The 50,114-nt window shown below is 41.5% G+C and carries 45 protein-coding genes and 1 pseudogene; 19 read left to right on the forward strand and 27 right to left on the reverse strand.

Features of this window, described 5'->3' with window-relative positions; translation table 11 throughout:
- From ACJAT7_RS04065 to ACJAT7_RS04085, 5 genes are all read left to right on the forward strand, one after another.
- A partial coding sequence (locus ACJAT7_RS04065; RefSeq protein ID WP_415225519.1) for a glutamate synthase-related protein occupies positions 1 to 1,712 on the forward strand: 1,712 nt, incomplete at its 5' end.
- Positions 1,712 to 3,181, forward strand: a complete 1,470-nt coding sequence (locus tag ACJAT7_RS04070) for a glutamate synthase subunit beta (RefSeq protein WP_415225520.1) — start codon at positions 1,712 to 1,714, stop codon at positions 3,179 to 3,181. The genes ACJAT7_RS04065 and ACJAT7_RS04070, both read left to right, overlap by 1 nt.
- 100 nt (positions 3,182 to 3,281) lie before the next feature.
- Positions 3,282 to 4,847 (forward strand): Na+/H+ antiporter NhaC family protein, encoded by a 1,566-nt coding sequence (locus ACJAT7_RS04075; protein ID WP_415225521.1) that lies wholly within the window; start codon positions 3,282 to 3,284, stop codon positions 4,845 to 4,847.
- A gap of 154 nt (positions 4,848 to 5,001) precedes the next feature.
- Complete coding sequence (locus ACJAT7_RS04080; RefSeq protein WP_415225522.1) at positions 5,002 to 6,621, forward strand: NAD(P)/FAD-dependent oxidoreductase; 1,620 nt, start codon at positions 5,002 to 5,004, stop codon at positions 6,619 to 6,621.
- 104 nt (positions 6,622 to 6,725) lie between these two features.
- Positions 6,726 to 7,646 carry a D-2-hydroxyacid dehydrogenase gene (locus tag ACJAT7_RS04085; protein ID WP_415225523.1) on the forward strand — a complete coding sequence of 307 codons (921 nt, stop codon included), beginning with the start codon at positions 6,726 to 6,728 and terminating at the stop codon, positions 7,644 to 7,646.
- Between the two features lie 72 nt (positions 7,647 to 7,718).
- Here the strand turns inward: ACJAT7_RS04085 and ACJAT7_RS04090 are convergent, their stop codons facing one another.
- The 6 genes from ACJAT7_RS04090 to queF all read right to left on the reverse strand — a co-directional run bounded on the left by ACJAT7_RS04090 (position 7,719) and on the right by queF (position 16,820).
- Positions 7,719 to 9,443, reverse strand: coding sequence for a hypothetical protein (locus tag ACJAT7_RS04090; protein WP_415225524.1), 1,725 nt, complete (start codon positions 9,441 to 9,443; stop codon positions 7,719 to 7,721).
- A 193-nt stretch (positions 9,444 to 9,636) separates the two neighbouring features.
- Positions 9,637 to 10,434, reverse strand: coding sequence for a flap endonuclease Xni (xni, locus tag ACJAT7_RS04095; protein ID WP_415225525.1), 798 nt, complete (start codon positions 10,432 to 10,434; stop codon positions 9,637 to 9,639).
- A 1-nt stretch (position 10,435) separates the two neighbouring features.
- A complete protein-coding gene (gene ppnN, locus ACJAT7_RS04100; RefSeq protein WP_415225526.1) occupies positions 10,436 to 11,788 on the reverse strand; it encodes a nucleotide 5'-monophosphate nucleosidase PpnN in 1,353 nt (450 codons plus the stop codon).
- A gap of 385 nt (positions 11,789 to 12,173) precedes the next feature.
- Positions 12,174 to 13,643 carry a GGDEF domain-containing protein gene (locus ACJAT7_RS04105; RefSeq protein ID WP_415225527.1) on the reverse strand — a complete coding sequence of 490 codons (1,470 nt, stop codon included), beginning with the start codon at positions 13,641 to 13,643 and terminating at the stop codon, positions 12,174 to 12,176.
- Between the two features lie 97 nt (positions 13,644 to 13,740).
- Positions 13,741 to 15,951, reverse strand: a complete 2,211-nt coding sequence (locus ACJAT7_RS04110) for a tetratricopeptide repeat protein (RefSeq protein WP_415225528.1) — start codon at positions 15,949 to 15,951, stop codon at positions 13,741 to 13,743.
- A gap of 11 nt (positions 15,952 to 15,962) precedes the next feature.
- The gene (queF, locus tag ACJAT7_RS04115) at positions 15,963 to 16,820 is read right to left on the reverse strand and encodes an NADPH-dependent 7-cyano-7-deazaguanine reductase QueF (RefSeq protein ID WP_415225529.1); all 858 of its coding nucleotides are present in this window, start codon (positions 16,818 to 16,820) and stop codon (positions 15,963 to 15,965) included.
- Positions 16,821 to 16,952: 132 nt separating this feature from the next.
- Between queF and syd the strand changes: the two genes are divergently transcribed.
- Positions 16,953 to 17,507 (forward strand): SecY-interacting protein, encoded by a 555-nt coding sequence (gene syd, locus ACJAT7_RS04120; protein ID WP_415225530.1) that lies wholly within the window; start codon positions 16,953 to 16,955, stop codon positions 17,505 to 17,507.
- Positions 17,508 to 17,606: 99 nt separating this feature from the next.
- On the opposite strand, the gene rimK is transcribed toward syd, so the two are convergent.
- On the reverse strand, positions 17,607 to 18,512 hold the full coding sequence (gene rimK / locus ACJAT7_RS04125; RefSeq protein WP_415225531.1) for a 30S ribosomal protein S6--L-glutamate ligase: 906 nt from the start codon (positions 18,510 to 18,512) through the stop codon (positions 17,607 to 17,609).
- 161 nt (positions 18,513 to 18,673) lie between these two features.
- On the opposite strand from rimK, the gene ACJAT7_RS04130 reads away from it, so the two are divergent.
- The gene (locus ACJAT7_RS04130; protein ID WP_415225532.1) at positions 18,674 to 19,522 is read left to right on the forward strand and encodes a LysR family transcriptional regulator; all 849 of its coding nucleotides are present in this window, start codon (positions 18,674 to 18,676) and stop codon (positions 19,520 to 19,522) included.
- A 225-nt stretch (positions 19,523 to 19,747) separates the two neighbouring features.
- On the opposite strand, the gene ACJAT7_RS04135 is transcribed toward ACJAT7_RS04130, so the two are convergent.
- Positions 19,748 to 21,103, reverse strand: a complete 1,356-nt coding sequence (locus ACJAT7_RS04135; protein ID WP_415225533.1) for a magnesium transporter — start codon at positions 21,101 to 21,103, stop codon at positions 19,748 to 19,750.
- A 270-nt stretch (positions 21,104 to 21,373) separates the two neighbouring features.
- Here ACJAT7_RS04135 and ACJAT7_RS04140 point away from each other — a divergent pair, with 270 nt between their 5' ends.
- Entirely contained in the window at positions 21,374 to 21,613 is a 240-nt protein-coding gene (locus ACJAT7_RS04140; protein ID WP_415225534.1) for a hypothetical protein, read from the forward strand.
- Positions 21,614 to 21,716: 103 nt separating this feature from the next.
- On the opposite strand, the gene ACJAT7_RS04145 is transcribed toward ACJAT7_RS04140, so the two are convergent.
- The 7 genes from ACJAT7_RS04145 to ACJAT7_RS04175 form a co-directional block, all read right to left on the reverse strand.
- A complete protein-coding gene (locus ACJAT7_RS04145) occupies positions 21,717 to 22,580 on the reverse strand; it encodes a DUF3014 domain-containing protein (protein ID WP_415225535.1) in 864 nt (287 codons plus the stop codon).
- Between the two features lie 528 nt (positions 22,581 to 23,108).
- The gene (locus ACJAT7_RS04150; protein ID WP_415225536.1) at positions 23,109 to 24,827 is read right to left on the reverse strand and encodes a carbohydrate-binding module family 20 domain-containing protein; all 1,719 of its coding nucleotides are present in this window, start codon (positions 24,825 to 24,827) and stop codon (positions 23,109 to 23,111) included.
- An 878-nt stretch (positions 24,828 to 25,705) separates the two neighbouring features.
- Positions 25,706 to 26,200 (reverse strand): CreA family protein, encoded by a 495-nt coding sequence (locus ACJAT7_RS04155; RefSeq protein ID WP_415225537.1) that lies wholly within the window; start codon positions 26,198 to 26,200, stop codon positions 25,706 to 25,708.
- A 19-nt stretch (positions 26,201 to 26,219) separates the two neighbouring features.
- Positions 26,220 to 26,996, reverse strand: coding sequence for a Zn-ribbon-containing protein (locus tag ACJAT7_RS04160; protein ID WP_415225538.1), 777 nt, complete (start codon positions 26,994 to 26,996; stop codon positions 26,220 to 26,222).
- Positions 26,997 to 26,998: 2 nt separating this feature from the next.
- On the reverse strand, positions 26,999 to 27,325 hold the full coding sequence (locus ACJAT7_RS04165; protein ID WP_415225539.1) for a hypothetical protein: 327 nt from the start codon (positions 27,323 to 27,325) through the stop codon (positions 26,999 to 27,001).
- 25 nt (positions 27,326 to 27,350) lie between these two features.
- On the reverse strand, positions 27,351 to 27,665 hold the full coding sequence (locus ACJAT7_RS04170) for a DUF3301 domain-containing protein (protein ID WP_415225540.1): 315 nt from the start codon (positions 27,663 to 27,665) through the stop codon (positions 27,351 to 27,353).
- Positions 27,666 to 27,674: 9 nt separating this feature from the next.
- Positions 27,675 to 28,730 (reverse strand): DUF3549 family protein, encoded by a 1,056-nt coding sequence (locus tag ACJAT7_RS04175; protein WP_415225541.1) that lies wholly within the window; start codon positions 28,728 to 28,730, stop codon positions 27,675 to 27,677.
- Positions 28,731 to 28,907: 177 nt separating this feature from the next.
- Between ACJAT7_RS04175 and ACJAT7_RS04180 the strand changes: the two genes are divergently transcribed.
- Genes ACJAT7_RS04180 through ACJAT7_RS04210 form a run of 7 tightly spaced genes read left to right on the forward strand, consistent with a single transcriptional unit; the run spans position 28,908 to position 33,243 of the window.
- Positions 28,908 to 29,273, forward strand: a complete 366-nt coding sequence (locus tag ACJAT7_RS04180; RefSeq protein WP_415225542.1) for a YqcC family protein — start codon at positions 28,908 to 28,910, stop codon at positions 29,271 to 29,273.
- 4 nt (positions 29,274 to 29,277) lie between these two features.
- Positions 29,278 to 30,090 carry a tRNA pseudouridine(65) synthase TruC gene (gene truC, locus ACJAT7_RS04185; protein WP_415225543.1) on the forward strand — a complete coding sequence of 271 codons (813 nt, stop codon included), beginning with the start codon at positions 29,278 to 29,280 and terminating at the stop codon, positions 30,088 to 30,090.
- A gap of 33 nt (positions 30,091 to 30,123) precedes the next feature.
- Positions 30,124 to 30,873 carry a 5-oxoprolinase subunit PxpA gene (locus ACJAT7_RS04190; protein ID WP_415225544.1) on the forward strand — a complete coding sequence of 250 codons (750 nt, stop codon included), beginning with the start codon at positions 30,124 to 30,126 and terminating at the stop codon, positions 30,871 to 30,873.
- Positions 30,873 to 31,568, forward strand: coding sequence for a 5-oxoprolinase subunit PxpB (gene pxpB / locus ACJAT7_RS04195; protein ID WP_415225545.1), 696 nt, complete (start codon positions 30,873 to 30,875; stop codon positions 31,566 to 31,568). Before ACJAT7_RS04190 ends, pxpB begins: the two co-directional genes overlap by 1 nt.
- Positions 31,558 to 32,511, forward strand: a complete 954-nt coding sequence (locus ACJAT7_RS04200) for a biotin-dependent carboxyltransferase family protein (protein ID WP_415225546.1) — start codon at positions 31,558 to 31,560, stop codon at positions 32,509 to 32,511. Before pxpB ends, ACJAT7_RS04200 begins: the two co-directional genes overlap by 11 nt.
- 2 nt (positions 32,512 to 32,513) lie before the next feature.
- On the forward strand, positions 32,514 to 32,909 hold the full coding sequence (locus ACJAT7_RS04205) for a hypothetical protein (protein ID WP_415225547.1): 396 nt from the start codon (positions 32,514 to 32,516) through the stop codon (positions 32,907 to 32,909).
- A gap of 1 nt (position 32,910) precedes the next feature.
- Complete coding sequence (locus ACJAT7_RS04210; protein WP_415225548.1) at positions 32,911 to 33,243, forward strand: NGG1p interacting factor NIF3; 333 nt, start codon at positions 32,911 to 32,913, stop codon at positions 33,241 to 33,243.
- A gap of 4 nt (positions 33,244 to 33,247) precedes the next feature.
- Here ACJAT7_RS04210 and ACJAT7_RS04215 read toward each other — a convergent pair whose 3' ends face one another.
- Positions 33,248 to 33,718, reverse strand: coding sequence for a YcxB family protein (locus tag ACJAT7_RS04215; protein ID WP_415225549.1), 471 nt, complete (start codon positions 33,716 to 33,718; stop codon positions 33,248 to 33,250).
- 155 nt (positions 33,719 to 33,873) lie between these two features.
- Here ACJAT7_RS04215 and ACJAT7_RS04220 point away from each other — a divergent pair, with 155 nt between their 5' ends.
- Entirely contained in the window at positions 33,874 to 35,052 is a 1,179-nt protein-coding gene (locus tag ACJAT7_RS04220; protein WP_415225550.1) for a cystathionine beta-lyase, read from the forward strand.
- 57 nt (positions 35,053 to 35,109) lie between these two features.
- Here ACJAT7_RS04220 and ACJAT7_RS04225 read toward each other — a convergent pair whose 3' ends face one another.
- From ACJAT7_RS04225 to ubiE, 9 genes and pseudogenes are all read right to left on the reverse strand, one after another.
- Positions 35,110 to 36,033: a glucosaminidase domain-containing protein gene (locus ACJAT7_RS04225; protein ID WP_415225551.1), complete on the reverse strand. Its 924-nt coding sequence runs from the start codon at positions 36,031 to 36,033 to the stop codon at positions 35,110 to 35,112.
- Between the two features lie 300 nt (positions 36,034 to 36,333).
- A complete protein-coding gene (hemB, locus tag ACJAT7_RS04230; protein ID WP_415225552.1) occupies positions 36,334 to 37,347 on the reverse strand; it encodes a porphobilinogen synthase in 1,014 nt (337 codons plus the stop codon).
- A 62-nt stretch (positions 37,348 to 37,409) separates the two neighbouring features.
- On the reverse strand, positions 37,410 to 38,189 hold the full coding sequence (locus ACJAT7_RS04235) for a TatD family hydrolase (protein WP_415225553.1): 780 nt from the start codon (positions 38,187 to 38,189) through the stop codon (positions 37,410 to 37,412).
- 12 nt (positions 38,190 to 38,201) lie between these two features.
- Positions 38,202 to 38,969, reverse strand: a pseudogene (tatC, locus tag ACJAT7_RS04240) (twin-arginine translocase subunit TatC).
- Positions 38,966 to 39,361 carry a Sec-independent protein translocase protein TatB gene (tatB, locus tag ACJAT7_RS04245; protein ID WP_415225554.1) on the reverse strand — a complete coding sequence of 132 codons (396 nt, stop codon included), beginning with the start codon at positions 39,359 to 39,361 and terminating at the stop codon, positions 38,966 to 38,968. The pseudogene tatC and the gene tatB overlap by 4 nt, the downstream one beginning before the upstream one ends.
- 25 nt (positions 39,362 to 39,386) lie before the next feature.
- The gene (gene tatA, locus ACJAT7_RS04250) at positions 39,387 to 39,602 is read right to left on the reverse strand and encodes a Sec-independent protein translocase subunit TatA (protein WP_415225555.1); all 216 of its coding nucleotides are present in this window, start codon (positions 39,600 to 39,602) and stop codon (positions 39,387 to 39,389) included.
- A 67-nt stretch (positions 39,603 to 39,669) separates the two neighbouring features.
- Positions 39,670 to 41,310, reverse strand: a complete 1,641-nt coding sequence (gene ubiB / locus ACJAT7_RS04255) for a ubiquinone biosynthesis regulatory protein kinase UbiB (protein WP_415225556.1) — start codon at positions 41,308 to 41,310, stop codon at positions 39,670 to 39,672.
- A 16-nt stretch (positions 41,311 to 41,326) separates the two neighbouring features.
- Positions 41,327 to 41,935, reverse strand: a complete 609-nt coding sequence (locus ACJAT7_RS04260; RefSeq protein WP_415225557.1) for an SCP2 domain-containing protein — start codon at positions 41,933 to 41,935, stop codon at positions 41,327 to 41,329.
- Between the two features lie 26 nt (positions 41,936 to 41,961).
- Positions 41,962 to 42,717, reverse strand: a complete 756-nt coding sequence (gene ubiE / locus ACJAT7_RS04265; protein ID WP_415225558.1) for a bifunctional demethylmenaquinone methyltransferase/2-methoxy-6-polyprenyl-1,4-benzoquinol methylase UbiE — start codon at positions 42,715 to 42,717, stop codon at positions 41,962 to 41,964.
- 269 nt (positions 42,718 to 42,986) lie between these two features.
- On the opposite strand from ubiE, the gene pgi reads away from it, so the two are divergent.
- Both pgi and ACJAT7_RS04275 read left to right on the forward strand, forming a co-directional pair.
- Complete coding sequence (gene pgi / locus ACJAT7_RS04270) at positions 42,987 to 44,639, forward strand: glucose-6-phosphate isomerase (protein WP_415225559.1); 1,653 nt, start codon at positions 42,987 to 42,989, stop codon at positions 44,637 to 44,639.
- A gap of 341 nt (positions 44,640 to 44,980) precedes the next feature.
- Entirely contained in the window at positions 44,981 to 46,831 is a 1,851-nt protein-coding gene (locus ACJAT7_RS04275) for a DUF3413 domain-containing protein (RefSeq protein ID WP_415225560.1), read from the forward strand.
- 46 nt (positions 46,832 to 46,877) lie between these two features.
- Here the strand turns inward: ACJAT7_RS04275 and ACJAT7_RS04280 are convergent, their stop codons facing one another.
- Complete coding sequence (locus ACJAT7_RS04280; protein WP_415225561.1) at positions 46,878 to 47,924, reverse strand: glycosyltransferase family 9 protein; 1,047 nt, start codon at positions 47,922 to 47,924, stop codon at positions 46,878 to 46,880.
- A gap of 57 nt (positions 47,925 to 47,981) precedes the next feature.
- Between ACJAT7_RS04280 and ACJAT7_RS04285 the strand changes: the two genes are divergently transcribed.
- Positions 47,982 to 48,686 (forward strand): 3-deoxy-D-manno-octulosonic acid kinase, encoded by a 705-nt coding sequence (locus ACJAT7_RS04285; RefSeq protein WP_415225562.1) that lies wholly within the window; start codon positions 47,982 to 47,984, stop codon positions 48,684 to 48,686.
- On the opposite strand, the gene waaA is transcribed toward ACJAT7_RS04285, so the two are convergent.
- On the reverse strand, positions 48,663 to 50,012 hold the full coding sequence (gene waaA / locus ACJAT7_RS04290) for a lipid IV(A) 3-deoxy-D-manno-octulosonic acid transferase (RefSeq protein ID WP_415225563.1): 1,350 nt from the start codon (positions 50,010 to 50,012) through the stop codon (positions 48,663 to 48,665). The genes ACJAT7_RS04285 and waaA overlap by 24 nt on opposite strands.
- Positions 50,013 to 50,114: the final 102 nt, after the last annotated feature.

The following is a 50,114-nucleotide window of genomic DNA, read 5'->3' on the forward strand; positions in this document are numbered from 1 at the left end:
CTGCTATCAAACAGGTAGCATCGGGTCGTTTCGGTGTAACGTCGTACTATCTAACTAATGCGGCTGAAATTCAGATTAAGATGGCTCAAGGTGCGAAGCCCGGTGAAGGCGGTCAACTACCCGGCCACAAAGTGGATGACTGGATTGGCCGTACTCGCCACTCAACCCCTGGCGTAGGTCTGATTTCACCACCGCCGCATCACGATATCTACTCGATCGAAGATTTAGCGCAGCTTATTTTCGATTTGAAAAACGCCAACCGCAAATGCCGTATTAACGTTAAGTTAGTATCAGAAGCGGGTGTTGGTACAATCGCATCCGGTGTTGCTAAAGCAAAAGCGGATGTTATTTTAATTGCTGGTTTTGACGGCGGTACGGGTGCATCACCTGTATCCTCAATCCGTCACGCGGGTCTGCCGTGGGAATTGGGCTTATCAGAAGCGCACCAAACACTGATTAAAAACGGCTTACGTAACCGTATCGTGTTACAAGCTGACGGTCAGATGAAAACGCCACGCGATTTAACCATTGCGGCATTGTTAGGCTCTGAAGAATGGGGCGTTGCTACGGCTGCACTGGTTGTTGAAGGATGTATTATGATGCGTAAGTGTCATCTAAATACCTGTCCAGTGGGCATTGCGACACAAAACAAAACATTACGTGAGCGTTTTGATGGTCGTGTTGATGATGTGGTGACTTTCTTTAACTACCTGGTAGAAGGGATGCGTGAAAACATGGCGCAATTAGGTTATGCAACAATCAACGAAATGGTTGGTCAGACGCAAAATCTGAAAGTGCGTGAAGATATCAAGCATTGGAAATACAAAAACTTAGATTTAAGTACAATCTTATTTAAAGAAACCCCTAAAGCTGAAGACGGCTTATTTAACCAGACCGGTCAAAATCATAATCTTGACGCGATACTGGATAGAAAACTGATTGAACTTGCAAAGCCTGCACTGGAAAACGGTGAGGCGGTATCGGGTGATTTCTCTATCTTCAATACTGATCGCAGTTGTGGCACTATGCTGTCGCATGAAATATCGAAGATCTATAAAGATCAGGGGCTGCCAAAGCCTATGACGGTTAAATTTACCGGCTCTGCAGGTCAATCATTTGGTTGTTTCTTAGCTAAAGGGGTTGAGTTTACCGTTGAAGGTGATTCCAACGATTACTGGGGTAAAGGTTTATCGGGTGGCCAAATAGTGGTCTATCCATACCGTAACTCAAACCTGGTGGCGAAAGACAATATCATAGTCGGTAACGTCTGTTTCTATGGCGCAACGTCGGGCGAATCATATATTAATGGTTTGGCCGGTGAACGTTTCTGTGTACGTAATTCGGGTGCAGAAGTGGTTGTAGAAGGTGTTGGCGATCATGGTTGTGAATATATGACCGGTGGCATCACCATCATTTTGGGTACGACAGGTCGTAACTTTGCTGCCGGTATGAGTGGTGGAGTGGCGTATGTTTGGGATCAAGATGGAACCTTTGCCAGCAAGTGTAATATGGAACTTGTGGATCTGGATCCATTAGAGCAAGCAGATAAAGAATTATTGATTGCTAAAGTGACTAAACATTTGCAGTTAACCGAATCGAATGTAGCTAAAGCATTCTTAGCGGATATTGATGCAAGCTTAGCAAAAGTAGTGAAAGTAATGCCACGTGACTACAAAGCAGTATTAGCTACTCGCGGCAAAGGAGAAGCATAATGGGTAAACCTACTGGATTTTTAGAATTAGGTCGTGAACTACCACCGAAAGTAGCGGTAGTCGAGCGTCTCAAAGATAATAAAGAGTTTGTAAAAAACGATGAGTTTGGTGACAAAATAGTTGACCAGGCTTCTCGTTGTATGGACTGTGGTGTGCCTTTTTGTCACAACGGTTGTCCGATTGGTAATATCATTCCTGAATTCAATGATGCGGTTTACCGTGAAAGTTGGTTGGAAGCGTGGGATATTCTAAGCGCGACCAATAACTTTCCTGAATTTACTGGGCGCGTATGTCCTGCTCCCTGTGAGACATCATGTGTTCTTGGAATTAACCAAGATCCAATCACTATTTGTAATATCGAAAAAACCATTGTCGAAAAAGCTTATGAGAATGGTTATGTTAAACCTAAGATTCCTACCGCTCGCACGGGTAAAACAATCGCAATTGTTGGCTCTGGGCCTGCCGGATTAGCGGCAGCAGAGCAGCTAAACAGTGCCGGTCACACCGTGACTGTTTATGAGCGTGATGAAAAGGTCGGTGGTTTAGTACGTTTTGGTATTCCTGACTTTAAACTTGGTATGGATGTCATCGATCGTAAAATCGCAGTGATGGAAGCCGCTGGCATCAAGATGGTGGTGAATGCGCACATAGGTGTGGATTTCAACGCCCAAGAGTTACGTAACCAGTTTGATGTTGTGCTGTTAACGGGCGGATCAACTGTGCCGCGTGATTTACCAATCCCGGGTCGAGATCTTAAAGGCGTCCATTTTGCCATGGAATTCCTAGGTCAAAATAACCGTCGTGCCAATGGCATGGATATTAAAACAGAAGAGATTCACGCTAAAGACGATCACGTTGTGGTTATCGGTGGTGGTGATACTGGCTCTGACTGTGTGGGTACATCAAACCGTCATGGCGCAGCAAGCGTAACGCAAGTGGAAATCATGCCGGTTCCACCTGAGAAACGCACTGTTAATATGCCTTGGCCGTCGTACCCTATGATCTTAAAAACCACCACTTCACATGAAGAAGGGGTAGATCGCCACTGGTCAATCTTAACCAAAGAATTTATCGGTGACGAAAACGGTAACGTTAAAGAGCTAGTGGTTGCAGACATCGAGTGGCAAGAAGCCGCGCCGGGTCAACGTCCTAACTTCAAAGAGATTGAAGGCAGTGTGCGTGCAATCCCTTGTACTAAAGCCTTCTTGGCAATGGGTTTCTTACACCCAGAGCCAACAGGTGCACTAGCACAACTTAAGATCGCTTTAGATGAGCGTGGTAATGTACAAACAACTGACTACCAGACGAGTCAGAAAGGCGTATTTGCTGCGGGTGATATGCGTACCGGACAATCATTGATTGTTCGTTGTATTAACGAAGGGCGAGAAGCATCTTGCGCTATCGATACCTACTTAATGGGCTCTTCAAATTTAGAGTCTATCGATCACTCATTAATGTTAGCGGACTAAACGTTCGCATTACATTCTGTGAGAAATAAACCCCCTCTCTGTTAAGGAGCAGGGGGTTTTTCATTATAAAGACAAAAATAAAGATAAAGGTAAAAAACAGATGATGTTAATCGATTTTGCAGCGTCGCCGCTGTCGGTTTTGCCAGCGATTGTTGCGTTGGGCTTAGCTATTATTACTCGTCGAGTATTGCTTTCGTTAGGTGTAGGGATCGTATTAGGTACCTTGCTGTTAGTTGATTTCTCTTTTGCAAATGGCGCAAGCTATATTTTTAATACCGTTAAAGGCGTTGTTATTGAAGAGGGCGGCATTAATAGCTGGAATATGAGCATTGTTGCCTTTCTATTATTACTGGGCATGATGACGGCGTTATTGACGCTTTCAGGCGGGACGCGTGCTTTTGCTAATTGGGCGTTGGATCATATCAAAGATAAGCGTGGCGCCGCATTTTTAGCGGCTTTTTTAGGCGTGTTTATTTTTATTGATGATTACTTTAATAGCTTGGCCGTCGGCTCTATTGCCCGTCCGGTAACGGACCGATTTAATGTGTCACGGGCAAAGCTTGCTTATATCCTTGATTCCACAGCGGCACCTATCTGTATATTGATGCCGGTTTCGAGTTGGGGGGCGTATATTATGACCATTATTGGCGGTATTTTACTGAGCCATGGGATCGTCGATTATTCGCCATTGGGTGCTTATATGCGCTTAATTCCAATGAACTTTTATGCACTATTTACCCTGTTAATGGTATTTGCTGTGATCTGGTTCAAGCTCGATATTGGTTTGATGAAAACCCATGAAAGTGACGCTGAAAAAAAAGGTTCCATAAAAGGCAATGATCATGGCGCTGTTAATCTGCATGATGAATATGGAATAGATGAAAGTGAAAAAGGCAAAGTTTCAGATCTGATCCTGCCGATTATTACCCTAATTATAGCAACGCTGTTTTTCATGCTCTATACAGGTAATCAAGCGCTAAGCGCAAATGGATCCGATTTTTCTGTACTGGGCGCATTTGAAAATACCGATGTCGGTAAATCCCTCTGTTATGGCGGACTTGTTGGCTTACTTTTCTCCTTTGTTATTGTATTAAAGCAAAAGCTTGCCTTTTCTCTGATTGCTAAAGCATTGTGGATTGGCGCTCGATCAATGTTTGGGGCGATTATTATTCTGTTTTTTGCTTGGGCAATTGGCAGTGTGATTGGGGATATGAAAACAGGGGCTTACCTCTCATCATTAGTGCAGGGTAATATAGGTTTACAATGGTTACCTGTAATTTTATTTATCTTATCAGGTGCAATGGCCTTTGCGACGGGAACGTCATGGGGAACATTTGGAATAATGCTACCCATTGCCGGTGATATGGCGGCGGCAACAGAAATCACACTGATGTTACCTATGCTAAGCGCGGTATTGGCAGGCTCAGTGTTTGGCGATCACTGCTCGCCAATATCCGATACCACTATCCTTTCATCCACAGGCGCTCGTTGCAGGCATATTGACCATGTAGCAACTCAGCTGCCATATGCTTTGATAGTGGCATCGATTTCGGCCATAGGTTTTGTGGTGTTAGGTTTCACCGCTTCAATGACCGCCTCTCTGCTTGCCTGCTCTGCGGCATTTAGCTTAGCCATTATTATGATGAAGATCTTTTCCACAAGATAACGAACTGTTTCTATCTGTGATAAAAAACCAGCTTATTGCTGGTTTTTTTTTCTGCAATGGATGCATAAGCGGATCTTCTTGGCAATTTCATTTTGCATTGAGATAACGTAAACTACGCGCCTAATTCTTAAGCTCTATTTTGTCAGGTGAACCCATGATACGTTTAAACCAAGTTAAACTTCCACTCGATCATAGTGATGATGCACTGCAGGCATTTGTATTAGATAAGCTGTCGATTACAATGGAACAGTTGCTGGATATTCACCTCTTTAAGCGTGGTTATGACGCGCGTAAACGCAATGTGATCACACTGATCTATACGCTTGATGTCACCCTGCAAAATGTCGATGAAAGTGCCTTGTTACAACGCTTTGAGAAAGATCAAAATGTGCGTAATGCGCCCGATACCCAGTATAAATATGTGGCCCAAGCGCCGGCTGATTTAACTGAGCGTCCAATCGTAATCGGTATGGGGCCTTGCGGCCTATTTACTGGATTGATTTTAGCGCAGATGGGCTTTAACCCTATTATTTTAGAGCGCGGTAAATCGGTGCATGAACGTGCTAAAGACACCTTTCGTTTTTGGCGAAAAGGGGAGTTAAATACCGAGTCCAATGTACAGTTTGGTGAAGGCGGTGCCGGCACCTTCTCTGATGGTAAATTATATAGCCAAGTGAAAGATCCCAATTTCTTAGGGTTAAAAGTAAAGCAAGAATTTGTCGCAGCAGGCGCGCCAGCTGAGATTATCTACGTCAGTAAACCGCATATCGGTACCTTTAAACTGGTCACTATGGTTGAGCGGATGCGCCGCAAAATCATCGAACTTGGCGGTGATATTCGTTTTGAAACACGTGTCGAAGAGATCAATATCGAAGGTCAAGGTGAAAACAGGCAAGTCACAGGTGTTACCTTAAACGGGGGGGAAGTGATTCACTCTAACCACGTTACGCTGGCGATTGGCCATAGTGCACGCGACACCATTGCTATGTTGCACGATAAGGGCGTACATCTGGAAGCGCAGTCTTTCTCGGTGGGTTTTCGTATTGAGCATAAGCAGGAGATGATTGATAAATGTCGTTTTGGCATTAATGCCGGGCATCCTATTTTAGGCGCGGCTGACTATAAATTAGTGCATCACTGCAAAAATGGCCGCAGTGTGTACAGTTTTTGTATGTGCCCGGGTGGCGTAGTGGTTGCCGCAACCTCAGAAAAAGAAGCGGTTGTCACTAATGGTATGAGTCAATATTCGCGCAGTGAGCGCAATGCCAACAGTGCAATTGTGGTGGGCGTTTCACCAAGTGACTTTGATAACGATCCACTGCAGGGGATAGCGCTGCAGCGTAAATTAGAGCGTCATGCCTATATTCTTGGTGGCAGTAATTACGATGCACCGGCGCAACGTGTGGGCGATTTTTTAGCAGCCCAAGATGCCAAACCATTTGGCCCGATTGAACCCTCCTATAAACCTAATGTAAAAATGACAGATTTAAGTACCAGTCTGCCCGGTTTTGCCATTGATGCGATTCGTGAGGCGCTGCCTGCATTTGATAAAAAAATACGCGGTTTTGCCACCGCAGATGCCATGCTAACAGGAGTTGAAACGCGTACCTCTTCACCGGTGCAAATTAAGCGCGGTAGCGATTATCAGAGTCTTAATATTAAAGGTTTATATCCAGGCGGTGAAGGGGCCGGTTATGCAGGGGGGATTTTATCGGCGGGCATTGACGGCATTAAAATCGCTGAAGCGCTGGCATTAGATATGATTAAAAAATAACGGCCTCTACCTTGATTTTGTGCTTTACACATTCTGTTATCGGCGATTCAGTTTGCGGAAGAAAAACCGTACCTTAGTTAACGCTTTTATCAATAGGAATCAATATGAAAATAGTATTATTGGATGCATTGACATTAGGCGACAGTGATTTGTCGATGTTAAATATACTGGGTGAATTCAGCGCTTATCCGGTCACCGAAAATGAGCAACGTTTAGTCCATATTGCAGATAATGAAGTGATTATCACTAACAAGGTGATCATTGATAAGGCAACTATTGACGCTAATCCGCAGCTGAAATTAATTTGTATTGCCGCAACAGGCACTAACAATGTGGATCTGATTGCTGCCGAAAAGGCGGGGGTAGTGGTTAAAAATGTGAGTGGTTATTCAACCGAGAGCGTTGCCCAATCTACATTTTCTATGCTATTGCAATTGATTCATCAGAGCCGTTATTACGACCATTACACACAAAGCAAAGCATGGTGCGACAGTCCGACTTTTACCCATATCGAGAAACCGTTTTTTGAAATAAAAGGAAAACGGTGGGGGATTATCGGGATGGGCGCCATCGGGCAGCGAGTGGCTGAAATTGCACAGGTATTTGGCTGTGAGCTTTGTTATTACTCAACCTCAGGAAAGAACACTGAGCAAGCAATTAGGCAAGTTGATTTACATACGCTTCTGTCAAGTTGCGATATTATCAGCATTCATGCCCCATTGAACGGGCAAACGGAAAACTTGATCGATGAAAAAGCGTTAACCTTAGTTAAAAAAGGGGCAGTTATACTTAACTTAGGGCGTGGCGGTATTATTGATGAATTAGCGATGGCGAAGGCGCTGGATCACTCAGAACTCTATCATGGCACTGATGTGCTGGCTATTGAGCCGATGCAGCAAGACCATCCCTACTTTTCGGTGCAGGCGCAATCTCGTTTACTGATCACCCCCCATATTGCATGGGCGAGTGCACAAGCACGGGCAACATTAATGAATGAGATAGTTAAAAACATCGAATCATTATAAAAAGTGAGTCGTTATAGAAAAGTAAAAAAAAAGCTGACCGAGGTCAGCTGTTAAATAGAATTGCTAAGCTGTTTATTTTACCGCTTTGCTATTCACATAGGAGTCAAAAATAATACCCTGTGAATTGACATCGACGCCCATTTTCATGCGCGCGTCATAGTTGATTAAAGACATCGCTTCTTCAGGTACGCTTTCACCCGTTAACTCTATTGCAGTGACGATAGGTGTAAACATCTTTTTGAAATCAAAGGATAAATTATAAATCCCATTTTTGCTTAACGGTTCAGAAGAAAGCGTATCAGCAACTTTTTTGCCCTTTTCTCCATTGTAAATAACCAGATGGTTACCCTTAATCGCCAGTTTAGGTGCTAACTTTAATTGTGCCGGCATTGGGAAAAAAGAGGTCAAATCGATCGGCTCTGAATCATTGCTGAGCTGAATTTGTTGTAATTGTGGTGCAAACATTTTAACTGAATTGAAAATCTGTTCAGGGTTATCTGCAGATAGGGTAAAGAGTGCATCCAGGCTTTCCAGTTCGGGCTGATCATTGACCTGGCTTATGGTGTAATCGAGGACGGCGAAGCTGGCACCTTTTATCCCATTAGCCATGGCCGCACTCATACCTATCATACCTATCGACTCACCTGATTGGCTGATTGTTGCCTGCATCTCGGCAAGCGGCTGGCATGTGTAACTTGGTGTTTGCAAATCACTCCAAATATCATTAAGTGAACCCGCTAATTGGCTCACATCAAGCCCAATAGCCATAGCAAAGACGTTATTGTCTATATCCGCTGTGTACTCTGGGATATAGCCACGCAGTGATTGCAGAGCGTTTAAAATAGCCTGATTTTTGCTTTCAATAACAGTGTCAATGGAGATAGTTGATTCTGTCGCACTGATATCTTGCGTCTTGTAACCAAAAACGGTGCGCGGCCAGTTGTTGGCTATGCTTGCAAAATCACTTGCACATTGAGGGTTACGGACAGCAGCAAGCGGACTTTCTTCATTGAGCTGTTTCTCGATAGCGACTATTTGACGGGCTAATTGGTTGCCATCTGTTGTGGTCAAACCTTTAAGGAGTTCGATATGATTGATGAAACCAACGCTGGATTGTTCAAAGCCATGAGTTTTAATTATCTCTTCAATTTGTCCCGAAGCTGCTAATGAGTGCTCAACTTTTGTCAAACCAAGTGCGGTGGCTAATAAAACCTGATCGTTATAAGAGGTATTAAGGGTAACGGTTAACAGCCCCTGATCAATGGCGATAATTAGCTCCACCATTGCCGGATCGTTTTTATCTGTTAATGGATAGGCCCGATAATTTAATGACTGCAGTGTACCTTTTTGATGGGTATAACCTGTTTCAAGTTCATTTTTATCTAACAGATCCCAAACCGCCTGCGGATCCTCTATTTCAACTTTTAAAACGGGTAATAAACCTAAGGTGTAGAAGTAAGCGCGTAATTCCTCCGGAAAGCCAAATGTTTTGATCAGTGCATCCGGATTTTTTAATCCCTCTTGATAGGTGTTAAATATATTTAAGAAGAAATTGATCTTTGGCGTATTGTCAGCATCTAAATCATTCGCAAGTTGCTCTGCGGGATTAGCCATAATCGGCATTGAAGAGAGATAATCTTTGAGTGGAAAAGGGGTGAGTTGACCTGTAAATATAGGGGTGTCTGCAGGTACGTACTCTAAGACATTGTATGCTGTCGATGTGCCTTGCTGCTGGTTAAAAATGTAACCTCCAACACCTGCAGCAGCAATAGCTGCGACGATTAATACTTTCTTCAAGTGATTCTCTCCTGTGGATAATAGTGGCTTCATCTTACCTAAAAAAAAAACGATGGCTACCTAAGATTATGTTTTTGTGATTTTATTCTCACTGTACTTATACTTACGCACTTGAAGATGCAGGAATTTGCATCTTCAAGTAGCGAGAGTATATATCTCTTATTGATAAGTTGAACTCAATACCGGTATCGGATTATGTTTTTCCACTGGAAACTGCTGGATAGCGCAAATCCTGTAAATTAAAGCCCAGTGTGATCTCTTTTTGTAAGGTAACGAGTTCTCTGGCGAGTAGCGCATCTTCGCGAGATTGAACTGCTTTTGTTAAGCGTTTATCCTTCACATCAGCAGGTTGCTGGAGCATATTATCCAGGCTATTAAATTGCTGCATGAGTGCTAATGCGCCTTTGCTGCCGATTCCTTCCACCCCTTTAATGGCGCTGCTGGAAATGCCGGTAATGGCCCAATAGTCACATAACTGCTTAGCGGATAAGCCCATTTTATTGACTACCGCGATCGCATCTGTATAACTATGCTGAAAATAATCATAAATAATGATCTGCGAATTAAGTAACTGATAAAAGCCTTTATCGGTAGAAACAATAATGCATTTCTGCTTTTTTTGGGCGATTTTATCTGCAAGCGTAGCAATCAGATCATCCGCTTCATCACTTTCACTCAGCAGAGACTCTACCCCCATTGCTAAAAAAAGATCTTGAATTTTACCTAAATCCTGTTTTAAAAGAGGCGGGATAGGTTTACGTCCCTGTTTATAGTTTGGATATAAATGGTGACGCCAATTCGGCGCATGGCTATCAAAGACAGAGATAACATGTGTGGGTTGGTGCATATGTAAAAGCTTTTTAAGCGCATTACAAACAGTCGTTTCTGTGGCAATAAGCGCTGCATCTGTTTCACCATATTGCTTCTCTTGTACGGCATAGATGCGCCGAATCAGATTCATTGCATCTATGATAAGCAGTGTGGCAATCATCTTAACGCATTATTTTATAACAGGGCGTATAAACAGTGCCGGGTAATTTCATGCGCCCCTGTTTAACAAAGCTTCCCAATAACGTATCAACTTTCTCCATCAACTGTTTTTCACCTCGCAATTCAAACGGGCCATATTTCTCAATTGACTTGATCCCGTCCTCTTTAACATTCCCGCCGACAATGCCGGAAAATGCACGACGTAAATTTGATGCTAATTGCTCGCCGGGTTGATCATGGTGCAATGCAAGATTAGCCATATTCTCATGGCTCGGGGTAAAGGGGTGTTGGAAAGGGTGAGCAATTTTAAGCGACCAGTTAAAGGAGTAAGCATCACCAATTGCACGGCGATATTCAGTGACCTTATGCATCGATTTTTTCATTACTTGCGCAACTAATGATGGATCGTCAATGATAATCTGGTAGTGCTGCTGTGCCTCTTTTCCAAGCGTATCCCCAATAAATTGATCGATAGCTTGAAAATAAGCTTCACTTTCTTTGGGACCCGTTAAAACAATAGGTAAGGGCTGGCGCTTATTTTCCGGGTGCATCATGATGCCCAAAATATACAATAACTCTTCGGCCGTGCCCGGGCCGCCTGGGAAAATCACGATACCGTGCGCAATGCGTATAAAGGCTTCGAGGCGTTTTTCAATATCAGGTAAAATAACCAGTTCATTAACGATGGGGTTCGGTGGCTCGGCAGCGATAATACCCGGTTCAGTGAGGCCAATATAACGGCCATTAGTGACTCTTTGTTTGGCATGACCGACAGCCGCTCCTTTCATTGGACCTTCCATCGCACCGGGGCCGCAGCCGGTGCAAATATTTAACTCTCTAAGCCCTAATTGACTGCCGACTTCACTGGTATAGCTAAATTCACTATCGCTGATTGAATGACCTCCCCAACAAACAATAATATTGGGTTCAACGCCGGGTTTTAAGATATCCGCATTACGTAAAATTGAAAAAATTAAGCTGGTAATTTGTGTCGTAGAATTTACATCTTGGTCAGGCAGGCGCAATTGTGTATTTACGTATAACAGATCGCGTAAAACAGCGAACAGATGTTCCTGGATCCCAATGATCAGTTCACCATCAATAAACGCCTCTTCAGGGGGGTTCTGTAATTCAATTTTAACCCCTCTCTCTTGGCGTAACACATTAATTTCAAAGGTTTTATACTTTTCCAGTATCTCTTTACTGCTGTCCGTATTGCTACCTGAATTAAGCACTGCAAGAGAGCAGTTACGAAATATTTGATAAGTATCGAATGCGGCACTGGCTTTTAATTGGTTTACTTCAAGTTGTGATAATAAAGCCATGCTACCGACGGGATTGATATGAGTGATCATCGCGTTTCCTTGAATCTAATGAGTGATAATACCAAATCCACTAATTATCTATTCATTTATGCTTGTTAGAATGAATGCTAGCTGCGTTATTGATTTTGCAATTAGAACAACTAGTTACTGCAATCAATGCCTTGCTTTCATCCATTATTCCTGCGCCTAAATAGATCATCTAATGAGTGGAATTGGTATAATAAATTGTGACTAATTTATGAATGCAGAATGACTAAGTTGATAAGTAACCAAGTTGATAAGTGACGAGAAATTCTGATTTATTAAAGGGAGATAAACTCAGCACTTTTATCTTGCAACTGTATATTCAGTCGTCTGCATATAAGCATAAGCTAAAAAGAGAGAGTTGCCATCTTTTTCTTTTTAAAGCAATGAGTTACTCTTTTTCAAAATAAACAACACGGCCGCGGCCATTATTTTTAGCATGGTAAAGGGCCCTATCCGCACGCTCAAAAGCGCTGTCGATATCATCATCTTCAACAAAGCTACAGCAGCCGATGGAAATGGTAATGCTGATATTCTCTTTTTTAAATTTGAAAGGGATCTTTTTTATAACATCGCAAAGCTTCTGCAGCGCAAGTTGCATCTGTTGAGAGGTGATCTCGGGAAGTAACACGGTAAACTCTTCACCACCATAGCGGGCAATAAAATCCGCATTGCGCAGTGATTTTTGTAATGTTTGTGCGATTACATTTAATACTTTATCACCTGCCAGATGGCCAAATGTATCATTGATTTTTTTGAATTTATCGATATCAATAATCGCCAAATTAAGTGGATGCTGGTAACGTTTATAACGGGTAAATTCAATTTGCAAACGTTCGCTCCAAGCTGCACGGTTTGGGATTTTAGTTAGAAAATCAATATGCAGTTGTTTGTTTTGCAGCTTAAGCGTGTTTTGGTAATTTTGTGTTTCATTTTGCAGCTCTTTTATTTCCCTCTCCATATTTTGGAATTGCTGGCGAAGCTTATGTTCTTTGTCTTCCGCTCTATCTTTAATTAGTTGCTCGACACTTTCAACATAAGTAAAAATATTATTGCGTAATGAGATCATATCGCTGGCGTTTTCAGCATCTTTTTTGAGGCGGGAAGATTGTTTTTGTATGTTTTTAACACATTGCTGTTGCTCTTCAAAAGCGTGTATTGCATGTTTTACATTGTTTGAAAAACCAAGATAAAACTGTGTCAGGCTATCATTTAGCGTATATAAAAAGTGACGCGATGAGCGACGTTCTTCTCGCGTGCTATCAACGATAATAGTGATAATACTCATGCAATACTGAGGCAGCATAAGCGGGCTATCTGCACTGACTATTTTCAGGCGGATAGCTTCGAGTTGCTTGATATATGCATCACCAATATCCATATTAAGGATAAGCAGCTGCAACTCGTCAGATAGGTCATTCAATTGAGAAGATTGGTCACTGTCAGTTGTGCTTGCTGCTATTTTTTTATTATTACTTAGTTCAATAACAACACGCTGGTAAATTTTGATAATGTCAGTGATTTCATTGTGGTGTTCAATAATAGTGTAAGGTTGTGCCACAGACTTCGCCTGGGCTATTTTATTATTAACAGATTCAGACAGTCTAGGTAGTCTTTGTAACTGCAGCTGTGATTGCGACGCGATTAATCGTCCTTCAGAGAGCGTATCTTCGAATGGGATCTCTAACTGATTAAGTTGATCTGTGCACTCATCAAGGAGCTGGATTGTTATTTTCTCAGAGGGACTAACGCGTAGTTTTTTTAAGAACCCAATTTGATAATGATCAAATTTTTTGTCTTGTCGGGCAGTTCTTTTTAATAACTGTTGAAGTAGCGTTATAACAGCTATTGGGGAGGTCATATATAGTTATTCCAATTAAAGAGTTGAGCTGTTGAGTATTATCGATTTTTATTATTAAGAGTGCAAGTATAACCTTGAAAAGCGCACCTGAAATGGGTTAGTTATCAAGTTTTAGCCAATTAATTACATAGTCTGTATGACTGCTTTTGATTTTGACTAAGCCCTTATCTATGGCTGCTTGACCCAATATCCATAAATTCCCATCAAAGAACGCAGGTTGCAAATTATCAATGGCATACAATTCAACCCAGCTATTTTGTTGTTTCACTTCTCTAATTTGACTGGCTGCAAATAGCGCTAAACTACTTAAATTTAAGATACGGCTAGGGGTGATTGCGCGGCTTGCATTATTTAAAAACGGGAAAGTAACAATACCGCAAGAAACTGTGTTTGGCAGGTGATATTTTGCGCTGAACGCCGTAAAAAATTGCTCTATTTTTGTGGCGAAATTTCCTGCATTTTGATGCTCTGTTTGTTTACTGATGAATAAAATCTGGTTATCGCGCAGCTGAAAAATATCCACGCTCGAAGTGAAATATATTTTTAGGGCCTCGCCCATCTTTTCTTCTATTTTTGTTGCATTGTCAATACCCAGCAATTCATTTATCCGTGCTAGGAAAGGGATCTGGACCAAAGCGTAATAGAGAGGCTCGCCGCGATAGATAGCGGCAAACTGGTTACTGTCGGCGTATTGCAGAGGCAGTTTGCTCCGGGGATGAACTGCAAGTTGTTGCTGAGCAAGTTTATCAGCATTGCTGAGTTTTTTATTGGCGATGTATGCGTAACAAAGCAGCATGCTCACTAGGGTGAGCAAACTCATTGAGCTATAGGTAAGCGTTTTAAAGCGATCTGTTGCTATTTGCAGTTGTGTGTTTTCAATTTCCAGCTGCTCCTGTTGCTGGGTTTTTTCAAATAGCTCCAGTTGTTCACTGATTTGTAACTGCTGTAATTCAAACAGGTGTTCTTTAATGCGATTTTGCAATGCATGGAAGTTTTTGAAATGTAAAATTGCTTGCTGGAGGTCACCGGTTATTTCATAACTTAATGCCAGCATCTCAAAAGCTTGTACACGTAAAGAAAGATAGTTATTGGTTGAAAGCTGCAATACTTTTTCTAGCTGTAAAATTGCCAGTGCCGGATCTTTACTAATAATATTTAATTGTGCGAGCAGCAGTAAGCTTTCTATTTGATAACGTGGTTTATTTAAGTGAGCAAAATGAAAACGTGCATTTTGTAAATATTTTTGAGCGAGCGCTAATTCACTGTTGCTTCTATCTGCGTTTTTAGTGGCTAAATAGGTTCGACCAATCTCAAGGTATACGTGGGCGAGCAGATCACTGTGTTTATTGTTTTCAATCAACTCTAATGCATTAAACAGGTAAATAAGCGCTTGGTTGTTTTCATTGTTTTGGCGTTTTAAAACCGCAAATTGAATTAAGCTTTCGGCTTGTTTGACTTTGTTTTCAGTGCCCAGATAAAGCTCGATGCTCTGTTTGGTAAACTCAAGCGCTGTCGTAAAACGATATTTTTTTTGATATAGATTGGCAATGCTACGTTTAGCTTGTCCACTTAGTTCAATAAAAGCGTGCTTATTAGCTAATTGATTGGCTAATAGAAAAGAGGAGGCCGCTAATTGTGGTTGATTGATTTGGTCATAATAAAGACCGTAATAGTAAGCCAGCCAAGCATGTAATTCTATATTTGGGTTTCCTTGTATCTCTTTTTTTGCTTTTTCCAATGCACTCAGTGCATTGCTATAATGGTTTTCTTGTAAAGATAATTTGCTGATAGCGAATTGCAGTGTAATGGCTAAATTGAGAGAATCCGTTAATGGTGTTTTTTGAATGCTAGCCTCTGTGGCAGATAGCATTTTTAGTAATGATAGATTGCTGAATTGCGGACGCGCCTCTTCAGGGATATCTAATGCAATCATATTTAAAGTTCTTATATCATCACTTGATACATTCGAATTTTTTAATAAGGGCTGTAGTAAATTTAGGGCGTTCGCATAATCCTCAATTTGTGCATAGCAAAAAGCCAGTAACTGCATTGGGAATGGATAGATTGGCCTCGCTGGCGGCCTTTCTTCGATAATGCCCTTCGAATTAACATTAAATGACTTTTGTTGAATAATATATTGGCTGGTTGCTTCCACGCAGTTTAGCGGATCGTTATAGCGTACGTCATACGCTTTCTTGAGCGTTACCGGCACCTTTACATCAATTAATTCTATCGCGAAGGCCGATAAACTAACGTGTAATAAAATCAGCGCAACGATCGGACCAATGTATAAACCAATATATTTCATAAACCTGTTTTTTATTGTCGTAGTAAACGAAGATTATTAATTACACCGCTATTTTCTGTGGTGCGTAATGGGTTGATGTCTAAACCGCCTCGGCGAGTATAACGTGCGTATACAGAAAGCGAATCTATTTGTGCAAATTTCATGATGTCGCAATAGATCCTCTCGACACACTGCTCATGAAATTCATTATGTTGGCGGAAGGAGATCAAATAACGCAGTAATTTTTCTCTGTCCAGTTTTTTACCCGTATAGCTGATTTCAACAGTTCCCCAGTCTGGTTGACTGGTGATCAGGCAGTTGGATTTTAACAGGTGCGAATATAAGGTTTCTGTCACTGTCACTGCCGAACAGATACCCTGCAGGTAGTTAGCGGTTAACTGGTAGTTATCTATTTCGATATCTAACTCATCTAAACATGTGCCATCGAATGTACCAAGCTTATCTGCGAACTTATCTAAGTTGCCATTAAGTTCAACACTCACCGCTTTATTTGCACATTTTGACAGATCGGCAGTTAATGTTTTTTGTACGTCATCAAGAGAGGAAAATTTAGTCTGGTTAAAACTGTTTAAATATAGCTTAAATGATTTCGATTCAATTAAATTGTCACTGTCAAAAGGCACTTTAACAACGCCGGTTGCAACCACAGGTTTTCCTTTGCTGTTTAACCAAGATAGCTCGTAAATATTCCACAAATCAAACCCAAAAAAGGGCAGATTGTCTGCGCTCAGTGCTAATTCTTTGCGGTTTAAACTGCGCGGTACGCCTTGTAGCAAACTGGCGTCGTAAATGCTTTTATATTCTGTCGCTTTGCCAAGAGAAAGGTTTTGTAAGGCGAACGCTTGGTCGTAGGGTGATTTCTGAGTCATATTTATTAGCTTTTATATTTTTTAAGAAAGACAAATTTATACTCAAGCTAGTTGAAGATGCGCAGATCTGCATATTAAAGCAGTTTGTGTATAATAGCTCCATTGTACCCAAAATGTAGAATAATTCGAGCAATGAATAACACAATACAAGCACAACTATTTGCGCTTTTTGAGCGCCAACAGGCACTTTGGCAGCAGCAGAAACAATCATTACCTATGCAGATTTTTGATTCAGAGTGGATTTCACCCTGCCAGGTAGGTGACGTGAAAGACGGTAAAATTGAGTGGTCCGCTGTCAAACGGGAACCGTCATTGGATCTCAGCAATATAGAGCAGGCACTGGAGATAAAACTTCACCCAAGTATTAGCGATTTTTTTTGCAGCGCCTATGCCGATTCTGTTCCGTGCCTATTTTCCGATCATCCAATCACCTTAATTCAGGCTTGGAATGAAGATGACTTTAAACTGTTGCAAACGAATATGATTGCTCATTTTATGATGCAAAAACGGTTAAAAGAACCAGCTTCGATGTTTATTGCCAGTTGCAGTGATGAGATGCAGATTATCTCGATAGCGAATGAAACAGGGCAAGTGCAGTTAGAAACCTTGGGGAAAGGGCAAGACGCAATACTTGCTGAAAATTTAACGGATTTTTTAGCGCAGCTGGTGCCCGTTATTTTAGAGTAGAGCCACAGATTGATTGTTATTCCTTCAAGAGGGTCTTTGATGGTAATACGCTTTCCGCTGCTTCTGGGCACAAAAGCAGCGTACTAAGCGTTGTATTTCTCAGCCCTGTCCATGGGTTTTATTACTGTTGGGTTTGGCATTTTTTTCTATAAATTTAATCACCATCGCCGCCACATTTTTGCCCGTTGCCTTCTCAATTGCTTGTAACCCTGGCGATGAATTAACCTCGATCACCATCGGGCCATTTTTAGACTGCAGCAAATCAACCGAGCAGAGATTTAGCCCTATTACCTTGGCGGCTTTTATTGCTGTTTCACGTTCGCTTTTAGATAATTTGAAAACTTCAGCTGTGTTGCTTAGATGCAGGTTGGAGCGGAAATCGCCTTCAGAAGATTGACGCTTCATCGCCGCAACCACCTTACCTCCAACGATCAGACAGCGGATAGCAGCACCATTTGCTTCCTTAATAAATTCCTGTACTAAGATATTTGCCTGCAACCCCATAAATGCTTCGATAATGCTTTCTGCCGCTTTTGCAGTGCCCGCTAATACTACGCCGATCCCCTGTGTGCCTTCGAGTAACTTTATTACCACAGGGGCGCCGCCCACATTTCGAATCAAATCTTTAATATCATCTGGTTTATTGGCAAACCCCGTTCTGGGTAAACCGATCCCTTTTCTTGACAATAATTGCAACGAACGTAATTTATCGCGAGAACGGCTAATAGCAACAGACTCATTAACATTGAATGTGCCCATCACTTCAAATTGACGCGCGACTGCTGTGCCATAAAACATGATTGCTGCACTAATGCGCGGAATAACTGCATCATAGCGTGGCAGCTCTTGACCATGGTAACGGACAGTCGGACGGCTGGATGTTATATCCATATAGCAATGTAGTGTGTCGATCACATCCACTTCGTGTCCGTGATCTTCACCCTCCGCTTTTAATCTTTGGATTGAGTATGAGTTGGGCTCTATGGTTAATATTGCTATTTTCATATTTGTTCCTTATTAATAGATGCTTTGGGATTAATTTAGACCTTTTTTATTATAGATCCGGCTAATTAATTTTGGAGTGTATATAAAAATATATGTACAATAAAAATCATTATTCCCCCTTGTTTAATAAAAATAATTGATTACACGAGAGTTGCTATCAGATGAAAATTGAATTACTTAGAACATTTTTGGAAGTGAGTCGAACCCTGCATTTCCGCTTAGCATCAGAATCCTTATTTATTACACAATCGGCAGTGAGTGCGAGGATTAAGCTTCTAGAGGATGATTTAGGTGTATTGTTATTTGATCGTCGCCAGAAACATCTCAAGTTGACACCTGAAGGACATCGTTTAATTAAGCATGCCAATGAAATTCTTTTTATGTGGCAAAAAGCGAAACAAGATGTAGGTATGACAGATCAGAACGCTTTACAATTAGTGATAGGGTCAATAATGTCCATTTGGGATATTATTTTACAAAACTGGTTACAAAAAATACATCACAATATGGAAGATATTAGTCTCTTAACCAACACCTATTCACCACTTGAACTACGAAAAACTGTTTTAAACGGTGTCATTGATATCGCTTTTTTATTTGAGCCGCCGTTTGTAGAAGAGCTGGTCACAGAAAAAGTGGCGACTATCCCGTTACATCTTGTCTCTAGTGAGCCGGGGTTTAATATAACGGAGCAAAATTTAAATAATTATGTAATGGTTGATTATGGCGCATCGGTAAACGCGCAGCATATGCGCGAGTTCAAAAATTCGCCGCCGGCAAAACATTTTATAGATCAGCCCAGAGTTGCTTTAGAATATATCTTAGAAGCGGGTGGTAGTGCTTATCTGCCGCGGCAGATGGTATTTGAGCATCTCCAAAACAAGAAACTTTACCTTATTGAAGATGCGCCAGTATATTTTCGCGAGGTATTTGCCATCTATTTATCTAAAAGTCATAAAGCGAAAGTGATCGCTCAGGCTATTCAGTACTTTCCCGATGTGGATTTTTAACTTTTTAAAATACTTTTATTTAGAACGAAAGTATTTCGAGTTATACCAATTCCATTAATTAGGTGATCTATTTAGGCACCGGAAAAATGGATGAAAGCAAGACGTTGATTGCAGTAACTATTTGTTCTAATTGCAAAATAAACAACAAAGACTAAAACATAGTTTTATGTCAGCTAGCATTCATTTTAACAAGCATAAATGAATAGAAAATTAGTGGATTTGGTATTAAGTGAGAAGCAGGCTGCCTAAACCTAAAAAGGTAACAAATCCAAAGATATCGGTCACTGTGGTTAATATAACTGAAGCTGCTAATGCGGGATCTATTTTTAGTTTGTCTAGTAGCCAAGGAACCCAAACACCTGAAAATGAGGCGATGATAATATTGCCCAGTATTGCGAAAAAAATAGCTAACGACAATAGCGGATTTGCAAACCATAGATAAGTGAGAGTCGCTATCACGCTTGCCCATAGCAGGCCGTTGATGCAGCCTACTTTCAGCTCTTTAGTGACAATCGCTTTTTGATTCGCCTCTGTTATTTGTCCGAGTGCAAGCCCGCGAATAATAAGCGTCAGTGTCTGACTGCCTGAAATCCCCCCCATTGATGCAACAATCGGCATTAACACAGCCAGTGCGACAACCTGCTGTAATGTGCCTTCAAATCGGCCAATAAACCAAGATGCTAAAAACGCAGTTATAAGATTAATGCCCAACCAGACAGCTCGGTTCTTACTGCTTCTCCAGATATTTGAAAAAAGATCTTCCTCTTCCACTAAACCTGCTAGTTGAATCAACTGCGTCTCTTTTTGCTGCTCTTTTATTTTATAGGCCTGATGCAGGTCTAACCTGCCGGTGAGAAAGCCTGAACTGTCGATAACAGGTAAGGCAGCTTTACCGGAGGCAATCACCTTATTAATCGCAGTATAAATGTTCTCAGTTGTTTCTATTGCTTCATTATTTGCTTCATAAGTTGCATCGACAAGGCTTGCTATCGGACAGTCATTGTCAATTGCTATTATGCTGGCAATCGCCATTTCGCCAATCAGTGTCGCATCTGTTCTGGTGATATAAAAAGCTTCTGAGAGAGGCGGTAATACTTTTGAGCAAATCTTTTTAGCCGCTGAAACTTTTACCCGTTCAGGCACCTGTATATCATCATAGCTTTGCCAGTGACCCACCTCTTCTGTTGAGTACTCCTGGGATCGCTTAAATAACCCGCGTTGTTTGGCGGTCATTTTAGACACAGCATAATCAACAAAACGATCACTTAGATTTTCTGAAAGATCTAACAGTTCATCGGCATCAAGCTTTTCAAATAACGGAAAACATTCAAAATCATCACAGGCGTTTAAGAGCAGCTGTCTTGATTCAGTGCGCATTTCAAGAAAAACTTGCTGCTGCACTTCCGTTGTTATTGATTGCCAAATCGATTTTCTTAATGGGATTGGAAATGCTTCTAATAGGACGGCAATTTGTTCAAAAGATAAACTATCTTCCAGCTGCGTTATAACCTCTGAGAATCTCGATTCATTTTCAATATTATTTAGTTCTTCAATGAAAAAAGGTATATTTTCAAATGACATAGCTGTTCTCCGGTAGAATATTAAAGGCTTCTACGGTTATAAATAAAATGCGCTAACGGATTAGGTTTTATCCGCAGCGGTACAATTGCCCAGCAACTGGATGCTGATTTTGCATCTCGAAGTAACATGAGTATATATGCTCTTGAAAAGTCTTAATTGTAAATCGGTTTGTTAACAAAAAAAATTCATCACTAAGAGCAAAATTTTTTGCTTTTTATTCCAGCGCTAAAGCCTGATTATTCACTAAATTCTGCTATATAGAGGCGCTAAATGAATATTACTAAAAGTCAGCATGGATCTGATTTTAACCTAGCTATTGACGATGACGCTAGTGTTTATAGCCAAGATTTAGCTGATCTTGAATTGGTTATCGGTGGCGATGAATCCAGTGCGCAAAAAGTGCGCAATAAAAACAGAAACAAACGATTGATTAAAGAAAAGATAGAGAGCCAACTTGAAAGAATAAGAGAGAGAAAAGAACATGATTTCTTGTTTGATGATTGGGATTAAAGCTTGAAATAAATTTACCGCGTATGCGCTATGCAAATTGCGTTGAGGTTAATTCTGCGAACTAAAAGCAAGTGCCGTTAGCATAGCTAACGGCAGTGACTCACTACTGCTTAGACAAGCCTTCTAATGCTATCTGAAACTCTTGTAGTTTCACTCTTAATTTGAGTATGTTATCAGGGCCCATTCGAATCATTAGTTTATCTGCTGATGGCAGTGCTTCTAATTCAGCTTCGGCAAATTTATACATAGCGGATGGTGCCACTAATTTAATCGGCTCTCGAACAATAGGGGCGTTGAGTACCATTTCTATTGCATCATACAATGTTGCATCGAATTCATTTTCTGCATAGCCAAGCTCTTGATAAGCCTCATTAAACAAAGGTTTTAATGTGCGGTATTGGTCGATCGCGAAGTCAATATCAATGCTGTTTATAATATCGACATACAAGTCATAACGGTGGTAGCTTTCTTCGTTAAGGTAAATCTCATTATCAATTTTAACGACACTAAATGGCTCGATTGGTTTAGTTAACGGGCTGTATTTTGTTAGTAATTCACCTCTGGAAAGATTATCAATAAAGACGACGAAATTCCGAATAATGTTAGTGGTGGTTAATAAATTTGTATAGTTTGGTAACGGTGACAGTTGCTCGGTGGATGCGAACACCATGGCATCTGAATCATTCAACGAGGGAAGTGGATTCGCGGTCTCAACTTCGCTGTCTGGGTCAATAATCTGCTCCGGCTCTACAGGTAACTCTGCCGGGGGTAATGGCTTAACAATTTCGGGAGCAACAGGCTGCGCCTCTTCAATGGCGGGGATTGGAACTGGCATCGGCTCTATCACAGGGAGAGGCGTCTGTTGGTTGCTGATATAAAAATAAGTTCCGGCAAAGATAATAGCGAGCGTAATAACGGTAAAAATTAGCTTAGCGTTGCTGTTTGTTTTTGCTTTATTCTTTTGCATTGTCTTTCCTCGAAATATTTATATCTGATTACCGTACTTTTTATTATCAGCGTATCTGTTCAAAATAGCGGCCAGTGAGAAATCTTTAGTTAAGTTATCTGCTAAGGAGCATAACGTCATTTTTGACTGCAGCAAATAACGCAGTATAACCTTTATCAATGATTTCTTTTGTTTTCTTTTTTAAATCAGCGGATCAAAATTTTTCACATTCAATACATGCTGTTATACCCCAACTACTTGAAGATGAAGATCTTCGCCCTGATGATAGAGCAAGAGGTAGCATAATAATATTTCGATCGATTGACTTCATTAATATTTTATCGGTAAGTGTAAATAAAAGCAGTTAATACCTTAAATGGTTATCCATTTTTTACTCGATCACTTAATTCAGAACGCAATATTCTTTATGACGAACATTTTTTTTACCACCTCTGCATCGTAATCAAATAAAAAAACCAGCAGAGAAAGCTGGTTTTAAGGTTATTTTTTGTGTGTGCCATTAACTGCTAATGGTGACAATATTACCGATTAAAAGCTACCGGTTGTTGATGCGCCAGTGCCAGTGTTAACTGTGTTATCAGCACCGGACTGCCACTCAATCACATTACTCGGGTTGATTTCGTTACGGATAATACATTTCCATGCAATATTAGTGTTTTCTGTAAGTGAGATAGTACCTGTCCATGTAGGGTAACTGGTGGGATCTAGTTTAATAGCACTTGCTGCTTGCCAGTTGCCCAGTTCAGTTTGATCACCTATTACATAAACACTATCGCCCATATTGGTATAGCCGTTATTACAAGTGAAATTTACGTCTGCGTTGGTTGGATCAATAATAACAACTTCACCATCTGCTAACCACATTCTTGCTGAACTAGCAGGAATGTTGACCGTATAGCTACTGCTAGTGACTTTGAAGCTTGAGCCTGTGAATACATCAACATAATTCTTTGTTGTATCAAACTTACCACTGTCAATGGATATATTTTTCTCATATCCACACTTATTGATACCGACTAACCCTTTTTGGTCACGACGGAAAACAAGTGTACATTGGTCAGAATATAATACTTCTTCGCCCGCACCTTGAACGCCATTATTAAACTTGACCATAGCTTTGATATTATCTTGTTTATAGTCATCTACCCAGCGACCGTTATCAACACCCGTTGTATCACTTAGCACCATAGGCACACCTTCTTGGCGGCCCATAATATAAGCGTAAGCAAGATGTTCGTTAGTTTCACTCATGATTTGGTAACGGAAGCCATCATTGGTTGGAATATCATGTGTGATAGTAAAGGTCAGAGCACGCATGCCATCTATCGCTCCGCCCCATGATTTAGGATCTGCTAATGCAGTTAAGCTACCATTTGCATCAAATGCATCACGCATAGTTTTTAATAACGGGAAGTCATAAGCACTGTGTGACGTTTCACTTAAATAAGGCTGTAAGAAAGTATCGTAGTCGGCATTACCCGCGCCCCCACCTGTGATAATTTCACCAAAGAGATACATGCCTTCTTTAATTGAATCAGTAAATACCTGGTTAATATGCCATGTGGTCATATGTTTTGCTGCATCAATACGGAACCCTGTCACGCCCATATTTTTTAACGCTTGTAGGTAGCTTCGTTGTAGATCGCGCACGTTGTCATTTGGATCTAAATCTGGTAATCCGCGATCCCCATCGCCACCACATATGCGGCCGTTCATTGACTCCCATACGTTGGTCCAATCACTGATACAAAATTCAGCATGGAAATCACCTGGTGTATATAAGCCATTACTCAAGTCGCCAAATAGTTTTTGCGCCTCCCAGTAACTGCTGTTATTGATATAATCGTTGGTTGCTGTGTCACCGGGAAAGTAGGTCGAGTTACCGCGTTCATTTGCCGTGTGGTTAATTACAATATCAGCATAGGTTTCAACGCCTTGTGCTTGTAATGCATCAACCATCGCCTGAAAGGTTTGTTTATTACCTAAATAATTGTTAATAACACGTAGATCTTGCGGTTGGTAACGTGCCCACCATTCGCTATTGTTGCTGTCTGATTTAATAGGTGGCGAGACCAATACTTTTTTGTAGCCGATTGCTGCAATTTCAGCGGCCTTCGCTTCGACGTCTGCATACTGCCAGTCGAAAGCATGTAAAATAACATCTGAATTTGCAAATTGAGAGAAAATCGATAATGAGGTGCCAAGTAGGCAAGCATTAATCAGTTTTGTGTTTTTTTTGAATTTCATTATTTATATACCTATTCCATTAGTAAGTTTATTGTAGTGCCACAAAGAAAACTCTTCGGTGTAAGTGCTGACTTATACCAAGTTAAGTTTTAGCAACATCAGAATCGTTCAACGTATAGATCTGTCCGGTTGTAAGGATAAAACCAGTAACGTCTGAATTGTTGAACAGTTCCACTGTTGAAAGTGCAATATCACAGATCCTTGTGACTAATTTAGAGCATGTTACTTATATGCTCCTCTAACCCGCAGTGAACCACCAATAAAACAGATTAAGCAATTGTTTTATAGACTTTTTTCTGGTGATCCACTATATGCGTAACAACGGATGAAAAGATTAAATCAAGGTTATCTATGCTGCTTTCACAAAAGTGAATTACAGCAATTTAACCATTTATCTAACAGTTTTCTACGAAATTAGTACATATCCCACGACGGATTAATTGCTGTTATTTTGAACTTTTTGATTAACAAACGAGCAGCCCCATCAATGTAGTGATTTAACTCTTAGAGTCAAGTTTGTGTATAAAATGAACAGACAAAACATGATCTAGGGCTGATTGTTAGGGAAAAATCAATTTTTGAAAAATTTCACTTCTTTTAAAATAAGATGTTAATTCTCCTTGTTAAATAATCTACGCTGAAAATATTCTTTGTGCAGAAGATAGTGATGAAGTTAAAAAAATGGCAGCCTAATTGACGAGAATAGGTTCATCTTTTAAAGGTGTGAGGTAGGTGCGGAGCCGTTACAAAAGTGGTTAGTGGTATTGGTTACGGATATTATTTACCTTAGATTAAGGTGTTGAATTGGGATTAAATAAATTAAGGGAGAAGTGAATTCCCGCGCAGCGCGTGGGAATTCTGGCTATTACGTTTTTCGGCTACTTATCGACTTTTGCAACAGGGGCTACGTACGCTTTAGTTCCCCATAACGGCACGGTGGACAGGCTGTGTTTGAAGCTGCCAGAGGTTTCTTTAGTCGAGTAAGAAACATACATTAGTGTTTGATTATCCGCATCAAAAATACGACGAATCTTCATCGTTTTAAAGAAAATACTTTTAGATTTCTTAAATACCACGTCCCCTGATGTTGATTTATCAATGGAGGCAATCATTGCAGAGGTGATTTCTCCCGTCTGACGACAGGCGATAGCAGAGTCGGAAGGATCTGCGAGGCTTAAATCCGCTTCAATACTGGCAATGTGGCAGGTGACCCCCGTGACGATTGGATCAATAAGCGTATTAATTTTAATGTCCTGCGTGGTGAAGATGCCAAGGCTGACATCACCGACTTCATCTTGTGAACAACTTTTTAAAGCAAAAAAGGCAATCACTAAAACAATAATCAATGCCCCGATTAATTTAATTTTCTTCATTATTTATATTCCTCTATTTTTATTTCTTGAAATCCCAAGATAGGTTGGAGACGAGTTGGCAGCTGTCGCATTTAAAATCGAAAATATCAAACAGTGGCGAGGGCAGTCGCCACTCTCCTCCACAGCTCGGACATCTCCTTTCTTGCTCTGCCTGTAAACTTTTTCCTGCTACGCGGTACAGATAGTAATAGGTTGGCACTTTGGTTATCTGTTCAATGCGTTTACAGAGATTGCTGCCTTGGTAAAATAGCTTACTATCAACCTCTCCCATCTCTTTTAAAACAAAACTGGAAACAGCGGAGCCATTCATCTGCAGTTCATCACAATTAATCCATTCCTCCTGCCATTTTATGACGCTTTTGCGATCGCCATTACTGATCGCCTCTGGCGTGCGATAGAGGGGGATAGGCGCAAGCGTTTCACCGCAGCGCAGTGGTGAACAGGTATCTAAGAAGGTGGTATATAAAACCTGCCAGCTCGGCTGAACGTTCTGTGCGCATTCCAGTGAGTTGAGATCTTCTGCAATGGTTTTAATTTTAGGCGAGAGTATTCCCGCTTCCGTTAATCTATTTAAAGCCTGTTTTACCTGCGGGCTATTAAAAATATCATTTAAGCTGTTTTCTTCCGGGCAGACTAAACGTACCACAAACCAGCTGGCAAACATCGCGACAGGAAATTCGCGTCCGAGTATCTGCCCGTTATAACGGAGCATATCCAAGTAATTATTAATGGCTCTTTCAACCATCGCATACTGAGTGTTTTGATAACACTCAAATCTTAGCTCTTTAATAAACACGGTTAATCTTGCTCTTGTGTTGTCAGTTGTTGCTGCAGTCTTTTTACTTGCGTTTGTAAGTTTTCTATTTCAGCAAGCAGTGGCGCGAGCGCTTGTTTTATTTTTGCATCCAATAAACCATCAAAATTAATGCTCTCTTCACTGCCTGTCTGCGTTGACGGGAGGTTTGCAATATTAATCTCTTTTTGCGGATTTTCTTTCCACATTTTCAACCCCTGAATAATCACAGGTAGCGGGACATTTTTTGGTAAACGCGATTTTATTAATGCGGTATTCGGCACTTTTCCCTCTTTGCTGAGCTGCTGTGCAATTAAAATAATTCTTTCCATGTGGACCTTTATTGATGGTGAATAATTAATGAAATGTATCGAAATCTTCAACAGAGCGGTAAACAGGCAGTTCAAATCGCGGTTTACGTAATCCGGATAAAAACAGACGGCCTTGATAGCTGTTATCGTTATCGCTGCTAAATTCAAAAATGAAACTGGCCTGCAGGAAATTCTCTCCCAATTTTAAATTAAATTTCGAGCGAGCAACCCAAAGCAGTTGCAGGTCGAGTTTAAAACAGTGGTTGGTGATCAGCTCCTTGGCATACTCGGATTGTTGACGTAATTTCCAAATAAGCGTGCCGCCAAGCACAGAAAAAAGAATAAACAGTAGATCTGTCATAAATGTACCTTAATTGCTTTTCACGCCGGAAAATAGCATACCAATCGCCTCTGATAAAGCTGGAGAGCGTGCGCTTAAACGCAACTGTTTTAGCACTTTATCACGCAGTGCTGGAATCGCCACCAAATCGGCAAATAGTGCCGGAAATAGCGCTGCATGATGGTTGGCTAAGCTTTCAAAAAAACGATTTAGTAAGGTTTCATCTTCAAGCATATTCCACAGTCGCCCTGCAATACCTATATACCAATGCTCATTGTAGATAAGGGCAGAGGAAAATTGTTTTTCTAACAGTTCTTTGGTGATATCGACGGCGGGGGAACTGGCCAGTGCGCGCAATAATAAAATTGCGTTGCCCTGATGATTTGCCTGTAGCTCAAGATCTGCCTGTTTGGCGATAGCGGCCGCTAACTCAGTGCTTATTTGATCTTGATGTTCTAAACATAACGCCAATGTTTGTAAGGGTTGCTGAGGTAGATGGGGCAGGGCATTGATTAAATTTTTCTGGTTATTATCATGGCCTAACCGCGCGGTTATATCTGCCACACCCTGGATGCCTAACTCCTGCCAGTTGCTCCAGTTTAGTGCACCCGAAAAGTAGTTTACTGCGGCGGGATAAAAAGAGGAGGCGGGACGAATAAAAGCGGCGTTGATGCGAGCATTAAAAAGGGCCAGTTTTTCAGGCGTTGGCTTAAAGATAAAGGGGTTACTTGCTAAGGACTCCTGTAACGCTTTATCTATCTCGGCGGTCAGATCTTTCCCCATCGCTTCCACTACCATTTTTATAAAACTGGTTTGCGCAGTGATTTTCAGAAAACCTTGCTCATCTAACGGCATTTTTAAAAACCAGATAAAATGGTCCTGCTGATTGCCAGTTTGTTTAGCTAACTGCCAAAAAGTGATCGCCAGAAAAGCGTGCTGCTGAATCGGGTAGGGGTAAGGCTGCTCATTATGTTCAATTTTTTTAAAATCGCTATTGGCAATATTAGTCACTTTTCGGCCTAGATCATAAATTCTGCATTGGCATTGTGAAGATTGTAAAAAGTCAGTAAGGGTATTCATATTCATAGCAATTCAATTTTGTTGTTCATAACGTACAGTGATTATACCTGTTATCAATCAAAATGCATTTTTGCATATTGATTGATAACGGGTATCTACCAACTCCTTAATGAATGTGGGCAAGTTAATGAATATGGGCAGGAATTTATGTATATTAGAGATCTTTCTAAATTGAGAAAATAGATGTCAGAAAATGAATTTATATTATCCCCTGGGAGCCGCAAAAATCGCCATCTACTGTTACAACTTTTAGCTGAGTTAGAGCAGGAATTGCGCCAGCTTAATTTGTGGCAGAGCAGCGTGCCCAGCGAGCAGGCGTTAAGCAGTTGTGCCCCTTTTGCCATTGATACCTTAACCTTTGTGCAGTGGCTGCAATTTATCTTTATTGATAAAATGTGTCACTTATTACAGTTTTCTTTGCCATTACCGGAGTCTATGTCTGTATTACCTATGGCAAGTGAGTATTTTAAAGCTCTGCCTGTCAACAGCACAGATATCAAGGGTATTATTAGCCGCATCGATTTGCTGATAAATGCAAGAGTAAAATAAACAGATGAATGAATATCCAGATAATCAAGCCACAGAGAGTCAAGCGATAGCGTTTGCAGAAATAATTGAAGATCAAGATCTTAATATTACAGCCAGCAGTCCCGATCTGGATATTCTTTATCAGGATGAATTTGTCGTGGCGGTCAATAAGCCCTCCGGCTTATTAGTGCATCGCAGTTGGTTAGATTACCATGCCACTGAATTTGCACTGCAAAAAGTGCGTAACCAAATTGGTCAATATGTTTATCCTGTGCATCGATTAGACCGGCCCACCTCCGGTGTTTTATTATTTGCGCTGGATAAAGTGAGTGCAAAAAATATCAGCGACCAATTTGTTAACCACACAACAGAGAAACGTTATTTGGCCGTGGTGCGCGGTTACTTAGAAGATGGCGAGCTGGACTACCCCCTTAAAGAAATTCTCGATAAAATAGCCGATAAACAGGCGCAGCAGGATAAACCTGCGCAACAGGCATTTACGCAATATTGCAGCCTGGCAAAAACCATGTTGCCGATTGCGGTTCGCCCTTATGACTCATCGCGTTATAGTCTGCTGGAACTGATTCCCAAAACCGGGCGCAAACATCAACTGCGTCGTCATATGGCACATCTGCGTCATCCTATCGTTGGGGATACTTCCCATGGTGACGGTAAACATAATGCTATGTTTCGTGATAACTTTGACTGTCACCGGTTACTGTTACATGCCGCTTATCTCTCTTTTAACCACCCTGAAACGGGGCAGTTAGTGGAGATTAATGCGCCCTTAGATGCTTTTTTTCAATCGTTATTAATCGCGCTAAAATTGGACGTTTAACAATTACCACACCCTATAATAAGGCTTTAAACTATGAAATTAAATTGTGATATGGGTGAAAGTTACGGCGCCTGGGAAATGGGAGCTGATCAGGATGTGATGCCCTGGGTTAATCAAGCTAATATCGCCTGCGGATTTCATGCCGGCGATCCGGATGTGATGGTGCAGACAGTTCAACTTGCCAAAAAATACAATGTACAAATTGGCGCGCATCCAAGTTATAACGATAAACAGGGGTTTGGTCGTCGTTCAATTGCACACTGTTATTCTCAAATCACCCCTTTAGTCTGTTATCAAGTTGGGGCGTTAAATGCTCTGTGCAGCCTGCACGGGAAACCGCTTGAATATGTTAAACCCCACGGCGCCTTATATAACGATATGATGGCCGATATCAACATATTCACCGCGATTATTGATGCGCTAGTTAGTTTTGAAATCCCGTTAGCATTAATGATTTTAGCAAGGCCGGATCTGCAGGAATATCAGAAAATAGCAGAGCAGGCAGGTATTAAACTGATTTTTGAAGCGTTTGCCGATAGAGCATATGATGAGTCTGGCTACCTTGTTGCCCGCAGTCAGCCGGGCGCGGTTTTAAACCATGCAGATTTGATTAAAAAACAGGTAAAACAGTTAATAGACAGGCAAACCGTTAGCACTCTTAGCGGTAACGAGATAAAACTCAAGGTGGACTCCATTTGCGTACATGGTGATAATTCCGCTGGAATTTTATTGATTCAAGAGTTGCAGCTGTTATTAACTGATTTTAGGTTGAGACATAAATAATGAAGATTACGGCGGTCAGTGAAGATTGTTTTTTAATCCAAGTAAGCGAGCAAATCGACCTCGCTTTAACAGATAAGATTGCCTTTTTAGTTGATCAGATTGAAACGCAACTTGGTGATGCGTTAGTTGATATTATCCCCTCTTACACCACTATTTTGGTGCATTATAATTTATTGAACGCCTCTTCGTTAGTGGTTGAAAAGCTGCTTGAAAATATTGTTTTGTTACCGTCGCCCAAGGCCGTTTTAAACAGTGAACGCAAGGTGATTGAGTTACCTGTCTATTATGATTGCTCGGTTGGCTGGGATTTGCCCGCGCTATCTGAAAAAACAGGTTTAAGTATTGAACAAATCATTCAATTACACAGCGCAACAACATACCGTGTGTGCGCAATTGGTTTTGCGCCCGGTTTTGCTTTTTTAGCGCAAGTGCCGGCGGCAATTAATATTGCCCGTCATGCGACGCCGCGGGCTATTGTGCCTGCAGGCAGTGTGGCCATTGCCGATGCACAAACGGCTGTTTATCCCGAAAATAGCCCCGGTGGCTGGCAGATTATTGGTAATTGCCCGGTTAAGCTTTTCGATCCCAATAGCAATCCAATCAGCCCTTTTGCGGTGGGAGATAGCGTTAAATTCAAGCCTATTTCACTGGATCAGTTTCTTAAATTAGGCGGGCAAGTTAGCGATGAAAAGTAATCCGGGTTTATATCTGATTAATGCGGGTCTATTTAGCCAAATACAAGATTTAGGACGTTATGGTCAAGCCAAACAGGGATTGAGTCAAGGTGGCGTTGTCGACGAGCACGCCGCCGGTTGGGCAAATTATCTGCTCAAAAACAGTGCCGATAAATCCTTAATTGAAATCAGTTTTGGACAGGCAGAATTTGCAGCTGAATGTGATCTGCAACTGGCATTAACAGGCGCTGATATGCAGGCATCTATCTTGATGCAATCAGGAAAGCAAAAAGCACAAAGCAATAATTGCAGTTTTATCCTTAAAAAAGGGGATCGTTTAAAACTTGCTTTTGCAAGCTCAGGTGTACGAGCCTACCTGGCGGTAAAGGGCGGTTTTAATGTCCCGACAAAATATGGCAGCAGCAGTACGGTTAAACGTAACTCTTTAGGGGGGCTTGATGGTGCTGGTGGTAATTTAAAAAGTGGTGACCGTTTAGCGGTTTTTGAGCAGATAAAAAACTTTGCCTGCACAAAAATACCCGCGCAGTTTATTCCTGATTATAATAAACCGTTAACATTAGGGGTGATTGAATCCTATCAATGTGAGCAATTTCCCCGAGTGCAAAAAGCCAAGTTTTACAGCAGTGAATATACGATTGATGCACAAAGCGATCGTATGGGATTACGTTTAACGGGGCAAACTGTCAGCAGTTTAAGCGGCGGGATAATTTCCGAGGGGATCGCCCTGGGCAGTATTCAAATCCCCGCCGATGGTTTACCGATTATTTTATTACAAGACAGGCAGACACTGGGTGGTTATCCGAAAATTGGCTGTGTTGCACGCTGCGATTTAAGTTTACTGGCGCAAAAGTCAGCGGGTCAGAAAATTGCTTTTAAACCTGCTTGTTTGGCAGATGAGCAATTACGTTATCTGCAGCGGTTACGTTTTTTTAATCAATTCTAATCATGAATATTCTGGCAATCAGCGCCGATCTCTATACGCCTCTGTTATTGCTTTGCTGGGGTTATTACTGGCAAAAAGCATCAAGGCAAACGCGCAGGTCACAAATTAAGCGACTACTGCTCTGCGTGGTGATTGTATATAGCGTGATGCTGCTCGATAACTATTTACATATTTGGCCGTCATTGGAGATGGACTACAGCACCCATAGCGCGGTTGCACTGTTGTTTGTTGTCTCGCTCAGTTTGCAAAACAAACATCTATTATTGATTGCGCCCTTGTCACTGTGCGTCTATTTTTATCTTATGTGGCGGCTTAACTACCATAGTGTTGCAGATATGCTGATCACTAGTTTTGTCTTATTGCCGGCCTTTATCTATATCAATAAAAAAGGAAAATAGCATGTATCAAGTGGTTTTTTATGTGCCGGAATCTCATCTGGAAAGTGTTAAATCAGCACTCTTTGAGGCGGGAGCCGGTCAAATAGGCGATTATGACCAATGTGCCTGGCAATCTTTAGGCAGCGGGCAGTTTAGACCGCTTGCGCAAAGCTCCCCTTTTATCGGCACCATTAATCAAGTTGAAACGCTGGCCGAATATAAAGTTGAGATGGTCTGCGCAGCGCAATACATCAAACAGGCGGTACAGGCGTTACTTGCATCGCACCCTTACCAAACACCGGCCTACCACGTTTTCGAGATAAAAACGCTGGGCGACTTTGAGTTGGGAAAATAGCGGGTTATTGTTTCTGCTGTTTAATAAAGTCGATAACTTCACGTGTTAAGTTTTGTTTTGAAAGGTAATTATGGCCACCATTTTTAAGCAGCAGCATTAACCCTTTTTCCGTTTCGGCGACCTCGGCAACATCAGACCATAACAGCTGGCTATTGTTGTACAAGCTTTGCGTTTTTATCCCTTTATCATCGATAATTAACTTAATGATATTGCCCGAATTTCTACTCCAGACCTGTCTGCTTAGCCACCATGCACGGCGATAGCGAAAACTCATAAATTCCACTAAAGCCAATGCGATTAAGAAGTACGCGAGAATATCCTGCTGCTCCCCGAATAATAAAATAAGCACAGCGGCGGCCACTAAAAGCGTCATTAATTTAATTCGCGGGGGACGGTTTTTGCTAAAGAGAAGAGACTGATCGTAACACTCTTCCAGGTGCTTTCTATCGAGTAAAAACTCAGTTTCGAAGTGCATTGTGGTGCCTTAATGATTGTTGTATTTGCAGCTGATTATAAGATAAAAAAGCGCTTACGTATTGATTGTTTGAGACTGTTCATCTGTTGCTAAAATGTTAACATACTTAAAAGATGCGGTTTTAATGGTCGAATATCTATTTATGGAAGATTGTTATGAAAAAAGAAACACAGATAATCAGTGCGGGTCGTGATAAAAAATGGACAAAAGGGGTGGTCAATCCCCCAGTATTTCGTGCATCAACAATGCTCTTTGATACCATGGAAGAGATGCGTTTTGCGGCTAAAAATCGTACTAACGGAGAGATGTTTTACGGACGCCGCGGCGGTCCAACCCACTTTGCTTTTCAGGCAGCGATTGCTGAGCTTGAAGGGGGCGTCGGTTGTGCGCTTTATCCATCGGGATCGGCGGCCATCAGCGGCGCATTATTATCATTTTTGCAGGCGGGCGATCATCTCTTAATGGTGGATAGTGTTTATGAACCAACCCGTGCATTATGTGAGGGATTACTTGCAGGTTTTGGTATCGAAACTACCTATTACGATCCACTCATTGGTGCTGGCATTGGCGATCTAATCAAGCCTAATACCAAAGTGTTATTTCTAGAATCGCCAGGCTCTGTCACCATGGAAATTCAAGACGTACCGACATTAAGTGCGATTGCCCATCAACACGACCTTATTGTGATGCTTGATAATACTTGGGCATCACCCATTAATTCCCGCCCCTTTGAGATGGGCGTGGATATTTCGATTCAAGCAGCTACTAAATATATTGTCGGCCATTCTGATGTAATGATCGGCACTGCCACCGCCAATGAAAAACATTGGCCGCAACTGCGTGAAAACAGCTATTTGATGGGCCAGTGTACTTCACCGGACGATGTTTATTTAGCAAGCCGCGGTTTACGTACCTTAGGTGTGCGCATGGCGCAACATGAAAAAAATGCACTGCAGGTCGCTAACTGGTTGGCAACGCGACCAGAGGTCGATCATCTTCGTCATCCTGCATTTGCAACCTGTCCGGGGCATGAGTTTTTTAAACGTGATTTTAGCGCGTCTAACGGGCTGTTTTCATTTGTATTAAAAGAGGGCAACTTAAAATCGGTCACTGCCCTGGTTGAGAATATGCGCTATTTTAAAATGGGCTTTTCTTGGGGCGGATATGAAAGTCTGATTTTAGGAGTATTCGACATAGATAAAATACGCAGCGCAACAAAATGGGATAGCAGTAAACCGCTGATTCGTCTGCATGTCGGTCTGGAAAATGTCGATGATCTGATTGCCGATTTAGAGGCCGGATTTAACCGTTTTAATGCGGCATTAGCGGATTAAAAAAAAGAAGCGTGTGTGAACACGCTTCTTTTATCGCTTTATATATAAACACAGTTATTATTTCTCTGTGGTTAAGTGGATTAACTTATTATCAGATAAATACGCTTGGTCCATTTGTTCAAGCTTGTTGTAGCGAATCATGGCGCGTAATCCATCAATATAATCTTGTCCTCGCTCGGAATAGTTATCCAAGGTGCCCGCCAATTTAATGCCTGTTACCGCTTTATCTTTAGCGCGCAGTTTACTGCGTAAAACACGCAATTTCAGATATGAGCTATTGCTGTTAATGTTGAGCATATAAGCTTCAACTGATGCCAGTGGGCTGTCAAAACGCGCCACCCTATAGTCACCCAGCTCTTCTCGTTGATTCAGAGGTTTCATACCGTTACCGCTGAAATCCCACTGACCAAAGAAAGCATTGCCTTCCTGCGCAAAACGCGAGGTCGCCCAACCACTCTCTTCAGCCGCTTGTGCGAGTGCTAACGAAGGGGGCAAAATATCAACGCGGTCCAGTAATGCTGTGCGCATCGATTCATCTAAGTTGCCCGTTTTATTTTCAAGAATGTCGTATTTAAGGGCAATCTTTTTAAGTTTCTCTGCATCTAGCGGGCTGTTTTTAACAATTTCCCGTTCACGGAGAATGTTTTCATTGGACACTAATGCCAGTGGTGTCATAAGGCGGAAAAATATCATTTTCTTGATCTCTACCGGCAGACTTTTTGATCCTTCAGCCCAGCGTTCATCGACGCCTGCAAAGGTGATACGCGGTACTTCCCGGTTGCCTTTATCCCAGCTTGCATCGTTGTATTGGTATTTATCAAATAAAGCATTCAAATCATCAATCGAAGTGATGTTGACTTCAGTGGGGTTCGTCATCAGTTGTTCACTTTTGCTGCTGTTCAGTACATCGGAACAGGCCCCTATAAATAAGCAACTGGTCAGCGCGAAAGCAATAGTGCGGGCAGAAAAGTGTATCTTCATGGGGTGATTTCCTCGGTGTAAAATAGCGATAAGTATATTAATGCGACTAATTCCTTAAGTGGTTTTGCTGTTAATTTAATAATGTATTTTTTGTGACGAAGGCGCTATTTTAGCACATTTTCACGATGGAGATGAATTTTTTGCTTTACTTGTTCTCTGAATTTGCTATTGGAACCGCAGGCTTTAACCTGCAAAGGTGTTTTTTCTAGCATTCCCCATTGGGGGGGGATGCTGGAAAATAAGGCTAACACCTTTGCCCTAAAGAAAGCGAGATTAGGTGCAAAGAGCGATAATTAACTATTAGCTATTGCCTTCTTCTTTTAACCAAGTCGCTACCTGCTTGGCAAAGTAGGTCAAGATGCCATCTGCGCCAGCGCGTTTAAAGCAGAGCAGTGACTCTAATACTGTTTCTCTCTCTTTTAGCCAGCCATTTGCAAACGCGGCCTTGTGCATCGCATATTCACCGCTTACCTGATAAGCAAAAGTGGGGACTTGCAGCTCTGTTTTTACGCGGCGGACAATATCCAAATAGGGCATACCCGGTTTGACCATTACCATATCCGCGCCTTCCTGAATATCTAATGCGACTTCATGAATCGCTTCATCGCTGTTAGCGGGATCCATCTGATAGGTGGATTTGTTGGCGCCTTTGAGATTACCGGCACTACCGACTGCATCGCGGAACGGGCCGTAATAGTTGGAGGCATATTTGGCGCTGTAAGCCATTATTTGGGTGTTGACATAACCCGCACTTTCTAAGGCATTACGAATTTCGCCTATCCGTCCATCCATCATATCCGATGGCGCGACAATATCCGCACCAGCTTGCGCATGCGAAAGCGCCTGTTTCACTAAAATTTCAGTGCTGATATCGTTTAATACATACCCCTCTTTATCGATTATACCGTCCTGTCCGTGGATGGTAAAAGGATCCAACGCCACATCTGTGATCACCCCCAGTTCAGGGCAGGTCTCTTTAACGCGCATAACCGCACGTTGCACCAGTCCTTGACTATTGTAAGCCTCTTCTGCCATGACCGTTTTTAGCTCATTAGGTGTCACTGGAAAGAGCGCGATAGCAGGAATGCCCAGTGTCACTAACTCTTTGACCTCTTCGACTAATAAATCCAGTGATAAACGTTCAATGCCCGGCATTGATGCGATACTTTCACGGCGGTTTTTGCCCTCGAGAATAAACAGAGGGTAAATCAGATCGTTGACACTAAGCTGGTTTTCAGCCACTAAACGACGGGAAAAGTCATGCTTGCGTAAACGGCGTAAACGGCGAGCGGGGAAACTTTGAGAAATTGTCATCTGTATTCCTATTAAAAGTAACTAGTTTGGGTATCTTCAAGTTTGCAATTGCAACCATGGCCTTAGAGATTAAAAAAGGCTTGGCTGGTTTTCTCGGTGTTGGCAATAAATTGATCTAAAGATTGCTCACGCGCCGCGGCAATAGTTTGCGCTATATAGGGTAAATATTTAGGCTCATTACGGCTTGATTTTGGCTTGGGGCGCATTGAACGGGGTAACAGATAGGGCGCATCGGTTTCAATCATCAAACGATTATCAGGGATTAGCTTAACTAGATTAAGCAGCTCACTGCCACGGCGTTCGTCACAAATCCAGCCGGTTATCCCGATATGCAGATCAAGCTCCAGACAGCGCTGTAAATCACGCTCACTGCCGGTAAAACAGTGCACAACGGCATTGGGCAGCTGCGCGCGGTAAGGTGTTAACAGTTCGATAAAACGTTGATTGGCATCGCGCTCATGCATAAACAGAGGTAGTTGCAGTTCAACCGCCAATTCAAGCTGTTGCACAAAGGCAAACTCTTGCTCTGCCGGCGTTGAATAGTTGCGGTTAAAATCTAATCCGCATTCGCCAATCGCTTTTACTTGTGGACTCAAGGCTAACTGCCTGAGCCTTGCTAAACTGCTGCTGTCAAAAGCGCTGGCATCGTGAGGGTGAATACCTGCACTGCAAAAAAGAAATCCGGGCGCAGTTTTCGCCAGCGCAAGTGCAGCTGCACTTGTTGTTAAATCGGTGCCGGTAATAATAAGCGCGCTAAGGCCTGCTTGTTGGGCATTTGCAATAACATCCGGACAATCTTTGTGAAAACGGGGGTTGGTCAGGTTAACACCAATATCTATCATATTTCAGCTACTCTACTCTTGAATATTGTTATCACTTTCTGGCGTTACGTAAAAACGGGAAAACAGTAATCCGAGTTCAAATAAAATGAGCATAGGCACTGCCAGCAGAGTCTGAGAAATGACATCAGGGGGAGTCAATAACATGCCGAAAACAAATGCGCCAACCACAATATAGGGGCGTGTTTGTTTTTATTTTTTTGGCGTGGTGGGCCCGGTCCAACAAAAAAATAAGGTTTCGGTAGGAATTTCAAACGCCAAACCAAAGGCAAAAAACAGTTTTAATACAAAGTCTAAGTAACTGCTGATATCGGTGGCTATGGTAACGCCTTCAGGGGCGGTGCTGGTAAAAAACGAAAACGCTAAAGGAAAGACAACATAATAGGCGAATGCCATGCCTAAATAAAAGAGCAGGGCGCTACTTACCACTAAAGGTGCAATCAGTTTACGCTCATGTTTATATAAACCCGGCGCAATAAACGCCCATAATTGATGTAAAATAGCCGGAATTGCGATAAAAAAGGAGAGGACCAGGGTTAATTTTATCGGCGTAAAAAAGGGCGTTGCGACATCCGTTGCTATCATGCTGGAACCTTCCGGAAGCTGGCTGGTGAGCGGGATAGCAAGGTAATGGTAAATATCATTGGCAAAATAGACCAAACTTAAAAACAGCAGCATCACTATCATAACAATGCGTAAAATTCGATTGCGCAGCTCAAGCAGATGGGAGAATAAGGGTAAGCTATGTTGTTTGTTTTGTTCACTGCTTTCGCTTTCACTCATTCATCTTTATCCTGTTGCGGGGCGCTTGTTTTTTTGCCAGCAATACTGTTTTTTGGATCTGCACTCTCCTGTTGCGCCTCGCTTAGATCTTCATTCTTGGCTTGATAAGGGCGCGTTACCGCTTGCGCTGCCTGTTTCATTTCATCGATTGATTGCTGCAATTGCGGATCAATATCGCTTAACCCCTGTTTACTGGCTTTGATCATCTTCTCGTTCATTTCATGTAATCTTAGCTCTTGTGAAATCTCTCCTTTTACAGAGTTAGCCATCTGTTTCGCTCTGTTTATCCAATGCATAACCGTGCGCACCGCTATCGGTAAACGCTCCGGCCCTAAAACAACAAGACCTATTATGGAGATCAGAATAATTTCCCAGAAACCGATATCAAACATCTATTTCACAGCCTTTTTGTTAGCCTTAATCTTTTTTATTCTCTTTTTGCTCGGATTTTGAATTTTCGTCGGTCTTATTTTCAACTTCCGGCTTTGATTTATCTTCTTCGCTCATCGCTTTTTTAAAACCTTTTATTGCACCGCCTAAATCACCGCCGATACCGCGTAATTTTTTTGTGCCAAAAAGTAATATTACAATGACTGCGACAATAGCTAACTGCCAAATACTGATTCCACCCATAATCTGTTTTCCTCTATCACTGTGATTTATTAAAGCGTTAAAACCATCTTATGAGTTATAGCAAACTCTACTCTTTATTGGAATGATGCCATGTAACTAACCAAGCAAAAAAGCCGGGAACTGCGCAGTACAGCGCAAGTTCTTTATCTGATAAGAGATAAGCTAGTGCACTGATCAGCGTCAAGGTGACACTTAAACCAAGATAAAAGTGATTTTTACTGTTTTTTTGCTGCTGTTTATTGATTGATTCTGTTAACAGTGTCAGCTGTTTTTGTTGTGATTTGGCTTGTGATAAATTGTAATAGATCAGCTCAGGCAACTCAGGCAACTTTTCTAGCCAAAACGGCGCTTTCTGTTTGAGTGTATTAAGCAGTTTTTTCGGACTGACCTGCTCTTTCATCCAGTTTTCCAAGAAGGGTTTTGCGGTGTCCCAAAGATCTAGCTGCGGATATAACTGCCGGCCTAGCCCTTCGATATAAAGCAGCGTCTTTTGCAGTAAAACCAATTGTGGTTGTACTTTCATATTGTAACGACGGGCGGTATTAAAGAGGTTAATTAATACCTGTGCGAAGGATATTTCAGAAAGCGGTTTTTCAAAAATCGGCTCACACACAGCGCGAATTGCAAATTCAAACTCTTCAACTGGGGTGTCAGGCGGCACCCAGCCCGAATCCACATGAAGTTGTGCAACCTGACGATAGTCGCGGTTGAAAAAGGCTAAAAAGTTTTCTGCAAGGTAGCGTTTATCTTCCTTATTCAAGGTGCCGACGATGCCGCAATCAATCCCTATCCAAAGCGGATCTTCGGGATGCTCATAAGAGACAAAAACATTGCCCGGGTGCATATCTGCATGGAAAAAACTGTCTCGAAAAACCTGCGTAAAAAAGGCTTCAACACCCCGTTCGGCAAGCAGTTTAAGATCTGTGCCTTGTGCTTTTAGCGCTTCGATATCGGAAACCGGAATACCGTAGATACGCTCCATCACCAAGGCATTTTTAGTGCAGTAATCGGGATAGATCTCCGGCACATAAAGCAGTTTTGAATCTAAAAAGTTACGCCGCAGTTGAATCGCATTGGCGCCTTCACGCATTAAATCTAATTCATCAATAATGGTTTTTTCATATTCATGGACAACTTCAACCGGGCGCAGCCGTTCGGCATCTTTTAAGAAACGCTCCATCAACTGCGCAATCCATCTCATTAATTGCAGATCAGCCTGAATGGTTTTTTTAATATCAGGGCGGATCACTTTGATCACAACTTCCCGGTCATCTTTAAGCAGGGTAGCGGTATGCACTTGTGCAATTGATGCGGACGCCAGCGCATTGGCATCAAAGTTTGCAAAGATCTGTTCAATCGGTTTGCCGAACGCGTGCTCAATCACTGTTATCGCCTGTTGACCGCAAAATGGCGGGACATTATCCTGCAGATGAGCGAGTTGGTCGGCGTAAACGGGAGGCAACAGATCACGGCGCGTTGATAACATCTGCCCCAGTTTGATATAAATCGGCCCCAATGATTGTAAACCGAGGCGCAGGCGCTCGGGTAAACTGCTGTTTTTGTGTGTACGGCGAATCCAAAAAAAGCACAGGCGGATCAGGCGATAAGTAAACGGAATCTGCTCTTTTGGTAACAGTTCAATTAAACCATATTCAAGCACAGTTTTATTGATTTGATAGAGGCGGGAAAGTTCTTTAAATTTAATCATTGACGATTCCCTGCTGTTAAATTTTATGCAAGCGTTGTGTTATACGCGCTTCAAGTTGTAAACACTGTTTTTCAAGGTCACTGACCTGCTCACAAAAATAGGCTACCTGTAATGCACCCGGTGCAAGCTTTAACTCTTCGGTGATAAACTCCGCGCTCTGTTTTTCTATTTTCTTCAGTTGTTGAGATACGCCCAGCCGGCATTGCTTGCTGTGATAGCAAAACTTGTGCGCCAGCAGATCGCCGACTTTAGAAGAGAGGAACTCTTCCCAATCAATGTTCATTTCAGTGAGTAGTTGGGCAAACTGCTGTGCCAGCTGAATATCCCCCTCCACTTCAAGCTGCTCACTTTTTATTAAATGGGTCAGTTGGTGATTATTCTGTAGCTCGTTTAACGCCGATATATTTAAACGAATAAAACAATCCGCCTGCCCTTCATATTTAGCCAAAACATCAATTTGTTGCTTGCTGATAACAAAGTAGAGGGGTTTATTGAGCTCTTTTAGCGTCACGCCGATAATCACGCCATCGAGCATTTTGCGCCTCTGCAGCGCACTTGAATCAAGCTGATGTAATTTATTAATCGCTGTTTCAAGTAATCCGCACACTAGGTTATCTAAAGGCATAATTTCCTCTATATTATCGAGCTGGTTTAGTATTTATAACCGCGGTGCAAGGCAACAATGCCCGCGCTTAAGTTAAAGTATTCACTGTCTTCAAAACCGACATTATTCATCATATCTTTGAGCGTATCTTGGTTCGGATGCATGCGGATACTCTCTGCAAGGTAACGATAACTTTCACTGTCATTGGCAATCAGTTTGCCAAGTTTAGGCAGAATATTAAAAGAGTAAAAATCGTAAAATTTACTCAGTGGTCTATAAATAGGTTTTGAGAATTCAAGCACCAGCAAACGTCCGCCCGGTTTTAAAACGCGGTAAATAGAGGCTAATGCTTTGTCTTGATCGGTGACATTACGCAGACCAAATGCGATGGTGACTAAATCAAAATAATTATCAGGGAAAGGCAATGCCTCGGCATTAGCTTGAACATAATCAACATTACCAACAATCCCTAAATCGCGTAATTTAGTGCGGCCCACTTTAAGCATAGAGTCGTTAATGTCGGCTAACACAACGTGGCCTGTTTTACCTACGATACGGGAAAATTTAGCGGTTAAATCACCCGTTCCACCGGCAAGATCTAACGCTTTCTGACCTTTACGAATACCCGAACAATCTAGGGTAAAACGTTTCCAAATACGATGGATGCCTAAGGATAAAACATCATTCATCACATCGTATTTTGTCGCAACAGAATGGAATACGTCGGCAACCAGGTCAGCTTTTTTATCTTCTTGTACCGTTTTAAAACCAAAGTGAGTGGTGTTTTCTTGTCTGTCGCCCATGTATTTCTCTTTTTTTGTTATCAGTTATTGCAGCTAAAATGAGTGCGAAGATGATACCTTATTTTGTTTAAAAGGGGATCATTATTGTTATTTGCAGCACTACTCTAATAAATAATCGCAGCATAAGATCATTGAATCGTTGATTTTTTACGATCAATCGCTATTTTTACGTTATAATTCCCTGATTAAATGAATGGAGATCTGCTGCTGTGGATCGATTTCGTTATTGTTAAACAAGTATCTTAAACATCACTTATTGGAATCTATCAATGCTAAAAAATATCAATCCAACGCAAACAGCCGCCTGGTCTGAATTACAGGCTTTATTTGATGCAAATTCAGATATGAAAATATCAACGCTTTTTGACAACAACCCGGAACGTTTTAAGGAATTTTCTTGTCAGTTTAACGATGATCTCTTAGTTGATTTTTCAAAAAACTTAATTACTAAAGAAATTTTTACAAAATTATTGGCTTTAGCTGAACAAGTAGATCTTAAAGGTGCGATTAAAGCACAGTTTTCGGGTGAAAAGATCAACGTAACTGAAGATCGCGCTGTTTTACACAGTGCATTGCGTAACCGCAGTAATACACCCGTTATGGTTGATGGCATCGACGTCATGCCAAAAGTGAACGCGGTACTGGAAAAAATGAAAGGCTTTTGTGCCAAAGTGCATTCAGGTGAATGGAAAGGTTACACAGGTAAAGCAATTACAGATATCGTTAATATCGGTATCGGCGGCTCAGATTTAGGGCCTTATATGGTCACTGAAGCATTAAAACCTTACCAAGTTGAAGGTATTGAAACGCATTTTGTTTCTAATGTCGATGGCACTCATATCGTTGAAACACTTGCGAACTTAGATGCTGAAACAACACTGTTTCTAGTGGCATCAAAAACATTTACTACACAAGAAACCATGACTAATGCACACAGTGCGCGTGATTGGTTCCTAAACTTCGCCCAAGATGAAGCACATGTTGCTAAGCACTTTGCCGCATTATCAACCAATGCGCAGTTAGTGACTGAGTTTGGTATCGATACTGAGAATATGTTCGAGTTTTGGGATTGGGTAGGCGGTCGTTACTCACTGTGGTCTGCCATTGGTTTATCCATTGCATTAACCGTGGGTTACGATAACTTTGCAGCGCTGCTTGAAGGCGCGCATGAAATGGATAAACATTTCGCTGAAACTGATTTTGAAAATAATATCCCAGTTATCTTGGCCGTTATTGGTGTTTGGTATAACAATTTCTATGGCGCCGAAACGGAAACAATTCTACCTTACGATCAATATATGCATCGTTTCCCAGCATTCTTTCAACAGGGGAATATGGAATCAAACGGTAAATGTGTGGATCGCAATGGCGACCTTGTTGATTACCAAACTGGCCCAATCATCTGGGGTGAACCCGGTACAAATGGTCAGCATGCGTTTTATCAATTGATTCATCAGGGCACAAAACTGATTCCATGTGACTTTATTGCACCGGCAGTAAGCCATAACCCGGCAGGCGATCATCATACTAAGTTGCTTTCTAACTTCTTTGCACAAACGCAGGCATTGGCATTTGGTAAAACTAAAGAACAAGTGGAAGCTGAATTTACCGCTGCCGGTAAAACTGCTGCAGAAGTTGCTGATTTAGTACCTTTCAAAGTGTTTAGCGGTAATAAACCAACTAACTCAATTTTGGTTAAAAAAATCACGCCAAAAACATTAGGTCAGTTAATTGCTATGTACGAGCAAAAAATATTCACCCAAGGCGTTATCTGGAACATCTTCAGTTTCGATCAATGGGGCGTAGAATTGGGCAAGCAACTTGCGGGTCGAATCTTACCTGAGCTAACCACAACAGATGCTGTTGATAGCCACGATAGTTCAACAAACGCTTTGATTAATGCTTGGAAAGCTTGGAAATAGTTTAAAAAGTTGAGATAAGTTAATAAAAGATCCCCATCTTGCTCTGCAGGTTGGGGATTTTTTTGTTTTTGTGTGACGTTATTAAATATCTCAATAACCTGAAAATCATTGTTAATATCAGTAATATACCTCGCGATAACCAATTAACCATGGGCAGGGCAATATACCAAGCGTGGCGAACTTCATTCGGCGCTAAATGCACACTGACTGGATCGAATCAGAGCAATTGCAGCCTGTCTCTATTCACACTTGTTATACACCCTATCTTCAAGCTAAAATCCCTCTTATCAAAGATTAAATAATTAGCGTATTATTTTCATGATTATCCCGTGGAGAGCAGATTGAACAACCTTACATTTAAACAAAAATTACATTCTCATGGATGGCTTATCCTGATTAATGCTTTAATCGCCATTGCAGTTTCGACCCGTTATTTTGCCTTTTTGCCCGAGTTTCCATCGGAATTAACCGCTATTACTTTTATTATTGCAGGTACATTTAGCCAAATGGTCTTGCTTGCCTCCATTATTGGCATCATTGCTCTGCCATTTTTAATGTTACCAATTAAGGCGCGGCGATTATCACAGAGTCTTATCGCTGCAAGCGGTATTGCGCTTCTCTTTATTGATAGCATCGTTTTTGCACAATATCGTTTTCATATCAACTTTTTTGTTGTGGATATGCTTCTCTCTGGACAAATAGTGAGTTTCCCATTGATTACTTGGTTGATGGTCATTGCCGGTATGCTGTTGTTAGTAATAAGCCAGTGGTTACTCGTACGTTGGTTAGAAGGAGAGCCCGTATTGGTTCAACTTCATTTAGGGCGAAAGTTTGCCTTTTTGGTGTTTATTGCCTTACTCGCCACTAATGGTATTCATATTTGGGCCTCGGCATATGCTTACCAACCCGTTACTGTTGTAAAACGTTATTTACCATTATTTCTACCTGCAACATCTAATACGCTGATGAGAAAGTATGGTTGGATCGATGAACAGGCTTTAGAAAATCAACAGGTAATGCAGGTTAAAATTAAAAGTGATTTGCATTACCCATTATCCACTTTAAAGACTGAAGCAGTAGAGAAGCCGGTCAATATTATGTGGTTAGTGATCGATTCTTGGCGTGGCGATACTTTCAATGCACAAGTCACACCTAATTTATGGTCAATAGTACAAAAAAACGATGGGGTTGTTTTTAATAATCATCTGTCGACAGGTAATTCAACTCGTACTGGTATCTTTGGGCTTTTTTATGCGCTGCCGGGAACCTATTGGCATGGGTTTTTAGCAAATCGAAGAGCACCCTTGTTTATAGAAAGGTTGCAAGCCTTAAACTATGACTTAGGTATATTTGCCGCGGCACAATTAAGATCCCCTGAATTTGATCAAACGGTATTTGTTAATGTACCAAATTTGCGCAATGGCTCTACCGGAAACCGCCCATCTGAGTTGGATAAAGATCTGACCAAGGATTGGTTGGCCTGGAATGAGCAGCGAGATCATGCAAAGCCCGCTTTTTCCTTTTTATTCTACGATTCTCCTCATGGGTATGATTTTCCTGATGATTATTCAAATAAATTTGAACCTTATTTAAAAACACTGAATTATTTAGAACTGAATAATGAAACGGATACAAGCGCATTTTTTAACCGTTATAAAACCAGTGTTCGGTTTGTCGATAGTCAGATAAAACATATTCTCGATAAACTCCAGGAAAGCGGAGAGATGGATAATACTCTGGTTATAATCACGGGCGATCATGGCCAGGAAATAAATGATAATAAACTTAATTTTTGGGGACATAACAGTAACTTTACTAATGCTCAAGTGCAGGTGCCATTTGCTATCTTTGGTCCGGGAATAAGCAAAGAAAGTATGCAATGGGATACCGCCAGTATGACTAGCCATCAAGATGTAGTTCCTACTATTATGAAGCACTATCTAGGTGTTGATAATGATGTTGCCGATTATTCAGCGGGAGAAGATTTGTTAGCTAAACCTGTTCAGCGTGAATGGCTTGTATCATCCAACTATAGTGGTTATGCAGTGGTAACCGATAAGTCTATTTTAGAAGTAACAACAAGTGGAAATTATGAGCTTTTTGATAAAACCAATAGACCCCTTAAAGGGCAGGACTTAAACTACTCTCAGGTAGAGCAAGTCTTAGAGCAGATAAGCCGGTTTAATAAATAGATGTTAATCCATTTGATAGTGGTCTAAAGGAATGGATGAGTCGATTTCATGGCGTAGCCGTTATTTTATTGAAAACATCAATAACCTGCTGTGTACTGATATCCGCCATAATATGCGCCCCTTTGGCCCTTGCGCTCCAGGGTAGTTCACTTAATGCTTTTTTATGCTGCGCTTGCACATGCTTTTCATAAACGCTGATCACACTCTCTTTACTCAAGTAGGGGCGAGTTCGATTCGGGTTGCTATGACCGTATAAACCTATTACAGGTACGCCCTGCGTGGTGGCAATATGCGCTGGCCCGGAATCTGGCGCGAGTATTAATTGTGCTGCTCTGATAACGGCTGTTAACTGCTTTAAAGAGGTTTTGCCAATTAAATTTGTCGCGTTTTCATTCATTAATGTTTCTATATCATTACCCAGTTTCAGCTCTCTTGGCGCAGGCGAGCCGCATAAGATCACATTAAAACCCTGCTTCACAGCATAATCTGCAACTGCGGCGTAACGTTCGCTTAACCAGTTACGTTCATCTTTACTGGCCGCGGGACTAATAACAAAAATAGGTTTGTCATTATCTGTTACTGTTTTGGCAAAATTAAGATCATCTTCAGAAAGTGGAATATTCCAACTGGGTGTGCTTTTATCTATTCCTAAAAAATAGATAAATTCAAAAAAACTATCTAAAACATGTGTCGATGCAGTATCGCTTATTTTTTTGTTGGTGAATAACCACTGCGCTTCTTTAGCCCGTTTGCGGTTAAAACCGATTTTATATTTGGCTTTGATGCCGAGTGTTAACACGCTGGCTCGCAAAGCTAACTGCATATGCAATAGTGCATCAAAGTGCTGATCTGCTAACTGCTTCCAAACTGCCCTCATACCTGAAAAGCCAGTCGATTTATCAAAGACAATGACGTTTACGCCAGGTAGGTCATGCAGCAGTTGCGCCTCTATTTTTCCCATAATCCAAGTGATTTGGGTTGTCGGCCACTGTTTCTGAATTGCTTGTATTGCTGCAACTGCATGGCAGACATCACCAATTGCAGAGAGGCGTAGAATACAAATTGATTTTGGTGCTGTTGTAAATAATGCCATAGTAGTATGATTCGTTGGTCAATTTTAGAAAGTATACAATAATCGAGATAAATTTTTATGATTAAAATTTTGCAAACAAACAGAGTTTATATTGTTTATGACGATGAATTGATAAATGAGTGTGTTGATGGCTGTTTTTTTGCAGAGTACTGGCAGCAGCAAGGTAAAATAATTGGCTCGGCTCAGGGGCGGGGCACAACATGGTTTATTCAGTTAGATAAGTTACAAGGTGCGCTTCGTCATTATTGTCGAGGGGGATTATTCGGCAAAATTATTTCCGATCATTATCTGTTTACTGGTTGGCAAAAAACACGCTCTCTACAGGAGTTTTACCTTTTAGATAAACTTACTTATGCAGGGGTTAATGTGCCTAAACCTATTGCTGCAAGAGTGGAAAAGGGAATGTTTTCTTATCAGGCGGATCTTTTATCTGAAAAGATCCCTGATGCGCAAGATTTAGTTGATATTCTGCAAACCAGAGCTTTATCCAAGTCGGAATATCAAGCGATCGGCAGACAGATAAAAAAGATGCACAACGCACAGGTAAACCACAGCGATCTGAATATCCATAATATTTTATTGGATAAAGCCGGAGAAATCTGGTTAATTGATTTTGATAAATGTTATCAGCAGTCTGGTGATAATTGGAAAGCAGCTAACCTTGCGCGTTTATTAAGATCCTTTAATAAAGAGTTAAAAAAACGCGCGATAAAGTGGCAATTAGCTGATTGGCAACATTTAATGAGCGGTTATAGCGCTTAATTCTTTTAATGTGCGGGCCAACGCACCTCTGTTTTTATCAACCACCGCTAATGCTGATCTGCCCATTTCCCGCATAGCCGTTTCATCAGCAAAAAGTTTAAGCAGATTATCTGCCAAATCGCTTTCTGTCGGGCAGACAATACAGCCGCCAGACTCAATTAACTGCTCCGTTATCAATTGAAAATTATAAAAACTATCTCCTGTTAAGCAGGGTTTGGCTAATGCAGCGGGTTCGAGTAAATTATGGCCGCCCACTTTTTTACCCAGTAAGCTTCCACCCATAAAACAGATATCGGCAGCGCCAATTAAGGTCAGCATCTCTCCCATGGTATCTGCAATGTAAACAGAGGTTGATGCACAGACACTTTGCTTACTGGTGCGACTGACGGTATTAAAACCATTGTTTTTAGCTAAATCGGTAACGGTTAAAAAACGCTCAGGATGGCGGGGAACAATAATTAAGAGCGCCTCCGGTACCTTTTTTAATACGACTTGATGTGCTTTTAATATCAGTTCATCTTCACCCTGATGAGTACTGGATGCTATCCAGATAGGGCGTTTTTCGCCCAACTCGCTACGCAACTCTGTACCTGCTGTTTTTAGCTGATCGGTAATTGAGATATCAAATTTAATTGAGCCCGTGATCTCAATTTTTTCTTTATTGATGCCCAGCTTTATAAAACGCTGTGCATCTGCTTCTGTCTGACAGAGCAGCTGATCGATGTTTTTAGCTAGCATATCAAAGATAAATTGAAATTTTTGATAACGCAGATAAGAGCGATGAGACAAACGGGCATTAATAATGATAATTGGAATTTTATGTTGATGGACGGTATGCAGGGTATTTGGCCAGAGTTCAGTTTCCATAATCAGCAGCGCGGTAGGGTTTATTATCTTAATAAACCGTTTTACTGAGCCGCTAAAATCCAGCGGCATATAACGATGCTCGACTAAATTCTCCAGCTTTTTCACTTCAGCGGCTCCGGTGCTGGTGGTGGTGGTGACAACAATAGTTTGCTGCGGTTGTTGTTTTTTTAGGGCTTTGATCAAAGGGGTGGCTGCTATCACTTCGCCAACAGAAACGGTATGGATCCAAAGCGCAGTGGTGTTGTTATCTTTTAGCTCGGGGCAAAAGCCGAAGTGTTCAACCCAACGTTTGCCAAACTTAGGTTTGTTGGTTTTATTTTTATAAAGACCATATAAGAAAAAAGGGGCGAGAAGAAACAGTAAAAAACTATAAATAAAACGAACCAACATAAGATGTTCCGGTAACATGTAAAAGTTAGATTGTACGATAAATAGATTAACAGATATAATTATCTGCATCTTAATTTTCCCTTTTGTTATTAGAAGTGACGTTTATGTCTCCTAAAAAATACTTAATGTATATTTCTCAAAATTATTCTTACGCTATGTTACGGCCAATTC

This window comes from Psychromonas sp. (assembly GCF_047632995.1).
GTDB lineage: Bacteria > Pseudomonadota > Gammaproteobacteria > Enterobacterales > Psychromonadaceae > Psychromonas.

Bases quoted from the DNA above. Each gene is read 5' to 3' on its own strand.
- ACJAT7_RS04070 (WP_415225520.1), top strand. From the start codon at position 1,712: ATGGGTAAACCTACTGGATTTTTAGAATTAGGTCGTGAACTACCACCG.
- ACJAT7_RS04075 (WP_415225521.1), top strand. From the start codon at position 3,282: ATGATGTTAATCGATTTTGCAGCGTCGCCGCTGTCGGTTTTGCCAGCG.
- ACJAT7_RS04080 (WP_415225522.1), top strand. From the start codon at position 5,002: ATGATACGTTTAAACCAAGTTAAACTTCCACTCGATCATAGTGATGAT.
- ACJAT7_RS04085 (WP_415225523.1), top strand. From the start codon at position 6,726: ATGAAAATAGTATTATTGGATGCATTGACATTAGGCGACAGTGATTTG.
- xni (WP_415225525.1), bottom strand. From the start codon at position 10,434: ATGATTGCCACACTGCTTATCATAGATGCAATGAATCTGATTCGGCGC.
- ppnN (WP_415225526.1), bottom strand. From the start codon at position 11,788: ATGATCACTCATATCAATCCCGTCGGTAGCATGGCTTTATTATCACAA.
- ACJAT7_RS04105 (WP_415225527.1), bottom strand. From the start codon at position 13,643: ATGACCTCCCCAATAGCTGTTATAACGCTACTTCAACAGTTATTAAAA.
- ACJAT7_RS04110 (WP_415225528.1), bottom strand. From the start codon at position 15,951: ATGAAATATATTGGTTTATACATTGGTCCGATCGTTGCGCTGATTTTA.
- queF (WP_415225529.1), bottom strand. From the start codon at position 16,820: ATGACTCAGAAATCACCCTACGACCAAGCGTTCGCCTTACAAAACCTT.
- syd (WP_415225530.1), top strand. From the start codon at position 16,953: ATGAATAACACAATACAAGCACAACTATTTGCGCTTTTTGAGCGCCAA.
- rimK (WP_415225531.1), bottom strand. From the start codon at position 18,512: ATGAAAATAGCAATATTAACCATAGAGCCCAACTCATACTCAATCCAA.
- ACJAT7_RS04130 (WP_415225532.1), top strand. From the start codon at position 18,674: ATGAAAATTGAATTACTTAGAACATTTTTGGAAGTGAGTCGAACCCTG.
- ACJAT7_RS04135 (WP_415225533.1), bottom strand. From the start codon at position 21,103: ATGTCATTTGAAAATATACCTTTTTTCATTGAAGAACTAAATAATATT.
- ACJAT7_RS04140 (WP_415225534.1), top strand. From the start codon at position 21,374: ATGAATATTACTAAAAGTCAGCATGGATCTGATTTTAACCTAGCTATT.
- ACJAT7_RS04145 (WP_415225535.1), bottom strand. From the start codon at position 22,580: ATGCAAAAGAATAAAGCAAAAACAAACAGCAACGCTAAGCTAATTTTT.
- ACJAT7_RS04150 (WP_415225536.1), bottom strand. From the start codon at position 24,827: ATGAAATTCAAAAAAAACACAAAACTGATTAATGCTTGCCTACTTGGC.
- ACJAT7_RS04155 (WP_415225537.1), bottom strand. From the start codon at position 26,200: ATGAAGAAAATTAAATTAATCGGGGCATTGATTATTGTTTTAGTGATT.
- ACJAT7_RS04165 (WP_415225539.1), bottom strand. From the start codon at position 27,325: ATGGAAAGAATTATTTTAATTGCACAGCAGCTCAGCAAAGAGGGAAAA.
- ACJAT7_RS04170 (WP_415225540.1), bottom strand. From the start codon at position 27,665: ATGACAGATCTACTGTTTATTCTTTTTTCTGTGCTTGGCGGCACGCTT.
- ACJAT7_RS04175 (WP_415225541.1), bottom strand. From the start codon at position 28,730: ATGAATATGAATACCCTTACTGACTTTTTACAATCTTCACAATGCCAA.
- ACJAT7_RS04180 (WP_415225542.1), top strand. From the start codon at position 28,908: ATGTCAGAAAATGAATTTATATTATCCCCTGGGAGCCGCAAAAATCGC.
- truC (WP_415225543.1), top strand. From the start codon at position 29,278: ATGAATGAATATCCAGATAATCAAGCCACAGAGAGTCAAGCGATAGCG.
- ACJAT7_RS04190 (WP_415225544.1), top strand. From the start codon at position 30,124: ATGAAATTAAATTGTGATATGGGTGAAAGTTACGGCGCCTGGGAAATG.
- pxpB (WP_415225545.1), top strand. From the start codon at position 30,873: ATGAAGATTACGGCGGTCAGTGAAGATTGTTTTTTAATCCAAGTAAGC.
- ACJAT7_RS04200 (WP_415225546.1), top strand. From the start codon at position 31,558: ATGAAAAGTAATCCGGGTTTATATCTGATTAATGCGGGTCTATTTAGC.
- ACJAT7_RS04205 (WP_415225547.1), top strand. From the start codon at position 32,514: ATGAATATTCTGGCAATCAGCGCCGATCTCTATACGCCTCTGTTATTG.
- ACJAT7_RS04210 (WP_415225548.1), top strand. From the start codon at position 32,911: ATGTATCAAGTGGTTTTTTATGTGCCGGAATCTCATCTGGAAAGTGTT.
- ACJAT7_RS04215 (WP_415225549.1), bottom strand. From the start codon at position 33,718: ATGCACTTCGAAACTGAGTTTTTACTCGATAGAAAGCACCTGGAAGAG.
- ACJAT7_RS04220 (WP_415225550.1), top strand. From the start codon at position 33,874: ATGAAAAAAGAAACACAGATAATCAGTGCGGGTCGTGATAAAAAATGG.
- ACJAT7_RS04225 (WP_415225551.1), bottom strand. From the start codon at position 36,033: ATGAAGATACACTTTTCTGCCCGCACTATTGCTTTCGCGCTGACCAGT.
- hemB (WP_415225552.1), bottom strand. From the start codon at position 37,347: ATGACAATTTCTCAAAGTTTCCCCGCTCGCCGTTTACGCCGTTTACGC.
- ACJAT7_RS04235 (WP_415225553.1), bottom strand. From the start codon at position 38,189: ATGATAGATATTGGTGTTAACCTGACCAACCCCCGTTTTCACAAAGAT.
- tatB (WP_415225554.1), bottom strand. From the start codon at position 39,361: ATGTTTGATATCGGTTTCTGGGAAATTATTCTGATCTCCATAATAGGT.
- tatA (WP_415225555.1), bottom strand. From the start codon at position 39,602: ATGGGTGGAATCAGTATTTGGCAGTTAGCTATTGTCGCAGTCATTGTA.
- ubiB (WP_415225556.1), bottom strand. From the start codon at position 41,310: ATGATTAAATTTAAAGAACTTTCCCGCCTCTATCAAATCAATAAAACT.
- ACJAT7_RS04260 (WP_415225557.1), bottom strand. From the start codon at position 41,935: ATGCCTTTAGATAACCTAGTGTGCGGATTACTTGAAACAGCGATTAAT.
- ubiE (WP_415225558.1), bottom strand. From the start codon at position 42,717: ATGGGCGACAGACAAGAAAACACCACTCACTTTGGTTTTAAAACGGTA.
- pgi (WP_415225559.1), top strand. From the start codon at position 42,987: ATGCTAAAAAATATCAATCCAACGCAAACAGCCGCCTGGTCTGAATTA.
- ACJAT7_RS04280 (WP_415225561.1), bottom strand. From the start codon at position 47,924: ATGGCATTATTTACAACAGCACCAAAATCAATTTGTATTCTACGCCTC.
- ACJAT7_RS04285 (WP_415225562.1), top strand. From the start codon at position 47,982: ATGATTAAAATTTTGCAAACAAACAGAGTTTATATTGTTTATGACGAT.
- waaA (WP_415225563.1), bottom strand. From the start codon at position 50,012: ATGCAGATAATTATATCTGTTAATCTATTTATCGTACAATCTAACTTT.